This is a genomic window from Acinetobacter johnsonii CIP 64.6 (assembly GCF_000368045.1).
Taxonomy (GTDB): domain Bacteria; phylum Pseudomonadota; class Gammaproteobacteria; order Pseudomonadales; family Moraxellaceae; genus Acinetobacter; species Acinetobacter johnsonii.
The window spans coordinates 428,773-486,443 of record NZ_KB849234.1 but is presented as its reverse complement, the minus strand read 5'-3'; the positions used below and the strand labels follow the sequence as shown (position 1 = coordinate 486,443).

The window sequence follows — 57,671 nt, the reverse complement described above, 5'->3', positions numbered from 1 at the left end:
CCGTCACAAAGGGTTCAAAACCGAAAGCCACTTGTAACATGAGTGGCATCAAAAAAGGCATGGCATTGCCACCGAGGCGAGCAAAGAAGTTACCTAAAATACCCACCGCATAAATGCGGTTACGAAACAGTTTACTGCGGAATAATGCATTTTGATGGGTATGTGCATGATAGGCATACCAAAGCGCAGCTACTAAGCTCAGTACAATCAGCCCCATACTCCACCATAAAGTCAGGTGCGGACTGGCAAAATTTTCAATCCCTAGAGATAGTCCTGCCATGGTGATCACCAACAGGATAAAACCCCAAAAGTCAAAACGCGGTACATTCTGCTCAGTGACATTCGGCATGGCTTTAAAGCTAATCAGGACACCTAACAACCCCATGGGGAGGTTAATCAGGAAAATCCAATGCCATGTACTGACTTCGACCAACCAGCCCCCGAGTGTTGGACCGATCAGTGGGCCAATCAGTCCCGCGAGACTCATTAAACTCATGGCTGATAAGAACTGCGTCCGCGGAATGACTTTGAGCATGGCTAAACGGCCAACAGGGAGCAATAATGCACCACCGATGCCTTGTAGCACGCGATAGAACAACAACTCATTTAAGCTTTCAGAAAAGCCACAGCCCAGTGAGGCAAGGGTAAAAATGATGATGGCACTGAAATAGGTATTGCGCACCCCAAAACGGTCAGCGAGCCAGCCACTCAAGGGAATACAGGCAGCAACGGCAAGCACATAGGCCACCACCACGCTATGCATTTGGAGCGGGTCTTCATTCAGACTGGCTGCCATAGCCGGTAGAGCGGTATTCACAATGGTGGTATCTAAGCCTTGCATAAAAAAGCCAATCGAAACCAGAAGTACCAAAAGACGGTACTCAGGAGCGAGTGCTTGATGGGTCGGCGTTTGGTTCATAGATACAATAAAGTGAAATTTTTAAACAGTTTAGCTTAATTTAAGTTGGACTGTTGTTGCGAATGTGCATTTATCACATGCCATCAAATTGACATCTCTACGTCATGTGTTTGCAACGCGTACGTCATACATTGGTTAAATTTGAACCGATATTTAGATCATGATGAATAAAACTTATAGTGCCGTTTTTTTAGCATGCATGGGGTTGGGCTTAGTAGGATGTAATGACAGTGATGATGCGCAAACCATCACATCACCGCCTGTGGTAGAGGAAGCCACGCCGAATAGTATTGAACTGGTTCATCTTGCAAGTTATGAGTCGGGAATATTTGGACAGAGTGCAGCTGAAATCCCCGCCTATGATGCTGCGAGTAAGCGTCTGTTCGTGGTGAATGCACAAAAAGGCATGGTCGATGTTTTAGATTTCTCCCAACCAGCGCAGCCGACATATATCCAATCTTTGGATGCCAAAACTTATTTAGCCAATTCCGAAGTGAATAGTGTCGCGGTGCATAATGGCATCGTGGCACTGGCGGTTCAGGCTGAGGATAAAACCCAAACGGGTATTGTGGCTTTCTTTAAAGCACAGGATCTCTCTTTTATCAGCCAAGTCAACGTGGGGGCTTTGCCAGATATGTTGACCTTCACGCCTGATGGTCGAAAAGTACTGGTAGCGAATGAAGCGGAACCGAATGAAGGGTATCAAGTCGATCCTGAAGGTTCGGTCAGCATTATTGATATTTCAGATATTCAAAAACCAACAGCAACTATTGCGGGCTTCCACGCATGGAATGACCGTAAACAAGACTTATTAGATGTAGGCATTCGTATTTTTGGCCCAGACATCAGTCAATACTCAAATGTAGCGACCGCAGGTATTCAAACGACCACAGTTGCACAAGACCTAGAGCCTGAGTACATCGCAGTCAGTGCTGATGGTAAAAAAGCATGGGTTAGTTTGCAAGAAAACAATGCGATTGGGGTTTTAGACTTAGCAAAAAATCAATTTGTTGATCTTTTCCCGATGGGCTACAAGGACCATAGTTTGCCTGAAAATGCCTTGGATGGAAGTGACCGTGACTGTGCTATTGGTCAAGACTCTTTGGGACGTAGTATTACAGAATGTGCAAAAGATGCAGGCATGATTAATATTCGCTCTTGGCCGGGGCTATATGGCATGTATATGCCCGATGCCATTGCACAATATCAAGCCAATGGCAAAACCTATTTGGTCACAGCCAATGAGGGGGATGCCCGTGAATGGCTAAGCGATGAAGCCAAATACTTTGAAGGCGGGGACTTAAATGCTGGTTATGCTGAAGAGATACGCATCAAACATTTGTTTAAAAAAGCAGGCTTTGACGCCAAAGGTGATTATGCCGCGCATTTACGTCAGCTTGCACCGGGCGTAAAAGGGGCGAAATTAAACCCAGAGGTGTTTAAACCTTGTCAAACGGCTGATGCAACAGAAGTCTGCGCGGATAATTTAATTAAAGACTCACAAATTGGACGTTTGACCATTAGTTGGACGCAAGGTTATCAAAAAGATCCACTAACAGGTCTGCCGAAGTTGGATGAAAATGGTCGTCTGACTTATGACAAATTATATGCCTATGGTGGCCGTTCGGTGAGTATTGTCGACCCTGAAACCAAGCAGATTGTATGGGACTCGGGGAGTGAGTTTGAGCGAAAAATTGCGGAGTTGTTTCCACATCAATTTAATAGCAATCATGAAGCATTTAAATTTGATGACCGTAGTGACAATAAAGGCCCTGAACCTGAAGGCGTGACATTGGGTAAAATTGGTGCAAAGACCTTTGCCTTTATTGGACTTGAGCGTGCCAGTGGCATCATGGTGTATGACATTAGCAACCCGAATCAGGCTAAATTTGTTCAGTATCTGAACCATCGCAATACCAATGAAACAGAAGTCACGAAGCAAGGTGACTTAGGCCCAGAAGGTTTGATTTTCATCGCGGCGAAGAATTCACCCAATGGTCGCCCGCTGTTGGTGGTGGGAAATGAAGTCAGTGGTAGTACAGCGGTTTATGAAGTCAAACTCAATTAAAAAAACTGAGTTTTGACTTTGAAAAAAGAGCACTACGGTGTTCTTTTTTATGGCGCTACAAAAAATATATGACAAGGATGTCATGAAAATGAAATAAAACCGTCATAATCTTTGGCAAACGTCCAAGGGCACTGTCTTGGAATAAATTATTCAAAAGGTTGGTTTTATGACAATCGAAATTTTGATGGTGATAGGCTTTTGTTTAGCCGCTTATTCTATCGTCGGAAATGATGTGCCACAGACATTAGGTACGTTTATTTCATCCAATGCACATCGTCCATGGTGGGTGCTTTGGCTCTTTATCAGCACCATTTTGGTGGTGGTGTTGATTTATGGTTGGTATGCATCCGGTGTGGGGGATGCATCATATGGTCGTTTAGAAACGATCCCTTTTCCTGAGGGTGGGGTCACGTGGCTCTATATTGTGCCACCGATTTTACTGTTATTTTTAACCAAATACGGAATTCCCGTCAGTACCACTTTCTTAGTCTTAACCATTTTCTCGCCTGCAAGTTTAGGCTCGATGATGGTGAAATCGATGATGGGCTATGCGGTGGCCTTTGTGGTTGCGATTATTGTCTATCGTTTTGTAATGCGCCAAGTCGCGAAGTATTTTGCGAAAACCCGTAATCAAGAACCATCGCATATTTGGATTGGGCTACAGTGGGTCTCTACGGCTTTTCTGTGGAGTCAGTGGCTGATTCAAGATTTGGCCAATATTTTCGTCTATGTACCCCGTCAAGTGCCGTTTTCATTTTTACTGTTTGCCATCACGGTCTTTGTGGTGTTGTTGGCGGTGATTTTGTACCAACGCGGCGGTGCGATTCAGAAGATTGTCGATACCAAAACAGGTGTCACCGATATTCGTGCAGCGACTATTATTGACTTTATGTATGCCCTGATTTTGTTGGTCTTCAAAGAGTGGAGCAATATTCCAATGAGTACCACATGGGTATTCTTAGGTTTACTTGCAGGTCGTGAGTTTGCAATGTCGATGATTTTTGATGAAGTGAACAAACACCGCACTTCGCGTAACGTCAGTAAAGATGCGATGAAATTGATGTTTGGCTTAGCCATGTCAGTGATTTTGGCGACCACACTGCCGTGGTTCTATAACTTTGTCACCCATTATGGACAATAACCGCACATGTTAAAAAAGCGAGCCCTTAGGCTCGCTTTTTTATGGCATTAAGAACAGGATTTAAATGGCAAAGTGCGCTGGGCTGCCGAGGTTGGCAATGGCTGAATAAATCTGTTCAGCATGGTTGCATACAATTACTTTTGCACGGTGCTGTGGCGGTAGAAAACCTTCTTCTACTGCATGATCCAACTGTGTAATCAGTGCGTCATAGAAACCATTGACGTTATAAATCATCATCGGTTTTTGGTGTTGGTTCAGTTGCCCCCAGGTTGCCACCTCTAAAATTTCTTCAAAAGTGCCTAAACCACCGGGTAGTGCGACAAAGGCGCTTGCACGTTCGGCCATTAAGGCTTTGCGCTCATGCATGGTTTGTACAACATGTAATTCGGTCAGTTGGTGATGCGCAATTTCATAATCCAGCATAAATTCTGGAATGACGCCGACTGCTTCACCGCCGTGGCTAATCATGGCATCGGCCACTTGTCCCATGAGGCCAATGCTGGCCCCCCCATAAACCAGACCAAAACCCTGTTTAGCTAAACCTTGTGCCAGCGCAATCGCTTTTTCTTGATAAATCGGTTTATTGCCTGAACGAGAACCGCAGTAAAGTGCGATCAGAGGTTGAGTGGTTTGAACATTTACTTCAGTGTTGAGAGAAGATATTTTTAATTCACTATTCATGGCGTATGTTTTTACCTTTTGCTTTATCTACTTTTTCTTTCTTAGTTTAAGCAAGAAATGTGACGGCAAGCTGTATTTAATCTAACAATCGGGTAATAATTTGTTAAATCTTTTAAAACAGTGCGCTTTTGAAAAAAAGATGAATTTCATGTAGATCTTGCCTATACTTATTTCCTGTTTTACAACACAAGAACGAACATGGGTAGTGGTAGTTGTCGCTCAAGACATCTTCAGTTTTCCGAAAAAAAAATACAGCCATTGGTGCTGAATCTTCCTTTTCATCCGCTTAAGTTGCGTTATGCACCATATATTTCCCCTCGACAGGAGCAGATCACATGATATTTGAATGGATGTCTGATCCTTCTGCATGGGTGGGGTTACTCACTCTAGTGGTGCTGGAAATCGTGCTGGGGATTGATAACTTGGTTTTTATTGCGATTTTGGCGGAGAAACTTCCACCAGAACAACGTAATACGGCTCGAGTAGTTGGTTTGATCCTTGCACTCTTAATGCGTTTGGTGCTGTTGGCCTCAATTGCTTGGGTGGTGACACTGACCGAGCCGCTGTTCCATATCTTCGATCATCCTTTCTCAGGACGGGATTTGATTCTTCTGTTTGGTGGGGTGTTCTTACTGTTTAAAGGCACCATGGAACTGCATGAACGTATTGACGCCAAAGTGGTTCAGAAAGAAGAAAGTCCAGCCAATGCTGTGTTTTGGATGGTGATCGTTCAGATTGTGGTTTTGGATGCTGTGTTTTCCTTAGACTCGGTGATTACCGCAGTCGGTATGGTTAAACACCTGTCTGTGATGATGATTGCGGTGGTTATTGCCGTCGGCATTATGCTGTGGGCATCGAAAGCCTTAATGGAATTCGTCAACAAACATCCGACCGTGGTGATTTTGTGTCTCGGCTTCTTGATGATGATCGGTTTCTCATTGATTGTAGAAGGCTTTGGTTTCCATATTCCAAAAGGTTACTTATATGCCGCGATTGGTTTCTCGGTGATTGTTGAATTCATCAACCAAACCATGCGCCGTAATCAAGAAAAAATGGTCACCACCACAGATCTTCGCTATAAAACTGCATCTGCGGTGCTGCGAATGTTGGGCGGTAAAAGTAGTGATCATGCCTCTGAGCCTGAAGATGTACTGGCAACTCGCGCCTATGCGGATGAAGTGTTTGATCCTGAAAATGGGGTTTATCATAGTGTCTTGGTGCAAGGGGTGCTGGGTTTGTCCGAGCGTCCTGTGAAGTCCGTGATGACCCCACGTCCAGAGTTGGAGTGGATTGATTTAGAGGATGAAGAAGCCTCAATCAAGTCACAACTACTCAGTATTACGCATTCACGTTTAATTGTGGCACGGGGCGAGTTAGACAACATCGCAGGTGTGGTGCTGACCCATAAAGTTTTAAACGAATATATCGAAACTGGTGTACTCGATTTTGATAAACATTTACGTGAACCTGTGATTGTGCATGAAAATGCGCAAGTCCTGATGGTGATGGAGCAATTGCGTCAAGCACCGTTGCAAATGGCTTTGGTCTTGAATGAATATGGCTCGATTGAAGGGATTGCCACACCGATTGACGTATTAGAGGCGATTGCAGGGGAGTTCCCTGATGAAGATGCTGAAGATAATGTGGCTGAAAGTTTAGAAGATGGTAGCCTGATGCTCGATGGCTCAACCGATATTCGCCATGTGTCGTTATTGTTGGATCGTGATTTGGTCGATGAGTCTGATCAGTACTCAACCTTGTCTGGCTATATCCTATTCCATTTAGGCCGTTTACCTGAAAATGGCTCTAGCCTTGAAGCAGATGGCTGTATTTTTGAAGTGGTGACGATGGATGGGCACAAAATTGAAAAAGTGCATGTGATTCCAAAATCGGATCTGCACAAGGAATCATCTTAAAACAAACCTTAATCTGTTTTGAACAGGTTAAAATAGCTCGCAATGTCGAGCTATTTTTTATGGAAAAATCATGAGTAATGTTGAGTGTCCGTGTGGGCAGGGTGAATATGAAAAGTGCTGTCAGCCTTTGCACTTGGGACAAAGCCGTGCGCAGAGTGCTGCTCAACTTATGCGCTCACGTTATAGTGCTTTTGCTAAACAGAAAATTGATTACATTGTACAAACCACAGCGTTGGGGCAGCAACAGGCTCTAGATGTTGCAGCAATTGCAGAGTGGAGTCGAAGCAACCAATGGGTGAAGTTAGACGTCGTGCAGGCCAATGAAAAACTCGATAAAAACCATGCCATGGTCGAGTTCAAAGCCTATTATCATGATGGCAAATCGCCACAGATACATCATGAAATTTCACATTTTGTGAAACATGCCGAGGCATGGTATTTTTTAGATCCAACCACTGAAATGCAAATCACCATGAAACAAGCGTGCATCTGCGGTTCAGGGAAAAAATTTAAACAATGTTGTGCACAATTTTTATAATTTTAAGCAAATTTGGCTTAGAATAGCGCGCATCAATTAGCCTATATGGAATCCAGGCGATGTTACTCACTATTATTTATATTATAGCGATCACAGCAGAGGCAATGACAGGTGCACTGTCGGCGGGTCGGCGTAGTATGGATTGGTTTGGTGTGGTGATTATTGCCTGTGTCACAGCACTGGGTGGCGGTTCTGTCCGCGATGTGTTGTTGGGACATTATCCGTTGACTTGGGTCAAGCATCCTGAATATTTGATGCTGACCTGTTTTGCCGCTTTTATGACGATTTTGATTGCTAAGTGGATGCGCCATTTACGCAACATTTTCTTGGTGCTCGATGCTCTTGGCCTGATCGGTTTTACCATCATTGGCTGTCAAATTGCCTTAGAAATGGGACATGGTTTTGTGGTGTCTGCGGTTGCAGGGGTTCTGACAGGGGTCTCAGGCGGTATCTTACGTGATATTTTGTGTAATGACGTCCCTTTGGTGTTCCGCCGTGAGCTATATGCCAGTATTTCTTTTGTCGCGGTGATTTTCTATTGGGGCTGCATTCAGCTCGGTTTATCACTTGAGCTGACCGTGATTTCGACTTTGATCTTTGGTTTTAGCTTACGTCTAATCGCGATTTACTTTGGCTTAGAAATGCCAAAATTCATTTATCAAGACGATGATGAGCAATCTGCTTCCTCGAAAGATGCGAGCTAAAATAACGGCGATTTGACCGCCTTATTTGTATAAAAAAGCACATAATGATAAAGCCTGTTGAGAAAGCAGCCTGCTATCTTTTCCCGCTTTAGAGGCCGAGCTATGGATTTAGTTTCTCGCATACAACGCTTACCGATCGGTAAATTTCACTACACCTTGTTGTGGGTGATTGGCTTGGGCTGGATGTTCGATGCCATGGACACGGGGCTGATTTCTTTTATTTTGGCAAAAATGGCTGAAGACTGGCACATGAGCCCAACCGAGAAAGGTTGGGTGGTTTCCATTGGCTTTGTCGGAATGGCGATTGGTGCAGTGTGTTCAGGTGGTCTGGCCGATCGTATTGGGCGTAAAACAGTTTTTGCCGCGACCCTAGTGATTTATAGTTTAGCGACGGCAGCCTGTGCCTTTGCTCCCAACTTAACATGGTTGTTGGTGTTTCGTTTTATTGTGGGTTTAGGCTTAGGTGGACAGTTGCCAGTAGCGGTGACCTTGGTCAGTGAATACATTCCTGCGCAGGTGCGTGGGCGTTTTATCGTGCTGCTAGAAAGTTTTTGGGGCTTAGGTTGGCTTTGCGCTGCATTGGTGGCGTATTTTGTGATTCCAAAATTTGACTGGCATATGGCCTTCTTAATCGGTGGAATTCCTGCACTGTACGCCATTGTGATTTGGTTCAAAGTGCCTGAGTCAATTCCTTATCTCATTAACCGAGGTCGTATTGTGGAAGCGCATGCTTTGGTGCAGCAGATTGAACGTCAATGCGGTGTGGACGTGATCGAGCATATCGTTGTTAAACCGGTGGCAGAGAAAAAGACCGTGTCTTTTACCCAGCTCTGGTCGGGGGCATTTGCGCGTAGAACCTTGATGTTATGGTTGATTTGGTTTGGTATTGTCTACTCGTATTATGGCATTTTTACATGGTTACCGAGTTTGCTGGTGAAGCAGGGGTATAGCATTGTTCAGTCTTTTGAATATGTCTTGGTGATGATTTTGGCACAGCTGCCAGGCTATGTGGCCGCAGCATGGCTGGTCGAAAAGCTGGGACGTAAAGCAACCTTGGCTGGTTTTATTGGCATGTGTGCAGTTTCCGCGTATTTCTTTGGTCAAGCTGACACTGTGAGCATGATCATGTTCTGGGGTTGTTTGATGTCATTCTTTAACCTCGGTGCATGGGGCGTCTTGTATACCTATACCCCAGAGCAATATCCAACCAATATCCGGGCTTTTGGTTCGGGTTGGGCATCAGCCATTGGTCGTATGGGCGGCATTGTCGCACCGATGGTGGTGACACATATGATGGTACAGAGTAATGGATTTAGTGCGATTTTCATGATGTTTACCGCAGTGTTGCTTGCGGTTGCAGCGGTAATTTTGATTTTGGGTGAAGAGACCAAAGGCAAAACATTGGAAGAAATTGGACTGTAATTTAGTCCGCGCTGAAGATTGAGAGTCAGATGTGCTGAGACTCTCAGTCTTCAATACACTTCAACATAAAATCTAGATGATAGATTTGAAAATAACCGATAACAAGATCCAACTCAGCAATAAAAAATTCAATCTGCTCGGCCAAAATGTGGCTTCTCAACGTTGCATTTTGATAAAAGTTAGCCCCGTGTATGATGAGGCTATTTAAAATAGCTGCGACTTGATTGATGTGATCTACCCAATTGGTTGTGTCGCATTTTGGGCGCGGATGCCCCGATTTTTTTGTCGATCGTATCGATCAAGTTGAGTGGGCTGAAGTTGCTTCATTATTTTCATTGACGAGCAGAGATGAACACAGGAACTGAACTTCAAAATAATTAGTTGCTCATTTTAAAAAAAATGGATAATTTTACGACACTAGGAACATCTAAAGACGCAATTTGTCGTAGTGGTGTACGCTTTCACTTGTATAGGCAGAGCCTGCGACATAGCATAAGAACTTAAACAAAAAACGATTAATTAGGATGACAGGTTGTTATGACGAACCTTGCGCATCAAGCGACAGAAAACCGTTCCGTAGCAGAATTTACTGAACAAGCATATCTCAACTACGCCATGTACGTGATCATGGATCGTGCCTTACCGCATATCAGCGATGGTTTAAAACCTGTACAACGCCGTATTGTGTATGCCATGAGTGAATTGGGGCTGAAACACAGCGGTAAACCCAAAAAATCTGCGCGTACCGTCGGCGATGTGCTCGGTAAGTATCACCCGCATGGTGATTCGGCCTGCTATGAAGCGATGGTGCTGATGGCGCAGCCTTTTAGTTATCGTTATCCGTTTATTGAAGGTCAAGGTAACTGGGGTTCTCCCGATGATCCGAAATCGTTCGCGGCAATGCGTTATACCGAAGCCAAATTATCTCAGTATAGTGAAGTGCTTTTGTCTGAACTGGGACAGGGGACTTGTGACTGGCAGGATAACTTTGATGGTTCGATGAAAGAGCCTGTGACTTTACCTGCACGTATTCCGAATATTTTGTTAAATGGCACCACAGGCATTGCGGTTGGTATGGCTACGGACATTCCACCACACAACCTGCGTGAAGTCGTAAAAGGCACCATTGCCTTAATTCGCAATCCAAATTTAAGCGATGAAAAAGTTGCAGAATATATTCCTGCACCCGATTTGCCGACCAAAGCAGAAATTATTACGCCACCTGAAGAGCTGTTAAAAATACAAAGCACAGGTCGGGGCAGTTACCGTATGCGTTCGGTGTATCGCATCGAAAAAAATGAAATTGTGATCACGGACTTGCCTTATCAAGTGTCAGGCTCGAAAGTTATTTCGCAAATTGCAGATCAAATGCAGGCGAAAAAACTGCCTTTGGTCAGCGATGTACGAGATGAATCGGATCATCAAAACCCAACCCGTTTGGTAATCGTACTGCGTTCAAATCGGATTGATGCTGAAGTGGTAATGAGTCACCTTTTTGCCACCACTGATCTTGAGTCGAGCTATCGGGTCAATATGAACATGATTGGTGCGGATGGCCGTCCACAAGTGAAATCGATTCGTCGTATTTTGCTGGAGTGGATTGAAATTCGAAAGGAAACCGTCACCCGTCGTCTGCAATATCACCTGAATAAAATTGAAAAACGCTTACATATTTTGTGCGGTTTGATTATTGCCTATTTAAATATTGATGAAGTGATTCGTATTATTCGTGAAGAAGAACAGCCCAAAGCGGAGTTGATGTCACGTTTTAATATTGATGATATTCAGGCCGAAGCCATTTTAGAACTCAAGTTGCGTCATTTGGCTCGACTTGAAGAAATGGAAATGCGCCGTGAGCAAGAAGAGTTAGAAGCCAAAGCTGCACTGATTCGTGAACAGTTGGCTAATCCAGAATCTTTAAAAGCTTTGATCATCAATGAACTCAAAGATGATGCGAAAAAATACGGGGATGACCGTCGTTCACCAATCGTGCATCGTGCAGAAGCGACGGCGATGAGTGAGCAAGATTTCATGCCTGCTGATCCTGTGACCGTGGTGTTGTCTGAAGCGGGGTGGATTCGCTCAGCCAAAGGTCATGAAGTTGATGCCGAAAACCTGAACTTCCGTGCAGGCGATCAATACCTCAGTCATGCACAAGGTAAATCGAATCAGCGCGTGTATGTGCTGGATGAGTCAGGACGTAGTTATGCACTAGCCATTAATAGCCTACCGTCCGCACGTGGTCTGGGAGAACCGTTGAGTTCAAAATTGTCCCCAGCCAGTGGTGTTGGTTTTAAACAAGTCTTTATTGCTGATGATGAAGCCGAAGTCATAGCACTAAGTAGTAAAGGGTATGGGTTTAAAACACAGGCAAAACAGTTAGATACCAATGCAAAAGCAGGGAAATCCTTCTTAACTTTACCTGAAAAAGCCACAGTTATGCCGTTAACCAGTGTTGATCAGGCCACCCATTTGGCTTTATTGACCTCAACGGGTCGTTTGCTGATTTTAGAGTTGTCAGAGTTGCCTATTTTAAGTAAAGGTAAAGGTAATAAATTGATACAACTTGAAGAGAAAGATCAAATTGTATTCATGACAAGATTAAAGCTAGATGAAATACTGCAAGTCGTTGCAGGGCAGCAGCAATTAAAATTGAAGGGTGATGACTTGCAAAAATACATAGGTAAAAGAGCATCAAAAGGGCAGTTATTACCACGTGGTTATCAAAAAGCAAATAAACTGTTAGTTCAGAGATAAAACTAGCATCCATTGATCAAAATACGTTATATATGGTATGTATGCGGGAAATGGATGCAGTATTAAGCAACACAAGTTAAATAAAGAGCGCTTAATATTGAGAACAAAAGTTGAAATTTAAGGATTACTGATAGGAGAATCGGGCGATATGGAAAAAATTTGGTTCGCAGAATACCAAAAAACGGGGATTCCAGAGACTGTAGAATTGCCACCAGAAAACACGTCATTAGTAGATGTTTTTGAACGAAATTTCCAAAAATTTGGCTCTCGTGATGCTTTTATTTTTATGGATAAAGTGCTCACTTTTAGTGAGTTAGAGGAAGCAAGCCGTAAATTTGCAACGTATTTACAAAGTCTGGGCCTAGCAAAAGGCTCACGTGTCGCTGTGATGATGCCGAACGTTCTTCAGTATCCTATCGTTGCTTTGGGTGTATTCCGTGCAGGTTTAGTACTGGTTAACGTCAATCCACTGTATACCGCGCGCGAACTTGAACATCAGTTAAATGACTCGGGTTCAGAAGTTTTGGTGATCATCGAAAACTTTGCCTCTGTTTATCAAGCGATTAATGGTAAAACCCCAGTTAAACATGTTGTGATTGCCTCTGTAGGTGACATGTTGGGTGCATTAAAAGGCACACTGGTGAACTTTGTATTACGTTCAGTGCGTAAGCAAATTCCAGCATGGAATATTCCTGGCCATATTCGCTTTAATGCGGCAATGTCGAAAGTTAGTGCGAGTAACTATAAGCGCCCGAACTTAACGTTAAGTGACACAGCAGTGCTTCAGTACACTGGCGGCACTACAGGGGTATCAAAAGGTGCAGAACTGACGCATCGCAACCTTGTGGCGAACATGTTGCAGTGTGACGGTATTTTCCAAAGTAAATTTGGTGCACAAGATGGTCAACCTGATGACCGCATTTTCTGTGCCTTACCGCTATATCATATTTTTGCGTTCATGGTGTGTGCGATGTACGGCATGTACAAAGGCCAAGCCAACGTTTTGATTCCAAACCCGCGTGATTTACCTGCGGTGATGAAAGAATTACGTAAATATCAACCGTCATTCTTCCCAGCAGTGAATACACTATTCAATGCTTTAGTGAACAATGAAGAGTTTAAGCAACTCGACCACAGCAAATTGAAAATGGCGATGGGCGGTGGTATGGCTGTGCTTCCTTCTACAGCAGAAGCGTGGAAGCGAATTACTGGAACCAACATCATTGAAGGTTACGGCCTATCTGAAACTTCACCTGTGGCAACGGCAAATCCGCCAGCGTCAGAAGAATTTAGCGGCACAATTGGTATTCCATTGCCATTAACTGAAGTTGCAATTTTGGATGATGATGGGAAGGAAGTTGCACTGGGTGAACAAGGTGAGATTTCAATCCGTGGTCCCCAAGTGATGCGTGGCTATTGGAACCGTCCAGATGAAACGGCTAAAGTGATGACTGAAGATGGTTTCTTCCGTACAGGTGACATTGGTGTCATGGACCCTCGCGGCTATGTGAAAATTGTAGACCGTAAGAAAGACATGATTTTGGTGTCAGGCTTTAACGTTTACCCTTCAGAAATTGAAGAAGTGGTTTCAAAGCATCCTAAAGTATTGGAAGTCGCTGCCATTGGTGTACCTGATGAAAAATCAGGTGAAGTACCAAAACTGTTTGTGGTGAAGAAAGATCCATCTTTAACCACAGAAGAAGTATTGGCATTCGCGAAAGAGAACTTAACCGGTTACAAACGTCCGCGTTATGTTGAATTCTTGGATGAGTTACCGAAATCAAACGTAGGTAAAATCCTACGTAAAGATTTACGTAAAACAGCTTAAGTTCAAATAAAAAAAAGCGCCATCAGGCGCTTTTTTTTCATGTTCGCATTTAATTTTTCATTAACCAGCGGTCGATATAGGGACGGCCAATGCCCAAGATGCCAACAAAGGTCAGCATCGTACCGCACTGACGACTAAAGGCTGGGAAAGCAAAACTACCAAAGCTCAGAACATTATCGATCAGACAATAGACGGTCACTGCAAGCAACCAAGACCATAGGTTTTGACGTTTAATCCCGACCATCCAAAATGCAATGATCAGCATGACCAGTGTGCCAAGAGTCGAACCAATATTCATATTGGCACAAATGACCGCCAATAAAAATGCAGTAACGGGAAGCACAATCTTTAAAACACGATCCACGTGGCGTTGATGTTGACGCTGAATTTCGAGCACGTCGAACATTTCTTTTTGATCAGGGCTAGCCATGCTGGAGTCTCATCGGGAAATTATAAAAACACTATAATTTAACCAAATTTATCCTCGGAATGCCATGCTATGATAGCCGTCGAAATGATCTTGATGAGAAAAAACCAATGCAAAGCATTAGCGGGATTATTTATCTCATTTTAATTGCTTGTTTACTGCCTTACGTATTTACAATCATTGCTAAAAAAACAGCAGGATTTCGCGCCAAAGATAATCAACATCCGCGTGAATTTCTCGCCAAAACGACTGGTCTGGCTGCACGTGCCAATGCGGCACAGCAAAATAGTTTTGAGAGTTTACCGTTATTTATTGCCGCCATCTTAATGGCTGAATATATGGTGATTCCGCAAGTGGTCACTATGACGTTTGGTATTGCCTATCTTGTCTTTCGTGTGGTGTATGGCATTTGTTATTTGGCTAACTGGTCGACGCTTCGATCGATCGTTTGGCTGTTGTCACTGCTTTGCCCAATTTGTTTATTATTGTTGGTCATTCGACTGACAATGGGCTAAGTGCGAAACATACATATTTTCACCCAGTGGATGTATAATCGCAGAAATATTTTTTTCTCAAAAACCGTTATAATCGATGCGGTTTTTAAAAGATTTAACTTGTTAAAGAGTGATGTTATGAGCTACAGCAATATCCCTGCGGGTAAAGATGCACCGAACGATATCTACGTGATCATCGAAATTCCTGCAAATGCAGCACCAATCAAATATGAAATTGATAAAGATTCGGATGCGCTTTTTGTAGATCGTTTCATGGGTACAGCAATGTTCTACCCAGCGAACTATGGTTATGTACCAAACACCTTGTCTGAAGATGGTGACCCATTAGATGTACTTGTTGTAACGCCGCATCCAGTTGAACCAGGCTCAGTAATTCGTTGCCGTCCTGTGGGTAAATTGAACATGGAAGATGACGGTGGTATCGATGCGAAATTAATCGCAGTTCCACACGACAAGTTAACGCCAATTTATAAAGACGTGAAAGAATATACCGATCTTCCACCTTTACTGATTCAACAAGTTGAACACTTCTTCGCGCACTATAAAGACTTAGAGCCAGGGAAGTGGGTTAAATTAACAGGTTGGGAAGGTTCTGAAGTTGCTAAGCAAGAAGTGCTTAAAGCAATCGAAGCAGCAAAATAATTCTGTCTATGAAGCCTCGATTGAACTGTGTTTGATTGTAGGCTTCAATAAAAAACCTGCACAATGTGCAGGTTTTTTATTAGATTAGCTTTTCCATAGAAATTAGAAGAATTTCACAGGAATGTCTAACCAAACACGCCATTCGTTGGTGTCACCAATGTATGCATTTGTTTGATATTCATCACTTGCACGGTAGTACGAATGACGTAAACGTAAGCTCGCATCTTTAGCAAAACCAGATTGAACTGTATATTTCACTTGGTTAAAGAATTCATGCTCTTGCGCATCATTCGTCATATCTTTGACTTTGATATCCCAACCGTATACAAATGCAGTTGTCCAGTTTAGACCTGGTAATATACCTAATTTACCAAAATCAAGACTGTACTGGATTTGGGCAGATTTTTCATCGTTACCAATAAAGTCAGAAAGGTATGAGTTTGGAAGGTATATACTTTGGAAGCCATCAGCATTTTGACCATAGTCATAACCAACATTACCACTGTTTTGTTGGTATGCAACCATGATGTTATGTGCGCCAGTATTATAAGCTGTAGAAAGAGCCCAAATATCATTCTTACGATCTGATAAGTTATCAGTGGTTTGTGAATAAGTATTTGCTGCTTCATCAAACTTAGTATGATAAGCACTTAAATCGTAAGTTAATGAACTGTCATTCGCTAAAGGCTGTTTAAAGTTCACATTTACATAATGACGTTCAAGAGCATTTTTGCTGTCTAAGCCATAATAAGATGCATTTAAATTGTCATCAAATTTGTACTTAGCTCCCCAAACAATTGCACGATCAAGACCATTGCCATTGACGTCAGCATCGGTTTTGATTTGATCAGACATTTGGTTCTTAGTAAATTTACCAGCAACAATTTCAAGATTCTTGATTTCGTGGCTAGTTAATAAAGTACCTGTAAAATATTCAGGAACCATACGTCCAGTATTACTTGCAAGAACAGGTAAATCGAGTACTTGAGTACCATAACGCACTTCAGTATTTGAAATACGCGCTTTGACGATACCGCCACCACGAGCCCAGTGGTCATAAGCATCAACATGGCCATTTGAATCTTTTGCACCATTGTTGTGCAATGGAATCATTTGGTTGCCAGCATGGTTATTTTCGCCTAATTTGAACGAACCATCACCAACTACGCCTAAACCAAACCCAACGATACCTTTGGTATAACCAGACTCAATTTTAACTATTGCGCTTTGAGCTGCTGAACTTGTATCAGCTACACCATTTTTCTTGTCACGACTTAAATAACCAGTACGAAATAACACTGATCCTTCAGCGTCCTCAACGAAACCTTTAGATTCACTTTGCTCACTCGCAAAAGCTGTTGATATAAGTGCAGTTTGTACTAAAACTGCTAATGCTAATTTTTTTGTGTTTTGCATTGGGGAGCGAACCTTATACAAATTGGATGGAAAGAGAACAGCAATTGTATAAGTAATCGCTGAAAAATTGTCATTTTTATTTAACATATTCAACTAAAGTAATGCATTTTTTTGTAAGCGATATGTTTGAAATATTTTAATTTTAGTTAAAATATTCGGTTTACTAAAATAAATCTTTATAAAACATTGAATTATTTTTCTCTTCTTAATTCTGTTTTTTGCTATGTATTGCAGAATATAATATATAGACTGTGAGGTCATTTTAGCTTATGAATCAAAGTGTTCAGTCATTTCTAATCTTTTGGAATCAGCTCAAAATCACCCATAGCCAGATTGGCAAACGATGAATTACACAGCAGTTACCTAGGAAAAATTGACCTATTGTTAAAAAATAGCTTTAAAATTTATGGGTATGGAATCAGTAAATGATTCATGTCTAAAGAAATTTCGAGAACTTAAATGCATAAGAATTCACATAAAATTGCACTATTTTTAATTTTTTCCACTGGCAGTATGTTGGTCAACGCAAGTGAGCCACAGCAACAAAGTTCAGAAGGTGGACTCAGTGGAAGCCTTGCTGTGCTCAGTCAGTATATTTATCGTGGGGGTATTGAAAATGATCAGCCTACCCTACAAGCAGGGCTTGAATATGAACATGCATCTGGTCTATATGCTGGTTATTGGGCTTCAACACTGAATTATGATGCAGCGGATATCAGTAAAGATCACGGTGTTGAGCATGATTTTTATATGGGGTATGCAGGCGCACTCAGTCCAGATTTAAGCTACCGCTCGCATATTGTGACTTATTTATATAATGATGGCGGCTCGGTCTATAGTGAGGATCGCACAGAACGCCGAAGTACAACTGGAGCGGAATTTGTAAATAGTCTGAGCTATAAAGACTTTGATGTAGGCGTCACGGTGGCTTTAGTGGATGTGAGCTATGCCAACGCGGGCGATACTTATTTAAGCCTTGCACATCATTATGCTCTTCCACAACACTTTCAATTCAATAGTTCAATTGGTGCATCGATTTATCGTCAGCATGATGATGCCATACTCACTACAGAGAAGAACTTTACTGTTAATGAAGTTCGCTTAGGCCTGAGTAGGCCCTTTGCAGAGACAGGGATCGAGATGTCTGCGGATTATATTTATGGTGTGCATAATCGTATGGGCGAGGATTTAGAGGACCATCTGGTGCTGGGTTTAACTTACAACTTTTAAATGTTGTAGATATGAAAAGTGCATCCAGATCGGTTGGGGATGCACTTTTTTTATGCACTTAAAAACGTACCTTCCAAAGATGAGTCTCAAAATAGCGCATATTGTAAACAATTATGTTTGCTTGATGGGCTTGGCTTCAATTCACCGCGAAGAGGTTTAACGATCAAGTTGAGTGCGAGCTCAATTTTTTATATTTTAAATAATTTTAATAAAAACAATTATTTATAATGATTTTGTAAAAGGTGTATCTGATGTTGAATTGAATGTGGCATAGCTATTGCTACTACCTACATGAGTTTATCGAAATAACCAAAAGACGTCGGATACGATGTGGGGGAATCAAACCATGAAATTTGCACTTAAGGCATTATCTTTAGCTGTGGTAGCTGCAGCTTCTACATTCACTTATGCAGATGAAGCAACGTCCGTTCATTCTGTGTCAGGGAATATTGGGGTTTTTTCTAGTTATAACTTACGTGGTATTACCAATACGCCTGAAAATGAAGATGCGACTATTCAAGGTGGTTTAGATTACAGCCACGCATCTGGTTTTTATGCAGGTTGGTGGGGTTCTACACTGGGTTATTCATTGGTTGAAGAAGGCCGTGATGCCTTTGAAAACAATTTCTACGCGGGCTATAACGGCTCAATTAATGATGATCTCGGCTATACTATTGGTACGACTTATTATTATTACTATGAAACAGATAATTCAGATACCAACGGTTTTGAAACTTTGCTTGGCTTAAGCTACAAAGACTTTGGCGTCACTGTACAGACTTTACTGGAAGATACCACTTGGAGTAACGCGGGTGATACTTATATTAAGGCAACTTATAGTTATCCATTGCCGAATGATTTCAGCTTAGATACGGCATTGGGCTTATATGCTTATCAAGACTCTGGCGATTATGAAGAAGCATTAGGGACGACGGAGAGTTTTGGTTTCCGTCATTTTGATGTGGGCGTGAGCAAACCTTTAGCTGAAACAGGTTTAACCGCAAGTATGAATTACACCTTGGGTGGTTATGACCGTGCGGACGTAAAACAAAAGAACAAAGTTGTCTTCGGTTTGAAGTATGAGTTCTAAGCTGTACGCTGCTTAAATATAAAAAAGCCCACTCCAATCGAGTGGGCTTTTTTTATCGGCGATGGGATTTCGCTCTAACTTGTCAGTTTTTATGAACAGTCAGCCGTTTTAGTGATGTTGCCCACGATAAGACAGGGCTTCGGTTAAGTGGCCTGTTTGAATCTGTTCAGACTGCGCTAAGTCGGCAATGGTTCTGGCCACTCTTAAAATACGGTGATACCCCCGAGCAGATAAGTTTAAGCGCTGTTGTGCCTTTTCAAAGATCAGCGCGGCTTGTTCATTGAGTGGCGCAAACTGTTCCAGTTGTTTGGGTGATAAGGCCATATTGAGACAAGCTTGGCGCTGCATTTGCCATTGATAAGCTTGAATCACGCGCTCACGTACAGTTGCCGAGTCTTCTACGACTTGTGTGTCCTGCAATTCAGAAGCATGCAAGGGTGGTACATCAATATGTAAATCAATCCGATCCAGTAACGGCCCTGAAATGCGGTTTTGGTAGCGTTTAATCGCCTCGGCTGAGCACTGACAACGGCTATCTTGATTAAACGCATAACCACAGGGACACGGATTCATTGCGGCAATTAGTTGGAAATTGGCTGGAAAGGTGATCTGCCGTGAAGCACGCGAAATCACAATCTCTTTGGCTTCAATCGGCTGTCTTAAAACCTCTAAAACCTTGCGGTCAAACTCTGGTAGTTCATCTAAAAACAGCACGCCTTTATGTGCCAAAGTAATTTCACCGGGTTTGGGTTGTGACCCGCTGTCATTTACAGCAATAGATAAGAGTGTCATGATAAGAAAACAATAGGTTGCCACTCTAAAATTACACAAATAGATTAGAGTAATGACAGTAATAAGCAAGAGTGGCTTGCAAATTTACACAAATACGCACGAGTGGCTGTAAGAGGCATTCTATGAAAAGAATCAGTGATGAATATTCCCCAGTTAGGAAATCCCAAACTGTATATGGGAGTATTTCAGTAAATTATGCTTTTAGAGGGGAAAAGACGATTTGGTGTGAATCTACTCTTGAGCGTGATTTTTTGATTAGGCAAGAATTCAATAGCAATGTCATAGATATCGTAAGCCAGCCTATTACCATCCCATATATAACAGAGTTGGGTAATGAATCCACTTATACTCCTGATTTCCTCGTACAGTTTTCCAGTGCAAATTGTGGTGATTTTGAGGAAATTCCCTGTCCACTGTTAATAGAAATAAAACCTAGAAAGAAACTTATAGAAGATTGGGATAAATTAAAGCCAAAATTTAAGGCGGCTCATACTTTTGCTAAAGAAAAAGGTTGGAAATTCAAGATTATAAATGAATCAAGGTTATATGATCAGTATTGGGAAAATATTAATTTTTTGAAAAGATTTAGACGTTCTCATGTGGATGTCTATGATGAACAAACTTTAATTGAGACTTTAGATAGTCTTGGTCAATCGACTATTAATCAATTACCGGCACATATTTTTAAGGATAAAACTAATATTCTTCGAGGTATTCATCAAGTATGGGCATTGGTCGCAAAACGAAAAATCATGTGTGATTTATATTGCCCCTTAACAGCAGAGACGGTGATTTGGACAAATCAAGATGATGTGCTTACAAGGAGATTTTTAAATGGTTCAGACTGATACTGTAAGTATTGACCGAAGTCGGATCATACTCAAACCAAATGTAATTGTTAAGTATGAAGGGCAACCGTATAAGATTGCTAATGTTTTGAATGCCAACGATATCGTGATTTCTAGTTTAGATTCTGTGCGTTGTTTACAAGTAAGTGCAGATTCTCTACAAGTATTTGAAGCTGAAAATAACCAAACTAAAGATATAAATAAAGGTGATTGGGATATTACGCATGAAGCGTGGAAAATAGCTTTACATCGTTATGAAATCATCAAGCCGTTGATTAAGTATTCAACAACCGAATTAGTCGAGCAACGAGCAAGTGAATATGGCATTAACCGTTCCACCTTATGGAAATGGTTAAAAGATTTTAGAGAAAATAATTCTATCTTAGTGTTAGTTCCTAAAAAGAGAGGTTGGACGACCAAGAAGTCTAGGTTGTCTCCTCAAATTATGAATATTATTAACCAAGGTATTCAAGAGGAATATCTCAATGCCAGAAAGCCTAGTATTGCAAAAACTATAGATTTTATTAAAGCAGAATGTTCTCGCCTTAAACTAGAAGCACCCCATGACAATTCAATTCGTAGAAAAATAGAAGCATTAAACGATTATATGGTGATTAAGGCTCGTCATGGTTCTAAAGCAGCACAAGATAAGTATGCATCTGCTGCTGGTGAGTTTCCTAATGCTGATTATCCCTTGGCATATGTACAGGTAGACCACACTCCACTAGATATTGAAATTGTTGATGATGAATTTAGAGAGGCGATTGGACGACCATTTCTAACATTAGCTATTGATATAAATACTCGAATGGTGGTCGGTTATTACTTGTCCTTAGAAGCCCCCAGTGCAACATCTGTTGCCATGTGTATTGCTTCCAGTATTTTGTCAAAAAAACGGAAGCTAATTGAATTGGATATAGATGCTGATTGGCAAGTTGAAGGTCTTATGGATTCTATACATACAGATAATGGTCCTGACTTTAGAACTAACCATATCAGTCGAGCTTGCTTAAAATATGGGATTCATTGGGAGTTTCGTCCGATTGGTGGGGCAAGGTTTGGTGGACATATCGAACGTTTGATTGGTGTTGTTAACATTGAAATGCACATCTTGGATGGTACAACCTTCTCGAATATCCAAGAACGTGGAACCTATAATTCAGCAGGTCATGCCTGTATGACACTAAAAGAACTAGAATATTATATTGTTTATTGGATCACTAAAGTTTATCACCAAAAGAAACACTCCAAACTCGGTATGTCACCTTTACAGAAGTGGCAAGATGGTGTTTGGGGAACAAAAACTAGTGTTGGAACAGGTTTAAAAGAGAGAGTTTCGGATGAAGATACATTATTTATTGATTTCCTTCCCGAATTTGAATCAACAATTCAACGTGTAGGTGTACAGAAAGACAATCTATTTTATTTTGCTGATTGTTTACGACAATGGGTTAATTGTGTTGATCCCGAAGATGTAAATAAAAAGAGAAAAAAGAAATTTTTGTTTAAACGTGATCCAAGGGATATTTCTCTTATTTGGTTTTATGAACCTCTGTCCAATACATATTTTAAAGTGCCTACTGCTAAGCGAGAAATACCACCAATTAGCTTATTTGAATACAAACAAGTGCAGAAATATCTTCGTGGCGAGCAACATGATAATCAAAATCAGGATGAGATTTATCAGGCAATTCTTCATTTACGAGAGCAATTGAAACAATCCCGTAGTCTGACTCGGAAGCAACGGAGAGTAAATCAACGTAAAAAGGAAAATGCAAAAGCAACACATCATTTATCTGTAAAAAATGAACCTGAAAAACCATCTATTGTCGAAAACAGTGTTCAGCCGACTAATGATTTATGGAGTATTCCATTGACGGCATTTGAAGATTTAAGGGGATAATAATGCAAAAATATGAACATCTTGCAGATGATGTACTTGAAGTCATGTCTCTAAGTGATAGTGATCGTATCAATATTTTATTTTCTGATCGTTGGATTGGTTATAAAAAAGCGGTCACTATTTTGGATACTTTAACTGATCTGTTGAATCGCCCTAGGAAGCTTCGCCCAGAATGTTTATTGATTGTGGGTGATTCTAATATGGGTAAAACGACCATTATCCACGAATTCACAAAGCAGCATTACACCAAAACAGTGAATGACATAGATATGGAGCTGCTGTCTGTAAAAAAACCTGTTTTAACCATATTAGCCCCTGCTAAAGCGAATGTAAAAGAATTCTATATCAATATATTGAATCATTTCTTTGTCCCATTTCGTCCTACTGATCCTGAAGCAAAGTTACGGAATCAAGCTGTCCATCTAATGCGGAAGTATGAAACAAAAATGTTGATTATTGATGAAATCCATAATTGTTTAACAGGTTCTACCAAACTTCTTTCCGAAGTGATGAATACCTTAAAGAATCTAAGTAATGATCTAAGTCTGAATATCGTTGGCGTCGGTACTCGTGAAGCAGTTACGATTCTACATACCGATGCTCAATATGCAAGCCGTTTTGATGTAGCAATGTTGCCTAAATGGGAACTGAATCAGGATTTTCTAAGACTATTATTAAGTTATGTACGATTATTGCCTTTAAAGAAACGTTCTGATCTAGCATCTCAAAGACTTGCCACCCTTATATTTGAAATTTCAGGTGGGAATTTTGGTGACTTAAACAGATTGTTGATTGAGTGTGCTAAAGAGGCAATCGTAAAAGGTAATGAAGAAATTACCGAAGAAATTGTTAATAAATTTAAATGGCTTAAACCAACCGAGGGTATGAGGAATATTAGAAATATAAATCTTAACATGGTTTAGGTATTCTACTTTTCATAGGAAAATAGCCATGCACCAAGTAGAACAACGTTGGTATATTCGTACCCCTATTCAAGAGGGTGAAGTATTTTCCTCTTGGCTCATACGTTCTGCTTTGGATTTAGGCTGCTCACCATTAACTTTAGTGAATCTTTTGTGGGAAAAATGGAGAGGATTAACGATAGATATTGATCGTGGGTTAAATGAAGAAAAATTAGACATATTGTTAAATCATTGTTTTGTGGAACAGCATGAAGTTCAGAAAACTATGTTAAGCAGTTATTTCCCTGCTTTGATTCCAAAAAATTATAACAAAAATCAGCGTATTCCTTGGATATTGGCTCTAGGTATTCGAAATCGTTCAAATGTGTCAGGTCGTCAAATTTGTACGCAATGTCTAAGTTCTACCCATACACCACCATATTTGCGTATCAAGTGGCGTATGGGGTGGCATAGTGGCTGTGATATTCATAAAACCATATTAATAGATCATTGTCCTCAATGCAGAATCACATTACAACCTATAAAAATTGATATAGAGCATGGATCATTAGCAATTTGTACTTCATGCTATGCTGATTTAAGTACACTCATTCAACGTCCAGTAGAAACGGATGCATTAAGATTTCAGCATCAAGCTGATCAGGTCTTAGAGTCACAATTTGGGCGATATAACCAAAAGGATATTTCATCAATAGAGTGGTTTGAGATTGCTCGTATATGGTTAAGTTTTATTCGATCCCCTTTAAATATGAAGAGTCCTAACCTTTTGCAAATGTTTGAAAGTCTTAATATTGATTTAAATATAGATTATCCTATTACACCAGTAGCCTTTGAATTTCTGTCTGTTCAGGAGCGTGAAAAATTATTATCAATTTTAAATAAAATCATGGCATTACCTTGTGATTTATTTGTTGATCGCTCTTTAGAATATCATGTAAGTCATTCTTATTTTTGGGATAAAAGAAAAAAACTGCCTACGCAGCTTCAACTAATGAAAGATAAAATGTTGAAGCCAATTAAGATTATTTTGCCGAAAGATAACGCCATAGCCATGAGTAAACCCAAATCTAAAAAAAGTGTACAACGGAAGTGGTTAAGGCTATTGAGAAAGCTACAGAAAGGGGGGAACAGGTGACTTTAGCTCAATTTTCCCATAAAGAAGGCTGTAGTGGTTGTGACAGGGCTGATATAGATAAATTCAAAAAAAGATATAAGGGCGATAAGTATTGTTCAACTTGTTATGCCCGAATTTTTAAAAAAAGAGCTTGTCCAAAATGTGGTGAATATGCCAGATTGCCAAAAAATGATGATCAAGCAATTTGTAATGAATGCATCAAAAAACAGCCTTGTATTCGCTGTAATCAAACTAAGAAGCCGATAGGGACACTCACCGAATATGGTGTGGTTTGTAATAGCTGTTCTGTTTATTTTCGCCCAATTGAGCGTTGTGAGAGGTGTGATACACCATCACAAAAATTGACACATATTTCACGATTTGGTGATGATTTAAGGGTATGTCCCAAATGCTCTACTAGAGATTATGAAACATGTCCCTCTTGTCATAAATATCGCTTATTAGAGCAAGATGATACAGGAGCTAAGATTTGTAAAAAATGTAGGAATAACGCCAAAAAGAAATGCAAGCAATGTGATGTCTTGATACCAGCAGGCTGTCCTGATCTATGTAACAACTGTTACTGGCATAAGAATCTATGGGAGAAAGCTAGACGAAATATTAAAGCATTCCAATCCCAACACTTACAGGCTCAATATGAGCAATATTTAATTTGGTTAGAAGATGAGGTTGGTGCAAATAAAGCAGCACTGTATATCAATAAACATACCCATTTTTTTATCAAAACTGAAGAATTATGGCTTGATGCAATTCCTACAGCAGAACAGTTATTGGCTGTTTTAAGAACCAGTGGACTTAGAAAATTTGAGTTGGTTGCATCTTGGCTAGATGAAGCCCATCACATTAAGGTTGCATTAGAGGATAAAGACTTTTGCTCTCAACAGGATCAGATAGAAAAACTGATTTCAAGCCTTCCTCACCCCTCTACTGCTTATGATGTGGTTATATCTTATAAAGATGAGCTTGATATAAAAATGAAAGATGGAAAGACCAGTATCCGGTCCATAAAACTGGCAATAAAGCCTGCGGTTGCTCTTATGCACTATGTTTGTGCATCGGGAGCTACATTACCTAATTTAAACCATATAAAAGCCTATCTTATCGACTTTTCTGGTCAGGCTGCTGCACTAACAGGGTTCATTAATTTTTTGAATAAAAATTTTGATACATCTATAGACTATTTGGCTTTTAAAAAATCAAAAAATTTCAATGAAAAACGAAAAAATAAAGTAGAAAAAGAAATTGTCCAATGGGTGGATAAGCCTTTGGAGAATAAGGAAGATGTATTAAATTGGGTGAAGAATGGGCTAAGATATTTTCATAATGTATCTTATGTGGAGTCTCTAAAAGTCAAATTTGAGATGATTACAGAAGCTGATGATGGATATGAAATTTTATTGCAGAATCATTCTTATTGGTTGCCAAAAAACACAGGAGATTTAAAAAGATAGTTTTTTTGTGATTATACTGTGCTATTTCAAGCTAATTTATTGTACAAGTTGGTTTGTTTATCTAATTCTTCTAAAAGAACTGTCCATAACAATATGGGGCAGTAAAATTAGGAAAGTTGCTAAGAAGTAGCACTACTTATTGACCTCAAATTCATACAAATGAGTAAAAAGATGAAACTTTCAGAGTTAATTGAAATTGCTGAACAAGACATTAAGGATTTAGAAGATGCTAAAAAGTCAAAGTTAAAAGAAAGTTATAAGTCTAAGATTGAATTGTTTAAAAATAATGCAATTTTTCTAAAAAATGAGATTGATGCTTACATAAATGATGCATTATTTTCTGTACTAGGCTCTCATGGTTTTATCCGTAAGCTGAATGCCCCTAATCATTGGTATTTGGAGGATTCAAACATTTCTATCAGATCTCAAATAAATGAATCGGCAACTGTAAAAAAACTAACTTGTATTGCTCAAGTTGTTGTAAAACGTGGTTCTCTTGAAAATACATTTAATTTGAAAATCTCCCATAAAAATTCAAAATTTTTTGAATTTTCAGATTATTACGAAAAATTTTCTAAACAGCTAAGTAATGAAATTACTATAGATAAGTTGAATATCATTAAGAAACATCTAACAAAAATGGATGAACATCCAGAACTTATTTCCTCTGGGTTCAGTAGAACTTCAAAAAGTGAAGAAGATTTTGAATTGAACTTTAAAGGAAAAATTTATAATGGTACGGACGAAAATTTTCTTATAATTTTGGAAGAAATGTTAAGTCTGGCAACATGTCTTAAAAATTAGAAAGCATGTACAAGTAATTAAAAGTATTAGTGCGGGCTTAATTACTTATGCAAAGTGGTTAGATCTAAATGGTGTAAGTAAATATTTGAATTTAATTGTATTTTTATTTTTGGAGTAGGCTGTGGGGAAGTTAGGACATGAGTATTGTGTACATAATGGTTTCAATAGATCACATGCAGGGAAATACGTTTATTCCCTTGCTACACTCATTTCTTGGATCTTAATTTATTTCCTATTGAAGCTCCTAGGTAGCTTATCTCCTTATTGGAATATCATTATTTCTAGTGCCATTACAGCAGTGTTATTTCTTGCTTTTTATTTCCTATTTGATAAATGGTTTTGGAAAACAAGTCTATTTTTTAAGATATTAAAATATCCTGATATTTCAGGGCAATGGCTATGCAAAGGCATTTCAGATTACCAAGAAGAAAACTCCGAAATGATTCGACATAATAGAGAGTGGGAGGCCCAAATAACAATCTTGCAAAGCTGGGATAAAGTAAGAATCAGACTAGAAACAGAATTTTCCACATCTGATAGTATCTCTGCTGCAATTATTTACGATGAGATTGAGGAATATAAAGTTCTTTATAGTTATGAAAATAAACCAAAAGATTTGGATCATAGCGAGTTGCGGACTCATCGAGGATTTGTGGAACTGACACTTCATAAAGATAATAAAAGTGCCAGTGCTAAATATTATAATGTCACTGGCCGAAGAACGATGGGAACAATGTTATGGGAAAAATTAGATAGTTAATGGATGTAAATTAAGGGTGTTAGGATAGTGATAACCTAAATCTTCACGTAGCGCTGTAACTAGTTTATCAAGTGCAACACTCATTGTGGTGAGAGAAGTCTCTTTTTTAGGATTGTCAAAAATCTTTCTAGTCCAATCAGGTGTATATAAGCCATTTCTATAGTTCGGATTATGATATAGATAATCAAAAAATCTTTGAGTTTCAAGAACAATTGCTAAAGCATAGGTTTTCCCTTTTTTCAAATTATCTAGATTAGAATGGTACATAATCGAAGCTAAATCAAAGCTGCTTAAATGAATTTCTTTACCCTCTTCAACTAAATCAGCTTTTATTGTTTTGCAAAGGCGAATGGCTTTCTTTAGGCCACCATCTGTTAAATATTTACATCTAATATCTATATAATAAATATGCTTAAAAGGTAGATTCATTAAAGTAGTGGGAGTTTTATTATCAAGGATATTAATCCCTCTTAAATAAAGGTGTTTTTCTTTTTCATATTCTTTAGTTTCGACCCAATGGGATGGCACAACATCGACATCACGAGGTAATGAGCCACCAGTTAAAGTAATTGATTTTGCACCAGTTGTATCAACTGCTACTGCTGGATAGGCTTGACGAAGCTCGCTGATACATGCTGTTCTTAACTCTTTTAAAGCTTTTGTATCCTTAGCACGAAAAAGTTCTAAGCACCCTTCTGAGCGGTAATGTAATCTATTGATAACAAGTAAATCAACATCACTAACTCCTTTAATATGTATATTCAAGGGAACAGATCCTTGAAGTTTATATTCTGTTGTAATCCCGTGATTATTTAGGAGTCTAGGCTGAAGTTTTTTTTCTATTCTTTGAGCTGTTTCAATACTGATTTCTGTATAGCGTTTGCTAACCTCTTGCATAGCACCAACAGCATAGCGAACAGAGGGTTTATCTGAAACGGTTTGCCATCTTTCTACAGTATTTTTTAAACTGTCAAATTCACTGTATGAGGTTACACCCTCATTGATGCTGTCAAACATATTATAAGAAAGGTCTGTACCCTTTCTTCTTTTTTCTAATCTATTCAATCTTTTATAGAAATCAATATCAGACATTATGATGATGCTCAAAAATCTTCGTTATCGGAATTATATAATAAATATTGGTTTAACAGCTTAATAAATAAGCTTTTCTAGTTTCCATCCTAGTCTCAGATTAAGAAATCTAAGACTAGGATGGAAAATGTTTTATTAATACTTAACTACAAAATAATTATGGATACATAGGTAAAAATGTTTTAATAATATTAAATATTTAAGTTCTATATTGCGTATTCTGAAAGCGGACATTTCTATTTGGGGCTTACATTTAGTGTTTGTATGACAGCCATTATGTTAAATGGAGGAATTTTCTTGATTTAATAAAATGAAAATTCTGTAATTTTATCTTTAATCCAACTCATAAAATGTTTTACACGAGGCGAAATTAATTTCGCATGCGGATATACAAAATGAATAGGAATTTTTTTCTGATTGAAATCATCTAGAATAATGCTCAATTGTTGTGATTTTATTGCCTTTGCAACTTGATAATAATAGAAGCAACCGACCCCTAAGCCTTCAATACAGGCTTGTCTCGCCACAGAAATTTGGTCTGTAAACAATATTGGTTTATTCGCTAAAATAATTTTTTCGCCTTGATCCATAAATACCCAGTCAGATCGAAAGCTAGATACTACAACTCTTTTTTTATTTTCTAAATCGATAGGCGTTAGTATTTTTTCCTTAGCTAGAAATGATTGACTTGCACAGTAAACTAATCGAGTTTCACCAATTCTTGTGGCGATCAAGGATGAGTCAGGTAAATCACCAATGCGAATAGCAAGATCAAGGTTACTTTGTACAATATCCTCAAATTGATCACTTAAATTTAATTGTATTGATACAGTTGGATATTTTTGAAGATATTGATTGACTAGAGGGGCAATAAAAATATTGCCAAATTCGATGGGAGCTGAGATTTTTAATTCACCAGAAATACTATTTTTTCGTGCTTCCAATGAAGCTTGCATTAATTCCACTTCATTCAAAATATGTCTGCACCATGCTAAATATTCAGCGCCTTCTTCCGTTAGGGAAATACTGCGAGTAGTTCGATTGACTAATCGTATTCCTAAACTTTCTTCTAAAGATGCTAACAATCTAGCAATTGAGGATGGTGAGCTGTTGAGAAGTTCTGCTGCTTTCGAGAGGCTTCCTTGCTCAATAATGCATGCAAAAGATTTCATAGCTTTAAATTGATCCATTGCTTACCTCGATATCTTTGCATTTTTTGCAAAAGGTTTATGTTTGGACATATCTTAATCATTGTTACTGAAATCAGTATAGTTCAATGCATAAACCTAAAGGTAGATGTGAAATGAAACTACTTTCTTCTAAAGCCCCCATCAAAGTACTTGCATACGATCATGTGGGTATTCGTGTGAGTAATAAGCAACGTGCCCTGAATTTTTATCAATCTCTAGGCTTTGTTGAAACTGCATATTTTGAAGCATATGAAGCCAATGAAATGATGAGTGCTGATGGTGTTCGGATCAATTTAATCTTTAATGCATCGAGTCATTTACATGCAAAAAATATTTTACTAGATACAGCGATTAAGTTACCCGGTATTACACACCCTGCTTTTATTGTTGATGATATTCAGGCACTAGAGCATTGGCTTAACAGCAATGATATTCATATCACTGAAGGACCAAAAGCGATTGGACCACGACGTACGGCACTTTTTATTCGAGATCCAGATGGAAATGTTTTGGAATTTAATCAACTAATTTTAGACAAAATTTAATTTAGAACACAACTAAGCTGAGAAAATATAATGAAACTGTATGATTTAGACCTATCCGGTAACTGTTACAAAGTCCGCTTATTTGCGTCTTTGATTCATTTGGATTTAGAAATTAATCCCGTCAATTTTTTAGAGGGTGAACATAAAGTAGAGCCTTTGCTGACTTTAAATCCTTTTGGTGAATTGCCTATTTTTATTGATGGGGAAATAATTTTAAGAGATTCACAAAGTATTCTCATTTATTTGGCAGGTAAATATGCAGGTGAAGCATGGTGGCCAACAACACCACATCTTCAAGCTGAAGTGGCGCAGTGGTTATTTACAGCAGCCAATGAAATACAGCATGGTCCTTGTTCAGCACGTTTAGTCGATAAGTTTAATTATCCATTGGATAAAAATTTAGCACTCAATAAATCAACAAAAATTCTGACCCTCATTAATGAACATCTTGAACATCGGGAATGGCTTGCAATCAATCGTCCAACGATTGCTGACATTGCTATTTTTCCTTATATCGCTTTAGCCCATGAGGGCGGTGTTGATATATCAAATTACAACAATATTCATCGTTGGATGAACAACATTAAAGCCTTAGATGGCTTTTTAACAATGTCAGGTATTTAAAATAAGTGTGCTTTGAACTATGAGGAAGCTTTAGCTCCTCATAGTTATTGTTTTGAATTCTTAAACTCGTTCGATCACTTTGAATATCATAGGTATCAAATGTCTTTTAAAATGCACGTCATTGATGTCAAAAATCCATTACAGAATTATATTTGGATATTAGAAGAGCTTAAGACGCATGATGCCATTGTGGTTGATCCAACAGATGCTCAGCTTGTTGATGAATATTGTCAAATGAATAAACTTGATTTAAAGCAAATTTGGTTGACACATTGGCATAAAGATCACATTGGTGGCGCACCATTTTTAGCAGATAAATATCAACTTTCTGTATATGGTCCAAAGGAAGCATTGTGTAAAATTAACGGAATAGGCAATCTACTAAAAGATGTCCTTGATTTGAAGGATCATTATTTTAATTTTCATGATTTAAAAGTAAAAGTTATTTTTGTACCTGGCCATACATTAGGTCATATTGTTTTTTATATTAATGAATTAAATTCTCTATTTAGTGGTGATACATTATTTGCCATGGGGTGTGGTCGAGTATTTGAAGGAAGTTACGAACAAATGTATCAATCACTGAATCGTTTAAAGCAGCTTCCGTTAAAAACAAAAGTTTATTGTTCCCATGAATATACCCTGAGCAATGCACAGTTTGCACTGGAAGTAGATTCCAATAATGTATTGCTACAAGAACGTTTACAAGAAGTACGTGCTTTACGTGCAGAACATCAAATAACACTCCCGACCACTATTGAACGTGAGTTACAAACAAATCCATTTTTTAGAACGAAAGACTTAGATGATTTCTTAAAAAAAAGATTACTGAAAGACCATTACTAAAAGTTTAAATGAACATATTTAGTAAAGCTGTAACCTTTATAGAAGCATCATTTTATAGATTTCCTAAAAGTAACATAATACAGATTATACGAAAAGTTTTTGTAAACCTAAAATAGAAATGTTCGAATCTACCTATAACTAATAAGTTAAATTATTTGCTTAATGTTTTAAAAAGATTCTTGAATTTATTTTTCCATTCATCGGGAGTTGCCCACGAATGTTTGAGAGAAATAATTTGTTTAGTAAAATATTCGCAATGGGTCGTCCACTTTTTAATCCCTTTTGCACTTTCAAGTTCTATACATATTTTATTTATCTGTTCCCTAGTTAATCTGTAAGGAGTAACGATCAGGAAAGCACAGAAAGCTTCGTGTTTTTTATTTTTATATATATCAATTAAATAGCAGTGATCAATTCTATCTTTGAGTTCTAATTTTAGAAATAATAGATGTCTTCCAAGCTTATCATCAATCCAAGAAGGGTGATTAGGATTAGGAACAAGCTCTTTTATTTGTAATGAGTTGAAGCCTTCTATTCCATCACCAAATTCATTAATAGCATAGACTTTTTGCAATGGAGAATCATTCTCTAACGTCAATGTTTGCAGTGATTCAACAATATACTGAAGGTCAAAACGTTCATCTCTTGTAGGTGGTTTATCTGTAGTTTCTGATTTTTTGATATTTGTTTTTTCAGTTCCATACGGTTCATCAGATGATGTCTCAACATCTTCGGATTTATCTGTATAAGATTGAATATAAGAATCAACCTCTACTGGATCGGTAATAGGTTCATTAAATGAATACTTCAATATACCATTTGTGTTTCCTGATTCTACATCAGACCTTTTACGATATTCACCATTTACTCTTGAAGGTGGTTTTTGGGTATTGATATGTTCATTCTTATTTTGGCTTTTTCCCCGAGGGATTGGGTTCTTTTCATCGGCTTTGGGGATAGTGTTAATGTGGTCTTGATTTATATGAATGGTATAGTCATCAATTGGATCAACTCTTTTGAATCGAGTTATAAAGAACCGTGTTTTATTATCATCTAACCAAAGTCCTTCTACCTCAACTGATAGTTTAGTTGGATGGGGAGGAAATACAATTGGGTATCTTTTACCAGACTGGAGAGGATCAAAATCAGTAATTTCCATACTGTGTTGAAGTCGTTCAACTATGTTTTGGACATGTTCATTTAAAGCTAGATTTGCAAGGAAGATAATGGCGATTTCACCTAAGTCTTCATAAGGTTTTCTAATCCTGATTCTGTATTCAGTTTGATTTTCTACGGTTTCAGATGTAAATGATTCAAGATAACGATTAATAATATTTTGAATTGATGAGGATAATATCATTCCTCTAATATCTTTGCGGTTAACAAATAAACTATGTAGGATATGAACTGCGGAAGTAACCACTTGAACATTATTATTAGATACCATTAAGCAGTGATTAACTTGTCGATAAGTTTCAGGGGTATAATGAGTGAAAGGGTATCCTTGAAGAATGAAGTCATTCCCTTTAGGCAACATAAGATGCTTTAAAGGCATATAATATTCATCATCAGTATTTGGAATTTTATATGTTGATTTTATATTTTTTGGTCTATGGCTTGTAAAATCAAATGTAAAACTTTTGGTAATTAACTTTCCATAAAATTTATAGACATTATCTTGTAAAATATTACCCTCCCAAATACTACCAATCTGAACAGTATCAATTTCAAGAAAAGGTACGAGAAATGTGGAACATCTCTGTATGTTTATCCACTTATCATTATCTTGAAGTTCAACTAATAGAACTTCTATAAAAGGATTGGTTGAATCACTGCCCTCATTCCTAAGAAACCCACCATATCTATAGACAGTTCTGCGAATATTATCATTTGGGAAACAATCAATAGTTGTGACTTTAACTTTTTTATTTGCAGGCATATCTTTTAGTGAATTTAATGAAATTCATATATAAATAGTATAGTTTTTATTATCACTCTAGTTTATTTGTGTAAACTCTGATTTATTTGTGGAACTGACACCCGCCACCGACTAAGGCAACCGCAGAAGCTGTATGGTGCGGTGCACGAAATGGCCGCTGTCCAAAAGGATGTTGATGATTGGCCACCGAGTAAATACTCGCCACTTCCAAATTCTCTTGCGTGTTCAAGGGTGGGAGAATACTGGCTAAACGTGAAGCCAATAGGGTTTTCCCTGTTCCTGGCGGTCCTTTAAATAGCAAAGAATGACCACCTGCTGCCGCAATCTCTAAGGCACGTCTCGGACGCAGTTGACCTTTAACATCGGCCAAATCAAATTTGTAGTGCTGTGAGGCTTTTAGCGCCGTGGGTTGAAACTGTTGGATGAGATGGTTTTGCGACAGATGCTCACAGACTTGTTTTAAATGTTGCGCTGCAAACACTTGAAAGTTGGGCAGTTGAGAGGCTTCTTGCGCATTGGCCTCAGGTAAAATCAGTTGATGCCCAGCTTGCTGGCAGGCAATCGCAATACTTAAAGTACCTGAAATTGGTCGCAGTTGCCCATCAAGTGCCAACTCACCTATAAATTCAAAATTTTCAGTTCCTTGCTCAGGGAGCTGACCAGAGGCAATTAAAATACCCAGTGCAATAGGCAAATCCAGTCGTGAGCTGTCTTTGGGCAGGTCTGCGGGTGCAAGGTTGATGGTGAGGCGTTTGGTCGGAAACTGAAAACCACTATTGATAATGGCGGAGCGCACCCGATCTTTGCTTTCCCGAACGGCTGCTTCAGGAAGCCCCACAATAGTTAAAGAGGGTAGTCCTTGGCTCAGATGAACTTCAACTTCAACCGAAGGTGCGTGTAAACCGAGCAAAGCTCGAGTGTAAATTTTGGCAAAAGACATCTTTTGTTCCATTATAGTGCATTATTTTAATTCGTTATGCGTCTTTTGTTGCACCAAACAGGTGCTCATTTTTTGTTCTGAATGCGTAACTCTAAAGCTTCCACTTGTTTCAATAAGTCATTTAAACGCAAATTGGCATTATTCAGTGCAGTACGTTGACGTTCAATTTCATCTTTGGAAACCAAATCCATCTTGGTGACTGCTTCATTCAGCAGTGCGCGTAAATTATGTTCTAAGTCTTGTTTAGGTTGTTCGACTTGTTCCAGTATGGCTTGTAATAAAGTTTCAATCATTTCTATATCCAACAGTTGGAGAAGTGACAGCAGTGTACCATTGCTGCTTCTGACTCTATAGCCTTTCAGATGAAATATGATTTCATCGATTGTAAAAAAATCATAAATCTTCGACTAAAAAACCTGAATTTTGAAGTTCAAAACGCATTTAAATGTATAGAATAGGGTATAAAGAAAACTCATGTCAGACTTTCTTTTCCCCCCAACCTAAGAATTTTTGGCATGAAATTTGAACATAAAACCTTACTGGTGAAATAAGCCGAAGGAAAACAAACATGAAGCTCGTAACTGCAATTGTAAAACCGTTTAAATTGGATGATGTGCGTGAAGCACTGTCTGAAATTGGTGTTCAAGGGATCACGGTAACTGAAGTCAAAGGCTTTGGTCGTCAAAAAGGTCATACTGAACTTTATCGTGGCGCTGAATATGTTGTTGATTTCTTACCAAAAGTAAAAATCGAAATCGCGATCAGTGATGAAATGGTCGACGCGGTGATTGAGTCAATCACACGTGTTGCTAGCACAGGAAAAATTGGCGACGGTAAAATTTTCGTCACAAATTTAGAGCAAGTCATCCGTATCCGTACAGGTGAAACAGGTGCCGATGCCGTTTAATTTGGCATGAAGTTTGCTGAGTAACACATAACTCGCACAAATTAGGTTGGGGGATACGAATGAAAAAGATGCTATTCGCGCTGAGCTTATCTGGCGCACTTTTAGGTGGTTCTGTTGCTTGGGCTGAAGAAGCAGCAACAGCGCCAACGCCATCAGAACAAGTCACAGTGGTTGAAACAACGGATGTGGCTGCTCCAGCGGTTGAAGCCGTTGCTGCTCCAGTAGAAGCACCCGCACCTGCAGAAGAAGAACCAACATTAGATACAGGTGATACGGCGTGGATTTTAGTCTCCACAGCACTGGTTTTATTAATGACCATTCCAGGTTTAGCGTTATTCTACGGCGGTATGGTTCGTAAGAAAAACGTCTTAAGTACTATGGCACATAGCTTTGTTGCTGCGGCAGTGGTGAGTATTGCATGGGTCATCATTGGTTATACATTGGCCTTTGGTGAGGGCAATGCCTTTATTGGTGGCTTAGATAAGTTCATGCTGACTGGGATTACCACAGATGCACTCACAGGGACGATTCCTGAAGTTCTATTCGTTATTTTCCAAATGACCTTTGCCATCATTACCGTTGCCATTATTAGTGGTTCAATTGCAGAACGGATGAAATTCGGCGCATTTATCGCTTTCATCTCGATTTGGGTAGTCGTGGTCTATGCACCAATTACTCACTGGGTATGGGGCGGTGGTTGGTTAGCAAATGATGGCGCACTCGACTTTGCTGGCGGTACCGTTGTACACATCAACTCAGGTGTGGCAGGTTTGGTTGCTGCATACATGCTCGGCAAACGTATGGGCTTAGGCCGTGAATCAATGGCTCCACACAACTTGGCATTAACCGTTGTGGGTGCAAGCTTACTGTGGGTCGGTTGGTTTGGTTTCAATGGTGGTTCTGCATTGGGCGCAAACGGCTCAGCAGGTTATGCATTGCTTGTGACTCAAGTAGCAGCAGCAGCAGCGGCAATCTCTTGGTTAATTACTGAAAAAGTTGCACGTGGTAAAGGTTCAGTACTTGGTGCTGCATCTGGTGCGGTTGCTGGTCTGGTAGTGATTACACCAGCAGCAGGGTTTGTGACTGTCGGCGGTGCACTGGCGATGGGTTTAATCGGTGGTGTGGTGTGCTTCTGGGGTATCAGTGCCTTGAAACGTGCTTTAAAAGCCGATGACTCTTTAGATGCGTTTGGTTTACACGGTGTGGGTGGTATCGTGGGTGCAATCTTAACGGCATTCTTTGCAAGCGATTTCATCATGGGCGACAAAGCACCAAGTGATGTGATGCATCAACTTTGGGTTCAAGTTGAAGGGGTATTGGCAACGATTGCATACTCAGCAGTATTAACCTTCCTTATCTTAAAAGTGATTGATCTGGTGATTGGAATTCGCGTTGAATCTGATGATGAACGTATGGGCCTAGATTTGAGCCAACATGGCGAACGTGTGGACTAATCAATAGAATAATAAATAAACAGTATAATCAATATATTGTGTGAAACAGCCCGAAAGGGCTGTTTTTTTTCTATATCTAGCGTAAAACTCTACAAAACACCGAATTTTTGCTACACTCTAAAACCATTCAAATTTGTTCAATTTAACCACTATGCATTGTCCATTTTGCAACGCTGAAGACAGTAAAGTGATCGACTCACGTTTGGCCGCTGAAGGTTGTCAAATTCGTCGTCGTCGTGAATGTATTAGTTGTGGTGAACGATTCACAACCTTTGAAAGTTATGAAGTGGTCATGCCTCGTGTGATCAAGTCGGATGGCAAAAGTGAACCTTTTGATGAAGCAAAATTGCGTCGTTCCTTGATGCATGCTTTACAAAAACGTCCCGTGACGCAAGAGCAAATTGAAACCGTCTTGAGCGATATTCAGCTGCAAATCCGCCGTTTAGGTGAGCGTGATGTGAAATCACGCACCATTGGTGAAATTGTCATGCAATCTTTATTTTCGTTAGATCATGTTGCATATGTGCGTTTTGCATCGGTCTATCAAGACTTTCAAGATGTCGATGCCTTTCGTCACCAAATTGAACAAATGCAACAACGTGAACATTAAGCGAGTTGGCATCCATGTCTGAATTACAGTCTAGTGCTTTACACGCTGACCAAGCTTGGATGAAACAAGCGATTGCTTTAGCACTGCAAGGTCAATACAGCACCAAGCCAAATCCAAATGTAGGCTGTGTCATTGTCAAAGATGGGCAGTTGCTGGGGATGGGTTATCACCCTCAAGCGGGTCAGCCACATGCAGAAGTTTTTGCGATGCGCGAAGCGGGCGAACAGACTCAAGGCGCAACCGCTTATGTCACTTTAGAGCCTTGTGCGCATTATGGGCGTACACCGCCGTGTGCCAAAGGTTTGGTCGAGGCAGGTGTGGCGCGGGTTGTGATTGCCTGTCCAGATCCTAACCCCTTGGTGGCTGGTAAAGGGGTACAAATTTTAAAAGAAGCAGGCATAGAGGTCGATGTCGGCATTTGCCAAACCGAAGCGCATCAGTTGAATGCGGGCTTTTTAAAAGCCATGGCTACTGGCATGCCTTATGTGCGTTTAAAAGTTGCCTCTAGTTTAGATGGTCGAACAGCGATGGCTTCGGGTGAGTCGAAATGGATTACAGGCCCAGCAGCACGGTTGGATGTCCAGCATTTTCGTGCCATTTCTGGTGTCGTGATCACTGGGATTGAAACCATACTGGCCGATGATCCTCAGCTCAATGTTAGACAGCTTCAGGGTGTTGTGGATCTGACAACGGTTGTACAACCGAAACGTCTGGTGTTAGACCGTCAAGGCCGCTTGCCTCTGACGGCCCAAATTTTACAGCAGCCTGATACCGTGATGGTGATGGGGCCTTATCGGCAAGCATTGGCCGATTTAAGTGTGCTACAGTTTGCTGTACAGCCTTTAGATCAGTTATTAAAGCAGTTGGTTCAATCGCATCAGATTTACGATGTCATGGTTGAAGCAGGTGCAACGTTATCGACAGCTTTTTTACAAGAGAAGTTGGTCGATGAAATGATTAGTTATGTAGCACCGACCTTATTGGGTCAGTCTGCACGTGCAATGTTCAATGCTGAGTTTTCTCAGATGGCAGAGCAACTCCGCTTTAAGCTTATGGATGTCACACAATTGGGTGATGATGTGCGCTTAACGCTTATCCCTTCTCAAGAGTCATTATGAGTTCAGAGTCTACGGTTTATCATAAACGTCGTCACGCGGCACGTACCACCGATGAATATCTATTTCATCAACTTGTTCCTTATTTGGGGAATAAGCGCCGTCTGTTGCATCTGATTTTAGAGGCGCTTGAGAGTACAGGGACTTTAAACCGTGCAGATGGTCGTGCGCCTATTTTTGCTGACTTCTTTGCAGGTTCGGGCGTGGTCTCGCGTTTGGCGCGTCAAAATGGTTATCGCGTGATTGCCAATGACTGGGAACCATATAGCCATGCGCTGAACCATGCCATTTTGGCTTGTACCGAAGCGCCTGCATTTAAAGAGTTGGGTGGTTATCAAAAAGCCATTGATTATTTAAACCGCTTGCCTGAAGTTAAGGGCTGGGTAACGCATAATCTGTGTCCGCGAAATGATGAGATTTATGATCCAAGCCGAGATCGTTTGTTCTTTAAGCGTCGCAACGGCATGCGCATTGATGCGATTCGTCAGCAAATTGCCACATGGCAGGCACAAGGTGCAATCGATGATGTAGAGATGTCTGCTTTACTGGCACCTTTACTTTATTCAGCCAGTTTTGTCAGCAATACTTCCGGCGTCTTTAAAAGTTTCCACCACGGCTGGGGCGGTAAAACCCAAACAGCGCTAGAGCGGATTGAATCCTTGCTGTGGTTGACCCCAAGTCGTTTTAGTGAAGTGGGTGATAATAAGCAAAAGAACCCGATGGCTGAAATGTGGTGTGTCGATGCACAGCATTTGGCAAATCAAATGAGCAGTTTTGAGGTCGATGTAGCTTATCTAGATCCACCCTATAACCAACATGCCTACAGCAGTAACTATCATGTTTTAAATGCTTTAACACTATGGGATCAGGTAGATTTACCAACACCAGACACCAAAGGTTTTAAAAGCGGAATTGACCGTGCGTGGCGCAAAGAGCGTCCGAGCCCTTATAACTCGTCAAAGTATGCCAAAGAGGCATATGAAAAATTACTGTCCACCATCAATGCACGTTACATTCTGACCAGTTATTCAACCGATGGTAATATTGAAGCAGGGGACTTGCTCAAAGCCAATTTGGAGCGAGGTCGCGTGACTTTATTAACGCAGGATGTACCGCGTTATCGCGTGAGTAAACAGCGTCAGTCTGAGCGTGCGCGTGTGTTAGAGTTTATTGTGATCACCGATACCCATGCCAAGTCAGGTCCGCCAATTCGTCAGCTACTGGGGCAGTTGTACCATTATGCCGAATTGGGTGGAGTCGATACATCTGGGGTCACGACACAGTTGGCGCTGTGGTAAAAATATAGAGGTAGAAATCAGAAATGTTTACAGGGATCATTGAAAGTCTAGGCACAGTTGAAAGCGTACAAAATGTCGGTGGCGATGTGCGGTTGCGCATTGGTACGGATCTTGATATGTCAGATGTACATTTGGGTGACTCGATTGCCACCAATGGCATTTGCCTCACGGTGATTGACTGGGGTGAGCACTGGTATGCTGCCGATGTCTCACGTGAGAGTTTGAACCGAACCACACTGACCCACTGGAAAGTTGGCCAACGTGTAAATGTGGAAAAGGCGATGTTGCCCACCACACGTTTTGGTGGACACATTGTGTCAGGTCATGTCGATGCTGTGGGTGAAATCACCGTTGTGCGTGAAGATGCACGTTCGCTTTATTTTGAAGTGACTGCGCCAGCTGAGATTGCACGTTACTTGGCAGAAAAAGGCTCGATCACGGTTGATGGGATCAGTTTAACCATTAATCATTTGCGTGGGCGTATTTTAAGCCTCAATTTAATTCCACATACGGCTGAACGAACCAACATTGGAACGTGGAAGGCAGGCAGTCAAGTGAACCTTGAAGTGGATGTGTTAGCACGCTACATTGAACGTCTGATGCTGGGTGACAAAGCTGCGGAAACTACCCCACAATCTAAAATTAGTTTAGACTTTTTGGCACAAAATGGTTTCTTGAAATAGAAAAATCGTTTAGATTGCAGCAAGAATAGACAAAAGATGAGCTCCCTATTTGCCCAAAATGAGGGAGTTTTTCTTTTGAAATGAATAGGTAAGCAATTGAGTATGATGAAAGATAGTACGCAGTTCATTGCACGGATAGGTGACAATGATTGATTTTTTTCTCCATCTAGAACAATTATTGCCCGTACTGCTTGCAGAATACGGCCTTTGGATTTATGCGATTCTTTTTCTGATTATTTTTGCAGAAACGGGCTTCGTTTTTATGTTCTTTTTGCCGGGTGACAGTTTACTGATTGCCATTGGTGCCCTATGTTCCAGCTCGGATTTAATCCATATCCACACCATGGGTATTTTGATGATGATTGCTGCGGTATTGGGTTATATCGTCAATTATTATACTGGTCAGAAGTTGGGCTTTAAATTTGCCCATCAGCATTCGCGTTGGCTGAAACCCGAATATATGATGAAGACCAATCAATATTTCTTAAAGCATGGTGGTAAAACCATTTTAGTGGCACGTTTTATTCCTTTTGTGCGTTCTTTCGCGCCTTTTGCTGCGGGCGCAGGGCATATGAGCTTGGCGACTTTTATGTGGTATAACGTGACCGGTGGCCTGATTTGGATTGGTAGTTTGTTGGCGATTGGTTATGGTGTGGGCAATACCTTATCGTTTATGGTTGATGTGTTGGTTTGAGATCGAGACAGATCACATCAGCCGAGAAAAAACAAGAGTGCATAAAAAAACTCACCGAAGTGAGTTTGAACGGAAGCCAAGGCCAGTTAGGCAGAGTTGGATACCACTTCATCAGAAAAGTCTGAATTTTTCAAAATATAGTCAATTTCTTCTTGAGCCGCGGCTTGCAGCTTACTGCGGTAGCTGACTACAGACTCTTCAATTAAGGTTTCCGCTTCAAGCTCTAAACGTAAACGGACACTTTCTAACTCAGACAAAATTTGTGAGTCATCAATACCAAATTTACCTTTGGCATAGTCCAGAGCTTGTTCAGGCGTTTTCTCATAGCGTGCAGTGTAGCTCGAAATTTCCTGATCGACACTTTGACGCATCACATTTAAAGCTTGGGTTTGCTCATTGAACTGACGGATTTCATCTTTTTTGAGGCTCTCCGCATAAGCTTCCTGTGCTGCGCGTTTGTCTGCCAGTGATTTTTCTAACGCTTGTTGTTTGCGAATCCGCGCTTCTTCAATCAGCTGTGCTTTCAGATCGGCATACGCTTGTTCAATTCGTTGGATCGAGACAGCTTGAGCACGTTGGTCTTGTTCAATCCAACTGTGCAAACCTGTTTCAGGTTTGAGTACATCGCAGACGCGACTCAGGTCATCAATAAAGGCCTGACGAACAGCATCAGGTACCTTTAACCAGCGCTGTTTAAAATCTGGACCAACATTCAATGCCACTACGCATCTCCTTATTTAGACGGGGAATCAATTAAAGCTTGAAGGTTCGAGCTTCAACCCCGAGACGTCTATATTGTTTAAATTTTTCACGACCTTGTTGTTTGGCCGATTCGTTATTTTCAATAATTTCTATAATGTGGCTAAATTTTTCGAACTGTTCAAGAGCTTGATCGTTAAAATTGAACACAATCCAGTCGGATTGTTCAGGCAGTTGCGCTGAGATACAAATGCGGGCATCGATTTGATCAATGCCATGTGGAATAAAGCTCGTATCATCAAAACTCCACAAACGCTCATCCAGTTGCTGTTGTAGTTCAGGGTCGCTTGCATACAACCAGATTCGCTCTGGCTGACGCAAGATTTTTCGACATAAACGACAAGCACTTTCGACTTGTCGTTCAGGACTTTGTTCAAACAAATAAAAGCTAATATTAGCCATTAGACTGCGCACGATGAGCTAAGAATTGCATCAATAATGGCACTGGACGACCTGTTGCCCCTTTATTGGCACCCGAGTTCCATGCTGTACCTGCGATGTCCAAATGCGCCCAGCGGTAATCACGGGTGAAACGTTGCAAGAAGCAAGCCGCAGTTACGGCACCAGCTTTGGGCCCACCAATGTTGGCGATATCGGCAAATGGAGAGTCTAACTGTTCTTGATAGTCATCAATCACAGGCATGCGCCAGACGCGGTCAAAGCTATTTTGACCAGCTTCAGACAATTCGGCCGCCAGTTTGTCGTCTGGGGTAAACATACCTGTTAATACTGATCCGAGTGCCACGACACAGGCACCTGTTAAGGTTGCAATATCAATGACCAGTTCAGGGTTAAAGCGTTTTACATAGGTCAATGTGTCGCACAGCACCAAACGACCTTCTGCATCGGTATTTAAAATTTCAACGGTTTGACCGCTCATGGTGCTCACGATGTCACCTGGACGTGTAGCTTTGCCTGAAGGCATATTTTCAGCTGCAGCAATGGTACCTACGACATGAATGGCTAAACGTGATTCACACAGAGCACGGAGCGTCCCTAGAACCGATGCTGCACCACACATGTCATATTTCATTTCATCCATACCAGCGCCCGGTTTCAATGAAATGCCACCAGTATCAAAGGTGATTCCTTTACCGACCAAGACCACTGGGGCTTCAGAACGTTCAGCTTGATACTCAAGGGTAATAATACGGCCTGGGCGGTCTGAACCTTTGCTCACCGCAAGGAAGGAATGCATGCCCAGATCAGCCATTTGCTGCTCATCAAGGACATTAACACGGAGTAGGTCAGGATATTGGGCTGCCAGTTCTAAGGCTTGCTCTGCCAAATATTCAGGGAAGCAGATATTGCCTGGACGGTTGCCTAAGTCACGAGCAAAGCTTTGACCAGATTGCACGGCTTCAATCAATTTAAGTTGCGCAGCATTCAGCGGCGACTCAGCAGCAATCAGGCTGATCTGTTCAAGCACGTTGTCTGCTTTTTTTGATTTGAATTCATCAAAAGCATATGCCGCATGCGTCAAACTGAGGGCAAATAAATAATGGAGTTCAGCTGGAAGGACTGAAAGGTCAAGACTGATGTGTTTGAATTTTTTTTGTGAAGCTTTGATAATGGTTTGAGCAATTTTCACCAGCTTTGCCGCTTGTAATTCAGCTGCTTTCCCGACACCGACCAAGGCTGCATTGGGGCTTGTTGGAATTTGACCAATGAGGCTCAAGGTTTCATTGAACGCGGCTTTAAACTGAGTCGCTTCAATTAAGTTGTTTAAATCATTAATTTGATAAGCATTTGCAAGGTGTTGCGTGTTTTCAGAATCTACTAATATCAACAAAAATTGGCTAGACGTATTCTCTGTGAATGACGTATTAATAGAGAGTTTCATAAGTTTTATTTAAGCCTTATAAAGTTTGAAAATGATTAAACCACTGAAACATTAACATGAATAGAGTTGCAAAGTGCAACAAGAGTACAGGTTTTATATTTTCACTATTCGGGTAAACTAGCGCTAGTTTTTATTCACCTATTTTTGGAAGAATTAATTTGATTATTCGGCGTTATCTGGTCAAACAAGTGGTGTCGACATCCTTGGTTGTGATCGCCTTATTGACCTTGATCATGATGGGCGGTCGTTTGATCAAGTATTTTGGCGTAGCCGCGCAGGGTCGCTTAGATGCAGGTATTTTATTTAGCATTATTGGCTATCGTTTGCCTGAATTTTTAACGCTGATTCTTCCTCTAGGCTTTTTTATTGGACTGATGCTGGTTTTTGGTCGTCTGTATGTCGATCATGAAATGGCAGTACTCAATGGCAGTGGCGTCAGTCGTAACCAATTGGGGCGACTGCTGATTCCTATGACCGTGGTGTTTCTTGCTGTTCAAGCCGTGCTGATGCTTTGGATGGCGCCGTGGGGTGTTCGTCAGTTTGAGCAGCTCACCACCAGTCAGGCGGTGCGTACTGGTTTTGATTTGGTTCGACCCAAAGAGTTTATTTCATCGGGGCCTTATACCATTTATGCGGGTGACTTATCCGAAGACCGTAAGAACCTCAAAGACATCTTCTTCTATCAACGCGCTGAAGCAGAAGGTAAGCCTGATGTGATGATTTTGGCCAAAGAAGCCACGCGGGTTGAAATTGAAAATGATCCCGCCAATGTGGTGGATTTGGTGCAAGGTCGCCGTTATGAAATTTATCCGGGACAGCCGCGTTATAGCCAAGCCGAGTTTCAGTCTTATCGACTACGTTTAGAAAATGATAAAGAAGCGAAGTTTGAAAGTGCCGATGTTGAAGCATTGTCCACCATGAAACTTTGGGATAATCGTAATGATCCTGTCGTGGCGAGTGAGTTGGGCTGGCGTATTTTTGTACCGTTTGCCATTGTAGTGGCGTTGCTTCTCGCTGTGGCTTTATCTGAAGTGAGTCCACGCCAAGGACGTTACTTAAAGCTGTTCCCTGCATTGCTTATTTTTGCCAGTTTAATCGTGGCGCTGATGGCGATTAAAACCCGTGTCAGTAAAGAAGAGGTGGGCATAGGGGCTTATCCATTGATTTTGGTGATCTATGCGATAGCAGCGGCTTTGTTTTCGCGTAAACAAAAGCTGGCCCCGAAAATTAAGAAAACATTACAACGAGCGGGGTCTTAATCATGTTCGCACGTCGTATAGTCGCAAAACATGTGACCAAAACCACCGCGATGGCGATGCTGGGTGCTACCGCTATTTTATCGGTCTTGCAAATTCTGTTTACTTATTTGGGTGAGTTAGGCTCCCTAAAAGAAGGTTATGGCGCTTGGGATGCTTTACGTTATGTACTGTGGGGGGCGCCGCAATATCTCTATGAGATTCTACCCATTGCCGCGTTAATTGGCTCAGTACTGGGACTGGGCACTTTGGCTTCAAACAGTGAGCTGATTGTGATGCGCTCGGTGGGGGTGAGTCTCTGGCGGATTGTTGGTTGGGTGATTCGTTCGGCTTTAATTTTGGTGGTGCTGTCATTTGCTTTAAGTGAATGGGTGATTCCTTATACCAATGAGCAAGCCAAAGGTGTGAAAAGCCATCGAACTGCGGCTGAACTTGGTGAAGTACGTGGTTACTGGACACGAGAAGGGCAGCGTTTTATTTATGTCGATTATGCCAATTCTCAAGGTCAGCTGAAAAATGTGCAAGTGGTCGATTTTGACAATAATGCTCGTTTGAAAGGCGTTTTAAATGCTGAGCAAGGTCAGTTTGTGCAAGATGGTCGTTGGATTTTAGAAAATACCGCCCAAGTTGATTTACTACCGACAGGCAACGCCACGGCACAAAAGGCCGCTGAAACGCCTTTGGCACTGGCACTGCAGCCGAAATATGTGCACATGGTGACGATTGACCCTGAAGACCTTTCACCGAGTCAATTGGTCAGTTTCATGAGCTATATGCATGAATACAGCCAAGTGCCTAAAACTTATCAGTTGGCTTTTTGGCAAAAAGTGGCGTCTCCATTTGCCTTAATTGCTTTAGTGTTGATTGCTTGTTCCTTTATTTTTGGCCCACTGCGTCAACAATCGATGGGCTTTCGTTTGGTGATTGCACTGTTTACAGGCTTAGGTTTCTTTTACCTGCAAGACTTCTTGGGTTATGCAAGTTTGGTTTATTCGCCTTCACCCGCATGGTTTGTTTTTGTGCCGATTTTACTGATGTTTGTCGCAGGTGGTTATTTATTACAACGTGCGCGATAACTGTACGATATTGAAGAAAACAATGCGGATGATGGTGTTAAACCATCATGCCTGCATAGAGTCTTGACCGAAAATTCGGTAAGATAGAGCGATGAATTTGTAGACAAAAAAAGAGTGCTTATTATGGCGGATGCAACTGCTGGCAAAATCCCTCACGTACTGGTCATTATGGATGGTGTGGGACACCGTGAAGCGATCGAAGACAATGCATTTTTAGCAGCGAATCGACCGAATTTAACAGCGATTGAAGCAAAGCATCCGCATAGCTTAATTTCAGGTTCTGGTGAAGACGTGGGTCTGCCAGATGGCCAAATGGGTAACTCTGAAGTGGGCCATATGAACTTGGGCGCAGGTCGTGTGCTCTATCAAGACTTTACCCGAATCACCAAAGACATTCGTACGGGTGCTTTTTTCGAACATGAAGTTTTGGTTGATGCTGTTGAGAAAGCCAAAGCAGCGGGTGGTGCGTTGCACATCATGGGGCTATTGTCTGAAGGTGGGGTGCATTCACACGAAGACCATATTGTTGCCATGGCTGAACTTGCGTTAAAACGCGGTGCAACCGTGTATCTCCATGCCTTCCTAGATGGTCGTGATACCCCGCCACGCAGTGCGCAGCCATCTTTAGAAAAATTAGATGCGTTGTTTGCTCAATATCCAAATCAAGGTCGTATTGTGAGTCTGATTGGTCGTTATTTTGCGATGGATCGAGATAACCGTTGGGACCGTGTGGAACAAGCCTATCGTTTACTCACAGAGTCTGAAGCAACACGTACTGCAGCTACAGCAGTTGAAGGTTTAGCCTTGGCTTATGCCGCAGACGAATCTGATGAATTTGTCAAAGCAACACGCATTGGCGATGCTGTGAAAGTTGAAGACGGTGACAGCATCGTCTTTATGAATTTCCGTGCGGATCGTGCGCGTGAAATTACCAAAGCGTTTGTTGAAAAAGATTTTGCAGGCTTTGCGCGTAAAGTTGTACCAAACTTATCTAAGTTTGTGATGTTGACACGCTACCAAGCCAGTATTGATGCACCTGTGGCGTATATGCCTGAAGCATTAAAAAACTCGATTGGTGAATATCTTTCAGACCTTGGTAAAACCCAATTACGTATTGCTGAAACTGAGAAATACGCGCATGTGACGTTCTTCTTCAGTGGTGGTCGTGAAGATGAATATCCGGGTGAAAAACGTATTTTGATTCCATCACCGAATGTGGCTACTTATGACCTCAAGCCAGAAATGAGCGCCTATGAAGTAACCGATGAATTGGTGGCTGCGATTAACTCTGGTGAGTTTGATCTATTGGTGGTGAACTATGCCAATGGCGATATGGTGGGTCATACGGGCGTGTTTAATGCAGCTGTGAAAGCAGTGGAAGCTGTTGATTTATGCTTAGGCCGTGTCTATGAGGCGGTGATGGCACAAAAAGGCCATATGTTAATTACGGCTGACCATGGTAATGTTGAACAAATGCAGGATTATCACAGTGGTCAGGTGCATACCCAGCATACGACAGAATTGGTGCCTTTTATCTATGTCGGCCCAACTCAAGCTACTATTGCTGAGGGGGGCGTACTGGCCGATGTCGCACCAACCTTGTTAAGCTTGATGCATCTTCCTGTTCCAGCAGACATGCAAGGTCGTAACTTAATTACATTAGACGTATAAATCAATTTGGGTGGGTAAATGGCAAAAGCATCGTGGACTTCAATAGGTGTAGTGATTGCTTTAGGTCTGAGTCTGATCCACCCGATGGGGGCTGTTGCAAAAACAGCGGCAGCACCCGCTTTTGATGATGAATTGGAACAAGGTTATGTTGAGGTTCCGATTGAATCCATTCAACAATTTGTGCAAATCTACGGTTTAGTCAAAGACAATTATGTGGCTGAACGTAGTGATGAAGCACTATTTCAACAGGCCATTAAAGGTTTAGTCAGTGGCTTAGACCGTTATTCTCGCTATTTATCTCCTCAAGAATATAAACAACTGGTGCAATATACCGAAGGGGATTTGGCTTCAGTTGACTTCAGCTTAGAGTTTGATTCTCGCTTACAACAATGGCTGATTCGTGGATTAAAACCTGACTCAGATTCCAGCAAACTGGGCTTAAAAAATGGGATCTCCGTTTTTAAAGTGGATGATCAAGAGCTACGCAAGCTCAACCATGCTCAAGTCAATGAATTACTCAGTGGTGCGATTGGTAGTACCATCAGCCTACAGTTAAAAGCCAATTCAACGCCGATCAATTTAGTTCGAACCAAAAAGGTTGAAACCGATATTCAGGCGCAACTGTTGAATAACCAAGTTTTGGTGCTCAAGGTGCGGGTGTTCCAACAGGATACGGCCAATGAAATTCAGCAGTTGATTGAAGAGCATCAGTCTTCGCGTTTAAAAGCGGTCTTGATAGACCTCAGAAATAATCCCGGGGGGCTGTTGTCTGCCGCAGTTGAATCTGCCGATTTATTCTTAAACCAAGGGGTGATTGTTTCAACCCAAAGTCGTTCCGAAGGGGATCAGCAGTTCCAAGCTTTACCAAGTCTAGAGTTTCAAAATTTAAAAGTGGGGATTCTGATTAATGACCGTTCTGCATCGGCCGCGGAGGTGTTTACCGCTGCGCTGAAGGAGCATGGACGGGCGTGGGTGATTGGTGAAAAAAGTTATGGTAAGGGCGTGGTACAGAAACTATTTCCATTGTCGAATGGCGCAGCTTTGCAAATGACGGTATCTCACTATTACACCCCAAGTGGTCGGATGATTGAAGGGGTAGGGATTGCGCCAAATCAGGTGTATCCAATGCCACATGAACTCAAAGACGAAAGCTATGTTGAACATGTGGCAGAGATTCTAATTAACCGTCGTTAAGTCTCTAAACGGAATCGTCTTCGCCATCTAGCCCGAATTTCTTCAAGCGATAACGTAAAGAACGGAAAGACATGCCGAGCTTTTTAGCCGCCAGTGTTCGGTTCCAGTGGGTAAGATTGAGCGCATTCATCAAAATTTCTTTTTCAATTTTTTCTAAATACAGCTCTAAACCCTCTTCGGGTAATTTACGCGAAGGCATATGACTGAGTTGATCATTGCCAACAGTACCTTGTTGCGTGGCATTGGCATAGTTGGTCTGAGCAATTGGTCGCAGTGGGGCTGTTTGCAAGTGCGGTAAGTCGATACTGCTTTCATCACTTAAAGTGATGGCACGTTCCATCATATTGCGTAATTCACGCACATTGCCTGGATAATATTGGGCCAATAAAAATTCACGTGCACGTTCACTCAATGCTTTGACTGGGATGTCCCATTCTTGGCAGATTTTCTGAATGAAATGTTGTGCTAAAAGAATAATGTCATTGCCACGCTCACGTAGGGCTGGCAGCACAATGTCCATGACATGGATGCGGAAGTACAAATCCTGACGGAACTTGCCTTGTTGTACCAGTGCTTCTAGGTCTTGATGGCTGGCACTAATCACACGAAAATCGACATCAATTTCCGTGTCACTCCCAATTGGGCGAATGCGTTTTTCTTGTACCGCGCGCAGCAGTTTCACCTGCATAGTGAGCGGTAACTCGGCAATTTCATCTAAAAATAAACTACCGCCATGTGCAGAGAGAATCAGCCCTTGTTTGTCTTGAGTGGCCCCTGTGAAGCTGCCTTTACGGTGTCCAAACAATTCACTTTCCATCAGTTCGGTCGGTATGGCACCGCAGTTAATGGCAATAAATGGCCCTTCATTGCGATTGCTCAGGCGATGTACCAGATTAGCCACCACTTCTTTGCCAGTGCCTGATTCACCCGTAATAAAGACAGGGGCTTGCGAGCGTGCAATTTTCTTTAAGGTTATGCGTAGCTGTTGAATAGGAAGAGACTGACCAATCAGCAGACGATGTTCAAGCGTATCTTCTTGGATATGCAGCTGACTGATGGGCTGATTAAAGGCTTTTTGTAAAAGTTGCTCTAAATGTTTTTGGTTGATTGGTTTACTGACAAAATCAAAAGCACCAGCTTTAAGTGCTGCAATCGCAATATCCATATTGCCGTAAGCAGTCAGCACAGCAACGGGTAAATTAGGATAATTTTGAGCAATAAAATCGACCAAGCTCAGGCCATTACCATCGGGTAAATTCAGATCGGTTAGACAGGCATCATATTGATGCGTTTTCAGGGCTTGAACCGCCTCTTGTAAGCGATAGGCAATATGTGTATCAATCCCCATCCGACTTAAAGACATTTGCATCAGTGTACATAAGTCTTGTTCGTCATCCACCAATAAAACAAGTGGTTTTTTTTCCACGTTTAACCCCAAAAATTACACGTCATTGTTTATACGGGGGCATTCAATCCGAAAGCATGCCCCTATTTTTTGTTCTACATAGTATAGCTTAGCTTGGTTGGCTTCGCAGAAACTATGGGATAAATATAATCCTAACCCAGTTCCATTGATTGAGGTACTAAAAAACGGTTGAAACAGGGTGCTTTGATCCTGAGTGGCGACCCCTTCACCAAAATCGCAGACATCAATGTGGACGAGGTTTTTATAGCTATAGACTCGAATGTGAATGTGCTCGGCTTCAGCTGCATTATGCCGAATGGCATTTCGAATCAGGTTGATCAGCACTTGCCTCAGTTGTTGTTCATCAAACTGAATCTGAGCTTGATCGGAAATGCGGTAATCAATTTGATCTTTGACATCGGGCAAATCTTCAACGATAAAACGTTCTAAAAAAGAGGCGACATCAATCAAGGTCGGATAGGTTTCTTTACTGCGTGCCATGTTCAGTGTATCGCCAATAATTTTATCAATCCGTGAGGCTTGTTTGGCAATCATGTTATGCAACAGTTCTTGTTGTGGGTCGTTAAGTTGCATTAATTCATTGGCTTGCGTGATGGCTGCCAGTGGATTGCGGATTTCATGTGCAATGCTGGCAGAAAGTTGACCCAGTGCAGCCAGTTTGAGTTGTTGTACACGTTGATTAATTTTTTGTGCATCTTGCAGGACGAATAAGGTGAGTGTCTGATTCGGTACTTGTAGTTTTTGAATTTCGATCTGAATTTGAAAGCGACTCAGCTGGGATGTAAATTGGAATTTTTCTCCATTCTTCAGTTGGTCGAATTTGAGGAGTTCAAATAAATCAGGCTGTGCTTTGTACAAAGGATATTTATCGTGAGCATAAATCGGGGAGATACCCAATAATGCACATGCGGCAGGATTACTCAGCACCATGTGGCAGTTTTCATCGAGAACCAAATAGCCGAGCTCGGTTTGCTCTAAAATATAACGGTTAATGTTTTGCAGTTGATCCAGTTCTTGGGACTGATAGAAGTTTAAATTTTCAAGGACTTGAAAACGTCGTACTGCAATTTGTCCAGACCCATAAACCACAAAGAACAAAAAGGCGAGCACGGCACTGTTGCCAATGGTATTCAGTGAACTAATTGAAAATAGCGTTCCAATAAAGTGTTGATAAACCAGTGTAATCACAGCAATCAACGTAATGATGAGTGCTTTTTGTTTATCGACCAATACACAAGAGGCAAAGATCGTGATCACAAACAATAAACTTAACTGTAAGTTCGGACCATCGGTGGCGAAAGTAAGTAAGCTGAGGCTAATGACATCGACGATAAATAACAAGGTGAGCTGAAGTGGTATGCGCTTGCGCACATGCTTGAGGCTCAATAGCTGAAAGGCACTGATAAAAATAAAGCCAATCAGGACAGAACGATACAATACTGGATATTGATAATTGGAAAACAGTTGCTCATAAGTCAGCAGATAAACCAACAATAAACAGCAACCAATAAACAGTCGATAAGACGCATACCAAACACCTAGACGGTATTGATTTAACTGAATATTGGTTGAGTATTGCAGCATGTGGGTGTTAGTCAGCTTGCATCAGGGTTTAATTAAACCATAACGAATAGCAAGGTGAGTCAGCTTCACATCACTGTCAATGTTGAGCTTTTCAAAAATTCGGTAACGGTAAGTATTGACCGTTTTTACGCTGACAAAAAGCTTGTCAGAAATTTCCTGTGCACTAATACAATTCACGACCATCATCGCCACCTGCATTTCACGTTCAGACAGAGCATCAAAAGGTGAGGTTTGTGTATCCGATAGATAAGAACTGGCCAGTTGTTCAGCAATATCAGCGCTGAAATATTTGCCGCCTTGCATCACTTTATTAATCGCACGGACCATTTCGGTCACGGGCGCACCTTTGGTAATGTAGCCTTTGGCGCCAGCTTTGAGTAACAGGGAAGGATAAGGCTCTTCAGCTAGGCCACTGACTGCCAGTACTTTGGTCTCGGGTGCGGTTTGCAGTAAGCGGCGTGTGGTTTCAACTCCACCAATACCTGGCATGTTGACATCTAACAGAACCACATTTGGGTGATGTTGACGGACGAGGTTAATTGCTTCTTCACCAGATTCAGCTTGGCCAATGACTTGAACATCGGCATGGTCCTCGAGCATTCGACAAATCCCTGTACGTACTAACTCATGGTCATCTACCACTAAAACTGTGATCACCTAGCTCTTCCTCACTATAAAAACCATATTTTTTGTTACATAAAGCAAAATAAGCTTGCAATGAAACGACAAAATTAGCAATCCTATTCTTAGGCTTATTTGAAAAGATATGCACGCTGTCGACGGCAATGCTGTTCGCATTGTGTACAAATGTAAGGCATATTGGCGTGAATACGCAAATGTATCTTATGGGTTATGAAGTTGAGTGAAGAAAAGTGAAAAAATCAAATAAATTTTTAATGCATCTATTGGGATGGTCGATTGCAATGACGGTCAGTACCCATAGCTTTGCAGACTTGGTGATGAACCCGGGATCGGGACCAAGCCAAGCAAGCATGAGCTGGTCTGCGGCAGATGCAGAACAGCTTCTGAATGATGATCTAATGGAAGATCCTGAAGAGTACGCTCCTCAGGGTTCAACAAAAGTCACCACCAGTATTCGCAGTTCCAATGGTGTGGTGACGAACAACAGTACCTCAAAAACGGTACAAATTTTCGATACCTCGAAATATTCCAACCAACCCAGTGTCAATGCTCGTGCAGCACTGGTGATGGATGGCAATACAGGTGAAGTGCTGTACAGTAAAAACAGTAATACCGCGCTACCGATTGCTTCGATTACTAAGCTGATGACGGCAGTGGTGATTTCAGATGCGCGTTTAAATATGTCTGAAAACATTACTTTACAGCAAGCGGACTTTTCGTGTTCGGGTTGTAAAAGTTCAAGTTCGTCCCTGCGTGCAGGTGACAGTATGAACCGTGCAGAGGCATTGTTATTTGCATTAATGAAGTCAGAAAACCCAGCAGCATCAGCGCTTGCACGGACGTATCCGGGTGGTCGCTCAGCCTTTGTTTCGGCGATGAATGCCAAAGCAAAATCTTTGGGTATGAACTCAACCCATTATATGGAATCGACAGGTCTACATCCGGGTAATATCGCTTCAGCACGTGACTTGGGTATTTTGGTCAATGCTGCGTCTCAGTATGGTTTGATTCGTCAGTTTTCAACCACAGCAAGCTATGACTTTAATTTGGGCTATCGTGTATTGAAATCAAACAATACCAATGCCTTGGTTCGTAATGGTGGTTGGAATATCAATATTTCAAAAACAGGTTTCATTAATGAAGCCGGTCGTTGTGTAGTGATGCATACCACTTTAAATAACCGTCCAGCGGTGGTGGTGTTATTGGGCGCGGACTCATCTGCAGCACGTACCAATGATGCAACGCGCCTAATGAATTGGGCAAGCCAATTACCAAAACGTATTTAACCCGACTTTGTTTTTGTTCACTCAACAACAAAAATTGAGTCATAAAAAAGCCCTGCATATGCAGGGCTTTTTTTTGTCTTCTCTCAATTACATGTTTGAAAGAATTGAATCGCGAACTTGTTCTAAAGTTGCATCGATTGACAGCATGACCGCATCAGAACACTGTTTGATCGCAGTATCAGGGTCTTTTAGACCATTACCTGTCACCGTACAGACAATCACAGAACCTTCCGCAATTTTACCTGCTTTGATGTCACGGATTGCACCACCAATCGATGCTGCAGAAGCAGGTTCTACAAAGACACCTTCATACATTGAAAGCAAACGCTGTGCTTCTAGAATTTCAGCATCAGTTAGCTCATCGAACCAACCTTGAGAATCACGAACCACCGCTTTAGCATGGTTCCAGCTTTGTGGATTACCAATGCGGATAGCCGTTGCAACTGTTTCAGGGTTTTCAACGGGTGCACCACGTAAGAATGGCGCAGCACCTGCTGCTTGGTAACCAACCATGGTTGGTAAACCTTCAGGCTTTGGACCCGTGAATTGATCTGTTTCAGCGTCGTAAATCACTTGCTCAAATTGATCTGCAGGTTGGTTGGCAACTGCTTCGGTATAACCCATCCAGTGTGCCGTGATGTTCCCTGCGTTACCCACGGGTAAGCAGTGGTAATCTGGTGCACGACCTAACTCGTCTACGATTTCGTAAGCAATGGTTTTTTGACCTTGCAAACGGTATGGGTTGATTGAGTTGACGATCGTTACAGGGGCTTTATCTGCAATTTCTTTGACCAGACGCATACCGTCATCAAAGTTGCCGCGGATTTGCATGGTGATGGCACCATACATCATCGCCTGTGCCATTTTGCCCATGGCAATTTTGCCTTCTGGGATTAACACAAACGCTTTGATGCCGGCACGTGCTGCATAAGCTGCAGCCGCTGCTGAGGTATTACCTGTAGAGGCACAGATAATAGCTTTTGAGCCTTCTTCAACGGCTTTAGTGACCGCCATGGTCATACCACGGTCTTTAAATGAACCAGTCGGGTTTAAGCCCTCGTACTTCACATAAATTTCAACATTTTTGCCAATTAAACGTGGAATGTTCTCGAGTTTAATCAGTGGCGTATTACCTTCACCTAAAGAAATAGCGCGAGTAGTTGCAGACACTGGTAAACGGTCGCGATAACGGTCAACTAAACCAGTATAACGATTGGCATTCGACATGATGATGTTCCAATTGTGTGTAGAGCTTGGTGAGGAAGAGAAGAGTGTTCTCTTCCTCAACCCGATTAATTATCAAGCGATTCTAAACGAATTCGCACGATTTCGCCATGAATGACGGGTAAGGCTTGAATTTGGGCAAGTGCCTCGTCCATTTTTGATTCAACGACAGGATCAGTCAAAATCACGATTGGAATAAGGTCTTTTAAACGCGGTTGCTGCATGATGGCATCGATACTGATGCCCGCACGACTGAGAATCGTGGTTACATCGGCCAAGACGCCCGTTTGATCTTCTGCATTAATCCGGATGTAATAACCTGTGGTCATTTCTTCACGGCTTAAAATTGGCACATTGGTCAGTGCTTCGAAGGCCAATTGTGGAATCGTTCCAGCACCGTCTTCGGTATAAGAGATATCACGGACGATATCAATGACATCTGCAACGACCGCAGAAGCGGTTGGACCTGCACCTGCACCTGCACCATAGTACAAGGTTGGGCCGACAGCATGTGCTTGTACCAAGACGGCATTTTTAACGCCGTTGACATTGGCAATCAGTTCTTCGGCAGGGATCAAGGTTGGGTGAACACGAAGTTCGATGCCATTCGCTGCGCGACGAGCAATCCCCAAGTGCTTAATACGGAAACCCAGTTCTTCAGCATACTTCACGTCTTGCGCTGTGATTTTACTGATGCCTTCGGTATAGACTTTGTCAAACTGTAGCGGAATACCAAAAGCACACGATGCTAAAATCGTGAGTTTATGTGCAGCATCAATGCCTTCGACATCAAAAGTTGGATCAGCTTCGGCATAACCCAGCTCTTGTGCTTCTTTGAGCACATCGGCAAAAGCACGACCTTTTTCACGCATTTCAGTCAGAATAAAGTTGCCTGTACCATTGATGATACCCGCTAACCAATTAATCTTGTTTGCAGCTAGACCTTCGCGCATCACTTTAATGATGGGAATGCCCCCTGCAACCGCAGCTTCATAGGCGATTTGCACGGCATTGTCATCCGCCAGCTTGAACAGCTCATTACCATGTTCAGCAAGTAAAGCTTTGTTCGCGGTGACCACTTGTTTGCCATGCAAAATGGCTTCTTTAATCACTTCATATGCAGGATGGATGCCACCCATTACTTCAACCACAACATCGACATCAGGCTGACGCACAATGTCGAGTAAGTCAGCACTTTGCTTGACCTCATCGCCTAAATCTAAGTCTGGACGAGGGCGGCGTGTGCCGACATAGGTAATTTGAATTTCACGACCGGTGCGACGTTTAATCTCAGCAGCATTTTCTTTTAGTAGTTTAAGGGCACCACCACCCACAGTACCAAGACCGAGGATTGCCAGACGAACTGGTTTCACGTCACACTCCAATTTACTTATATATTGAACCAAGCCTAGATCATAGCTAAAAAAACTGTGAGACTCTAGGAAAGAAATCATTTTATGTTCAACTATAAATATTAGTTAAATAACAAATAAAAATTAGTTATTTAAGGCGATTTAATAATTCACTTGGGGCCAAATAACCACCGAGATATTCACCATCTTCATTATAGATCGCAGGTGTCCCATTTACGCCCATGTTCAGACCCAACTGGTATTGATCTCGCACTGGATTTTTACAGGTAGCTGGTGGAAGTTGAGCACCTGAAATTGCTTGATCAAAGGCAGCTTGACGGTCTGCGCTACACCACACACTTTCCATGGCTGGCATGAACTGTTCGCCACGCGGCCATGCAATGTAACGTACTTCAATGCCTTGAGCTGTGATTTCAGGGATGTGTTCGTGCAGTTTATGGCAGTAAGGGCAGCTGGCATCGGTAAAGACATAAACCACATGCTTGGTCTT

General features: G+C 41.2%; 51 protein-coding genes and 2 pseudogenes (2 of these 53 only partly in view). 34 read left to right on the top strand and 19 right to left on the bottom strand.

The features are described from left to right. Positions 1-919, bottom strand: partial view of a multidrug transporter subunit MdtD gene (gene mdtD, locus F986_RS05705; protein ID WP_004692894.1) — the 5' portion only. It extends 476 nt beyond the left edge of the window; the window shows 919 of its 1,395 coding nt (coding positions 1-919); the start codon lies at positions 917-919; its stop codon lies off the left edge, out of view. A gap of 160 nt (positions 920-1,079) precedes the next feature. Here mdtD and F986_RS05700 point away from each other — a divergent pair, with 160 nt between their 5' ends. Together F986_RS05700 and F986_RS05695 are read left to right on the top strand one after the other, a co-directional pair. After that, positions 1,080-2,987: a choice-of-anchor I family protein gene (locus tag F986_RS05700; RefSeq protein WP_004692892.1), complete on the top strand. Its 1,908-nt coding sequence runs from the start codon at positions 1,080-1,082 to the stop codon at positions 2,985-2,987. A 166-nt stretch (positions 2,988-3,153) separates the two neighbouring features. Next, complete coding sequence (locus F986_RS05695; protein ID WP_004692891.1) at positions 3,154-4,128, top strand: hypothetical protein; 975 nt, start codon at positions 3,154-3,156, stop codon at positions 4,126-4,128. 60 nt (positions 4,129-4,188) lie between these two features. Here the strand turns inward: F986_RS05695 and F986_RS05690 are convergent, their stop codons facing one another. Further along, positions 4,189-4,809 (bottom strand): LOG family protein, encoded by a 621-nt coding sequence (locus tag F986_RS05690; protein WP_004692887.1) that lies wholly within the window; start codon positions 4,807-4,809, stop codon positions 4,189-4,191. A 335-nt stretch (positions 4,810-5,144) separates the two neighbouring features. Here F986_RS05690 and F986_RS05685 point away from each other — a divergent pair, with 335 nt between their 5' ends. The 6 genes from F986_RS05685 to F986_RS05660 all read left to right on the top strand — a co-directional run bounded on the left by F986_RS05685 (position 5,145) and on the right by F986_RS05660 (position 13,974). Next, entirely contained in the window at positions 5,145-6,725 is a 1,581-nt protein-coding gene (locus F986_RS05685) for a TerC family protein (protein ID WP_004692886.1), read from the top strand. A gap of 70 nt (positions 6,726-6,795) precedes the next feature. Further along, positions 6,796-7,263 carry a YchJ family protein gene (locus tag F986_RS05680; protein ID WP_004692885.1) on the top strand — a complete coding sequence of 156 codons (468 nt, stop codon included), beginning with the start codon at positions 6,796-6,798 and terminating at the stop codon, positions 7,261-7,263. Positions 7,264-7,322: 59 nt separating this feature from the next. Further along, complete coding sequence (locus F986_RS05675; protein ID WP_004692884.1) at positions 7,323-7,967, top strand: trimeric intracellular cation channel family protein; 645 nt, start codon at positions 7,323-7,325, stop codon at positions 7,965-7,967. Between the two features lie 102 nt (positions 7,968-8,069). Beyond that, complete coding sequence (gene niaP / locus F986_RS05670) at positions 8,070-9,389, top strand: niacin transporter NiaP (RefSeq protein ID WP_004692883.1); 1,320 nt, start codon at positions 8,070-8,072, stop codon at positions 9,387-9,389. 537 nt (positions 9,390-9,926) lie between these two features. Beyond that, on the top strand, positions 9,927-12,146 hold the full coding sequence (gene parC / locus F986_RS05665; RefSeq protein ID WP_004692882.1) for a DNA topoisomerase IV subunit A: 2,220 nt from the start codon (positions 9,927-9,929) through the stop codon (positions 12,144-12,146). Positions 12,147-12,294: 148 nt separating this feature from the next. Then, the gene (locus tag F986_RS05660; RefSeq protein ID WP_004692881.1) at positions 12,295-13,974 is read left to right on the top strand and encodes an AMP-binding protein; all 1,680 of its coding nucleotides are present in this window, start codon (positions 12,295-12,297) and stop codon (positions 13,972-13,974) included. Between the two features lie 49 nt (positions 13,975-14,023). Here F986_RS05660 and F986_RS05655 read toward each other — a convergent pair whose 3' ends face one another. Further along, positions 14,024-14,404 (bottom strand): hypothetical protein, encoded by a 381-nt coding sequence (locus F986_RS05655; protein WP_004692879.1) that lies wholly within the window; start codon positions 14,402-14,404, stop codon positions 14,024-14,026. 107 nt (positions 14,405-14,511) lie between these two features. Here F986_RS05655 and F986_RS05650 point away from each other — a divergent pair, with 107 nt between their 5' ends. Next, on the top strand, positions 14,512-14,916 hold the full coding sequence (locus tag F986_RS05650) for an MAPEG family protein (RefSeq protein ID WP_005401007.1): 405 nt from the start codon (positions 14,512-14,514) through the stop codon (positions 14,914-14,916). Between the two features lie 117 nt (positions 14,917-15,033). Next, on the top strand, positions 15,034-15,558 hold the full coding sequence (ppa, locus tag F986_RS05645) for an inorganic diphosphatase (RefSeq protein WP_004692877.1): 525 nt from the start codon (positions 15,034-15,036) through the stop codon (positions 15,556-15,558). Between the two features lie 102 nt (positions 15,559-15,660). On the opposite strand, the gene F986_RS05640 is transcribed toward ppa, so the two are convergent. Next, positions 15,661-16,974, bottom strand: coding sequence for an OprD family outer membrane porin (locus F986_RS05640; RefSeq protein WP_005401006.1), 1,314 nt, complete (start codon positions 16,972-16,974; stop codon positions 15,661-15,663). Positions 16,975-17,433: 459 nt separating this feature from the next. On the opposite strand from F986_RS05640, the gene F986_RS05635 reads away from it, so the two are divergent. Then, the gene (locus F986_RS05635) at positions 17,434-18,204 is read left to right on the top strand and encodes a TorF family putative porin (RefSeq protein WP_004692874.1); all 771 of its coding nucleotides are present in this window, start codon (positions 17,434-17,436) and stop codon (positions 18,202-18,204) included. 346 nt (positions 18,205-18,550) lie between these two features. Beyond that, the gene (locus tag F986_RS05625; protein ID WP_004692873.1) at positions 18,551-19,294 is read left to right on the top strand and encodes a TorF family putative porin; all 744 of its coding nucleotides are present in this window, start codon (positions 18,551-18,553) and stop codon (positions 19,292-19,294) included. A gap of 108 nt (positions 19,295-19,402) precedes the next feature. Here the strand turns inward: F986_RS05625 and F986_RS05620 are convergent. Beyond that, positions 19,403-20,059: pseudogene (locus tag F986_RS05620) on the bottom strand (ATP-binding protein); the annotation flags it as partial. 149 nt (positions 20,060-20,208) lie between these two features. Between F986_RS05620 and F986_RS05615 the strand changes: the two are divergent. The 7 genes from F986_RS05615 to F986_RS05585 all read left to right on the top strand — a co-directional run bounded on the left by F986_RS05615 (position 20,209) and on the right by F986_RS05585 (position 27,910). After that, positions 20,209-20,934 (top strand): heteromeric transposase endonuclease subunit TnsA, encoded by a 726-nt coding sequence (locus F986_RS05615; RefSeq protein ID WP_004692871.1) that lies wholly within the window; start codon positions 20,209-20,211, stop codon positions 20,932-20,934. Continuing rightward, entirely contained in the window at positions 20,921-22,837 is a 1,917-nt protein-coding gene (locus tag F986_RS05610; protein ID WP_004692870.1) for a Mu transposase C-terminal domain-containing protein, read from the top strand. The genes F986_RS05615 and F986_RS05610 overlap by 14 nt, the downstream gene beginning before the upstream one ends. A gap of 2 nt (positions 22,838-22,839) precedes the next feature. Further along, positions 22,840-23,760 carry a TniB family NTP-binding protein gene (locus F986_RS05605; RefSeq protein WP_004692869.1) on the top strand — a complete coding sequence of 307 codons (921 nt, stop codon included), beginning with the start codon at positions 22,840-22,842 and terminating at the stop codon, positions 23,758-23,760. A gap of 28 nt (positions 23,761-23,788) precedes the next feature. Further along, a complete protein-coding gene (locus F986_RS05600) occupies positions 23,789-24,895 on the top strand; it encodes a TniQ family protein (RefSeq protein WP_004692868.1) in 1,107 nt (368 codons plus the stop codon). After that, positions 24,892-26,346, top strand: a complete 1,455-nt coding sequence (locus tag F986_RS05595) for a hypothetical protein (RefSeq protein ID WP_017397061.1) — start codon at positions 24,892-24,894, stop codon at positions 26,344-26,346. The genes F986_RS05600 and F986_RS05595 overlap by 4 nt, the downstream gene beginning before the upstream one ends. A gap of 171 nt (positions 26,347-26,517) precedes the next feature. Next, complete coding sequence (locus tag F986_RS05590; protein WP_004692866.1) at positions 26,518-27,150, top strand: hypothetical protein; 633 nt, start codon at positions 26,518-26,520, stop codon at positions 27,148-27,150. 121 nt (positions 27,151-27,271) lie between these two features. Continuing rightward, entirely contained in the window at positions 27,272-27,910 is a 639-nt protein-coding gene (locus F986_RS05585; RefSeq protein WP_004692865.1) for a Cap15 family cyclic dinucleotide receptor domain-containing protein, read from the top strand. Here F986_RS05585 and F986_RS05580 read toward each other — a convergent pair. Together F986_RS05580 and F986_RS05575 are read right to left on the bottom strand one after the other, a co-directional pair. Then, on the bottom strand, positions 27,899-29,002 hold the full coding sequence (locus tag F986_RS05580) for a nucleotidyltransferase family protein (protein ID WP_004692864.1): 1,104 nt from the start codon (positions 29,000-29,002) through the stop codon (positions 27,899-27,901). The two genes, F986_RS05585 and F986_RS05580, sit on opposite strands and share 12 nt — an antisense overlap. Positions 29,003-29,304: 302 nt before the next feature. Continuing rightward, entirely contained in the window at positions 29,305-30,192 is an 888-nt protein-coding gene (locus F986_RS05575) for a LysR family transcriptional regulator (protein WP_004692863.1), read from the bottom strand. A 113-nt stretch (positions 30,193-30,305) separates the two neighbouring features. On the opposite strand from F986_RS05575, the gene F986_RS05570 reads away from it, so the two are divergent. The 3 genes from F986_RS05570 (at position 30,306) to gloB (ending at position 32,207) form a co-directional block, all read left to right on the top strand. Beyond that, the gene (locus tag F986_RS05570) at positions 30,306-30,737 is read left to right on the top strand and encodes a VOC family protein (RefSeq protein ID WP_004692862.1); all 432 of its coding nucleotides are present in this window, start codon (positions 30,306-30,308) and stop codon (positions 30,735-30,737) included. A gap of 30 nt (positions 30,738-30,767) precedes the next feature. Further along, positions 30,768-31,361 (top strand): glutathione S-transferase family protein, encoded by a 594-nt coding sequence (locus tag F986_RS05565; protein ID WP_004692860.1) that lies wholly within the window; start codon positions 30,768-30,770, stop codon positions 31,359-31,361. A gap of 99 nt (positions 31,362-31,460) precedes the next feature. Further along, positions 31,461-32,207, top strand: coding sequence for a hydroxyacylglutathione hydrolase (gene gloB / locus F986_RS05560; RefSeq protein WP_004692858.1), 747 nt, complete (start codon positions 31,461-31,463; stop codon positions 32,205-32,207). Positions 32,208-32,358: 151 nt separating this feature from the next. Here gloB and F986_RS05555 read toward each other — a convergent pair whose 3' ends face one another. The 3 genes and pseudogenes from F986_RS05555 to F986_RS05545 all read right to left on the bottom strand — a co-directional run bounded on the left by F986_RS05555 (position 32,359) and on the right by F986_RS05545 (position 35,379). Further along, a complete protein-coding gene (locus F986_RS05555; RefSeq protein ID WP_004692856.1) occupies positions 32,359-34,146 on the bottom strand; it encodes a hypothetical protein in 1,788 nt (595 codons plus the stop codon). A gap of 100 nt (positions 34,147-34,246) precedes the next feature. Then, a pseudogene (locus F986_RS05550) lies at positions 34,247-35,086 on the bottom strand (YifB family Mg chelatase-like AAA ATPase); the annotation flags it as partial. Between the two features lie 65 nt (positions 35,087-35,151). Further along, positions 35,152-35,379 (bottom strand): accessory factor UbiK family protein, encoded by a 228-nt coding sequence (locus F986_RS05545; RefSeq protein ID WP_004692854.1) that lies wholly within the window; start codon positions 35,377-35,379, stop codon positions 35,152-35,154. 275 nt (positions 35,380-35,654) lie between these two features. Here F986_RS05545 and glnK point away from each other — a divergent pair, with 275 nt between their 5' ends. The 7 genes from glnK (at position 35,655) to F986_RS05510 (ending at position 41,847) form a co-directional block, all read left to right on the top strand. Beyond that, positions 35,655-35,993, top strand: coding sequence for a P-II family nitrogen regulator (gene glnK, locus F986_RS05540; RefSeq protein ID WP_004281042.1), 339 nt, complete (start codon positions 35,655-35,657; stop codon positions 35,991-35,993). A 59-nt stretch (positions 35,994-36,052) separates the two neighbouring features. After that, on the top strand, positions 36,053-37,447 hold the full coding sequence (locus F986_RS05535; RefSeq protein ID WP_004692853.1) for an ammonium transporter: 1,395 nt from the start codon (positions 36,053-36,055) through the stop codon (positions 37,445-37,447). Between the two features lie 151 nt (positions 37,448-37,598). Further along, positions 37,599-38,057 carry a transcriptional regulator NrdR gene (gene nrdR, locus F986_RS05530; protein WP_004692852.1) on the top strand — a complete coding sequence of 153 codons (459 nt, stop codon included), beginning with the start codon at positions 37,599-37,601 and terminating at the stop codon, positions 38,055-38,057. 14 nt (positions 38,058-38,071) lie between these two features. Then, positions 38,072-39,175, top strand: a complete 1,104-nt coding sequence (ribD, locus tag F986_RS05525; RefSeq protein WP_004692851.1) for a bifunctional diaminohydroxyphosphoribosylaminopyrimidine deaminase/5-amino-6-(5-phosphoribosylamino)uracil reductase RibD — start codon at positions 38,072-38,074, stop codon at positions 39,173-39,175. Further along, the gene (locus F986_RS05520; RefSeq protein ID WP_004692850.1) at positions 39,172-40,470 is read left to right on the top strand and encodes a DNA adenine methylase; all 1,299 of its coding nucleotides are present in this window, start codon (positions 39,172-39,174) and stop codon (positions 40,468-40,470) included. The genes ribD and F986_RS05520 overlap by 4 nt, the downstream gene beginning before the upstream one ends. A gap of 23 nt (positions 40,471-40,493) precedes the next feature. Then, on the top strand, positions 40,494-41,153 hold the full coding sequence (locus tag F986_RS05515; RefSeq protein ID WP_004692849.1) for a riboflavin synthase: 660 nt from the start codon (positions 40,494-40,496) through the stop codon (positions 41,151-41,153). A 145-nt stretch (positions 41,154-41,298) separates the two neighbouring features. Continuing rightward, on the top strand, positions 41,299-41,847 hold the full coding sequence (locus tag F986_RS05510; RefSeq protein ID WP_004692848.1) for a VTT domain-containing protein: 549 nt from the start codon (positions 41,299-41,301) through the stop codon (positions 41,845-41,847). An 86-nt stretch (positions 41,848-41,933) separates the two neighbouring features. Here the strand turns inward: F986_RS05510 and blhA are convergent, their stop codons facing one another. The 3 genes from blhA to F986_RS05495 are packed head-to-tail and all read right to left on the bottom strand — an operon-like array spanning position 41,934 to position 44,449. After that, positions 41,934-42,569 carry a cell division protein BlhA gene (gene blhA, locus F986_RS05505; protein ID WP_004692847.1) on the bottom strand — a complete coding sequence of 212 codons (636 nt, stop codon included), beginning with the start codon at positions 42,567-42,569 and terminating at the stop codon, positions 41,934-41,936. Positions 42,570-42,600: 31 nt separating this feature from the next. Beyond that, positions 42,601-43,008 (bottom strand): DNA polymerase III subunit chi, encoded by a 408-nt coding sequence (locus F986_RS05500; protein WP_004692846.1) that lies wholly within the window; start codon positions 43,006-43,008, stop codon positions 42,601-42,603. Next, the gene (locus F986_RS05495) at positions 43,001-44,449 is read right to left on the bottom strand and encodes a leucyl aminopeptidase (protein ID WP_004692845.1); all 1,449 of its coding nucleotides are present in this window, start codon (positions 44,447-44,449) and stop codon (positions 43,001-43,003) included. Before F986_RS05495 ends, F986_RS05500 begins: the two co-directional genes overlap by 8 nt. A 158-nt stretch (positions 44,450-44,607) precedes the next feature. Between F986_RS05495 and lptF the strand changes: the two genes are divergently transcribed. The 4 genes from lptF to F986_RS05475 all read left to right on the top strand — a co-directional run bounded on the left by lptF (position 44,608) and on the right by F986_RS05475 (position 49,646). Beyond that, a complete protein-coding gene (lptF, locus tag F986_RS05490; RefSeq protein WP_004692844.1) occupies positions 44,608-45,708 on the top strand; it encodes an LPS export ABC transporter permease LptF in 1,101 nt (366 codons plus the stop codon). 2 nt (positions 45,709-45,710) lie between these two features. After that, positions 45,711-46,781 (top strand): LPS export ABC transporter permease LptG, encoded by a 1,071-nt coding sequence (gene lptG / locus F986_RS05485; protein WP_004692843.1) that lies wholly within the window; start codon positions 45,711-45,713, stop codon positions 46,779-46,781. A gap of 123 nt (positions 46,782-46,904) precedes the next feature. Continuing rightward, the gene (gene gpmI, locus F986_RS05480) at positions 46,905-48,452 is read left to right on the top strand and encodes a 2,3-bisphosphoglycerate-independent phosphoglycerate mutase (RefSeq protein ID WP_004692841.1); all 1,548 of its coding nucleotides are present in this window, start codon (positions 46,905-46,907) and stop codon (positions 48,450-48,452) included. 18 nt (positions 48,453-48,470) lie between these two features. Further along, a complete protein-coding gene (locus F986_RS05475) occupies positions 48,471-49,646 on the top strand; it encodes a S41 family peptidase (RefSeq protein WP_004692840.1) in 1,176 nt (391 codons plus the stop codon). 4 nt (positions 49,647-49,650) lie between these two features. Here the strand turns inward: F986_RS05475 and F986_RS05470 are convergent, their stop codons facing one another. The 3 genes from F986_RS05470 to gacA all read right to left on the bottom strand — a co-directional run bounded on the left by F986_RS05470 (position 49,651) and on the right by gacA (position 53,313). Further along, on the bottom strand, positions 49,651-51,015 hold the full coding sequence (locus F986_RS05470) for a sigma-54-dependent transcriptional regulator (RefSeq protein WP_406935417.1): 1,365 nt from the start codon (positions 51,013-51,015) through the stop codon (positions 49,651-49,653). A 72-nt stretch (positions 51,016-51,087) separates the two neighbouring features. After that, positions 51,088-52,656 (bottom strand): sensor histidine kinase, encoded by a 1,569-nt coding sequence (locus tag F986_RS05465; RefSeq protein WP_004692838.1) that lies wholly within the window; start codon positions 52,654-52,656, stop codon positions 51,088-51,090. Between the two features lie 21 nt (positions 52,657-52,677). Then, positions 52,678-53,313 carry a response regulator transcription factor GacA gene (gacA, locus tag F986_RS05460; RefSeq protein ID WP_004692836.1) on the bottom strand — a complete coding sequence of 212 codons (636 nt, stop codon included), beginning with the start codon at positions 53,311-53,313 and terminating at the stop codon, positions 52,678-52,680. Between the two features lie 215 nt (positions 53,314-53,528). Between gacA and F986_RS05455 the strand changes: the two genes are divergently transcribed. Further along, on the top strand, positions 53,529-54,584 hold the full coding sequence (locus F986_RS05455; RefSeq protein ID WP_005400997.1) for a serine hydrolase: 1,056 nt from the start codon (positions 53,529-53,531) through the stop codon (positions 54,582-54,584). Between the two features lie 87 nt (positions 54,585-54,671). On the opposite strand, the gene thrC is transcribed toward F986_RS05455, so the two are convergent. The 3 genes from thrC to F986_RS05440 all read right to left on the bottom strand — a co-directional run. Next, positions 54,672-55,811: a threonine synthase gene (gene thrC, locus F986_RS05450; RefSeq protein ID WP_004692833.1), complete on the bottom strand. Its 1,140-nt coding sequence runs from the start codon at positions 55,809-55,811 to the stop codon at positions 54,672-54,674. 65 nt (positions 55,812-55,876) lie between these two features. After that, positions 55,877-57,181 (bottom strand): homoserine dehydrogenase, encoded by a 1,305-nt coding sequence (locus tag F986_RS05445; RefSeq protein WP_010325700.1) that lies wholly within the window; start codon positions 57,179-57,181, stop codon positions 55,877-55,879. A 127-nt stretch (positions 57,182-57,308) separates the two neighbouring features. Then, positions 57,309-57,671, bottom strand: the 3' end of a protein-coding gene (locus F986_RS05440; protein ID WP_004692830.1) for a DsbC family protein. The gene runs 447 nt beyond the window's last position; the window shows 363 of its 810 coding nt (coding positions 448-810); the start codon falls outside the window, past its right edge — the gene reads right to left on this strand; its stop codon occupies positions 57,309-57,311.

Coding starts and splice junctions, on each gene's coding strand:
- F986_RS05685 (WP_004692886.1), top strand. CDS start 5,145: ATGATATTTGAATGGATGTCTGATCCTTCTGCATGGGTGGGGTTACTC.
- glnK (WP_004281042.1), top strand. CDS start 35,655: ATGAAGCTCGTAACTGCAATTGTAAAACCGTTTAAATTGGATGATGTG.
- F986_RS05575 (WP_004692863.1), bottom strand. CDS start 30,192: ATGGATCAATTTAAAGCTATGAAATCTTTTGCATGCATTATTGAGCAA.
- F986_RS05625 (WP_004692873.1), top strand. CDS start 18,551: ATGAAATTTGCACTTAAGGCATTATCTTTAGCTGTGGTAGCTGCAGCT.
- F986_RS05640 (WP_005401006.1), bottom strand. CDS start 16,974: ATGCAAAACACAAAAAAATTAGCATTAGCAGTTTTAGTACAAACTGCA.
- F986_RS05635 (WP_004692874.1), top strand. CDS start 17,434: ATGCATAAGAATTCACATAAAATTGCACTATTTTTAATTTTTTCCACT.
- thrC (WP_004692833.1), bottom strand. CDS start 55,811: ATGTCGAATGCCAATCGTTATACTGGTTTAGTTGACCGTTATCGCGAC.
- F986_RS05470 (WP_406935417.1), bottom strand. CDS start 51,015: ATGCAAATGTCTTTAAGTCGGATGGGGATTGATACACATATTGCCTAT.
- parC (WP_004692882.1), top strand. CDS start 9,927: ATGACGAACCTTGCGCATCAAGCGACAGAAAACCGTTCCGTAGCAGAA.
- F986_RS05675 (WP_004692884.1), top strand. CDS start 7,323: ATGTTACTCACTATTATTTATATTATAGCGATCACAGCAGAGGCAATG.
- F986_RS05545 (WP_004692854.1), bottom strand. CDS start 35,379: ATGATTGAAACTTTATTACAAGCCATACTGGAACAAGTCGAACAACCT.
- F986_RS05655 (WP_004692879.1), bottom strand. CDS start 14,404: ATGGCTAGCCCTGATCAAAAAGAAATGTTCGACGTGCTCGAAATTCAG.
- F986_RS05700 (WP_004692892.1), top strand. CDS start 1,080: ATGATGAATAAAACTTATAGTGCCGTTTTTTTAGCATGCATGGGGTTG.
- niaP (WP_004692883.1), top strand. CDS start 8,070: ATGGATTTAGTTTCTCGCATACAACGCTTACCGATCGGTAAATTTCAC.
- F986_RS05500 (WP_004692846.1), bottom strand. CDS start 43,008: ATGGCTAATATTAGCTTTTATTTGTTTGAACAAAGTCCTGAACGACAA.
- F986_RS05660 (WP_004692881.1), top strand. CDS start 12,295: ATGGAAAAAATTTGGTTCGCAGAATACCAAAAAACGGGGATTCCAGAG.
- gpmI (WP_004692841.1), top strand. CDS start 46,905: ATGGCGGATGCAACTGCTGGCAAAATCCCTCACGTACTGGTCATTATG.
- F986_RS05495 (WP_004692845.1), bottom strand. CDS start 44,449: ATGAAACTCTCTATTAATACGTCATTCACAGAGAATACGTCTAGCCAA.
- F986_RS05515 (WP_004692849.1), top strand. CDS start 40,494: ATGTTTACAGGGATCATTGAAAGTCTAGGCACAGTTGAAAGCGTACAA.
- F986_RS05580 (WP_004692864.1), bottom strand. CDS start 29,002: ATGTCTGATATTGATTTCTATAAAAGATTGAATAGATTAGAAAAAAGA.
- F986_RS05475 (WP_004692840.1), top strand. CDS start 48,471: ATGGCAAAAGCATCGTGGACTTCAATAGGTGTAGTGATTGCTTTAGGT.
- nrdR (WP_004692852.1), top strand. CDS start 37,599: ATGCATTGTCCATTTTGCAACGCTGAAGACAGTAAAGTGATCGACTCA.
- lptG (WP_004692843.1), top strand. CDS start 45,711: ATGTTCGCACGTCGTATAGTCGCAAAACATGTGACCAAAACCACCGCG.
- F986_RS05695 (WP_004692891.1), top strand. CDS start 3,154: ATGACAATCGAAATTTTGATGGTGATAGGCTTTTGTTTAGCCGCTTAT.
- F986_RS05590 (WP_004692866.1), top strand. CDS start 26,518: ATGAAACTTTCAGAGTTAATTGAAATTGCTGAACAAGACATTAAGGAT.
- F986_RS05615 (WP_004692871.1), top strand. CDS start 20,209: ATGAAAAGAATCAGTGATGAATATTCCCCAGTTAGGAAATCCCAAACT.
- F986_RS05565 (WP_004692860.1), top strand. CDS start 30,768: ATGAAACTGTATGATTTAGACCTATCCGGTAACTGTTACAAAGTCCGC.
- F986_RS05535 (WP_004692853.1), top strand. CDS start 36,053: ATGAAAAAGATGCTATTCGCGCTGAGCTTATCTGGCGCACTTTTAGGT.
- F986_RS05570 (WP_004692862.1), top strand. CDS start 30,306: ATGAAACTACTTTCTTCTAAAGCCCCCATCAAAGTACTTGCATACGAT.
- gloB (WP_004692858.1), top strand. CDS start 31,461: ATGTCTTTTAAAATGCACGTCATTGATGTCAAAAATCCATTACAGAAT.
- F986_RS05610 (WP_004692870.1), top strand. CDS start 20,921: ATGGTTCAGACTGATACTGTAAGTATTGACCGAAGTCGGATCATACTC.
- ppa (WP_004692877.1), top strand. CDS start 15,034: ATGAGCTACAGCAATATCCCTGCGGGTAAAGATGCACCGAACGATATC.
- F986_RS05680 (WP_004692885.1), top strand. CDS start 6,796: ATGAGTAATGTTGAGTGTCCGTGTGGGCAGGGTGAATATGAAAAGTGC.
- F986_RS05690 (WP_004692887.1), bottom strand. CDS start 4,809: ATGAATAGTGAATTAAAAATATCTTCTCTCAACACTGAAGTAAATGTT.
- F986_RS05555 (WP_004692856.1), bottom strand. CDS start 34,146: ATGCCTGCAAATAAAAAAGTTAAAGTCACAACTATTGATTGTTTCCCA.
- F986_RS05465 (WP_004692838.1), bottom strand. CDS start 52,656: ATGCTGCAATACTCAACCAATATTCAGTTAAATCAATACCGTCTAGGT.
- F986_RS05605 (WP_004692869.1), top strand. CDS start 22,840: ATGCAAAAATATGAACATCTTGCAGATGATGTACTTGAAGTCATGTCT.
- F986_RS05600 (WP_004692868.1), top strand. CDS start 23,789: ATGCACCAAGTAGAACAACGTTGGTATATTCGTACCCCTATTCAAGAG.
- ribD (WP_004692851.1), top strand. CDS start 38,072: ATGTCTGAATTACAGTCTAGTGCTTTACACGCTGACCAAGCTTGGATG.
- F986_RS05510 (WP_004692848.1), top strand. CDS start 41,299: ATGATTGATTTTTTTCTCCATCTAGAACAATTATTGCCCGTACTGCTT.
- F986_RS05650 (WP_005401007.1), top strand. CDS start 14,512: ATGCAAAGCATTAGCGGGATTATTTATCTCATTTTAATTGCTTGTTTA.
- F986_RS05520 (WP_004692850.1), top strand. CDS start 39,172: ATGAGTTCAGAGTCTACGGTTTATCATAAACGTCGTCACGCGGCACGT.